This window comes from Actinomadura sp. 9N215, from assembly GCF_044326345.1.
In the GTDB taxonomy this organism is placed as follows: domain Bacteria; phylum Actinomycetota; class Actinomycetes; order Streptosporangiales; family Streptosporangiaceae; genus Spirillospora.
This window is the reverse complement of the sequence record NZ_JBIRBA010000012.1, coordinates 1-57,671: the sequence shown is the minus strand read 5'-3', so window position 1 is coordinate 57,671 and position 57,671 is coordinate 1. Positions and strand designations below refer to the sequence as shown.

Annotated in this window: 49 protein-coding genes, 1 tRNA gene and 1 pseudogene (1 of these 51 running past the window's edge); 23 read left to right on the top strand and 28 right to left on the bottom strand. The window is 69.5% G+C overall.

What is annotated here, in order from left to right; all coding sequences use genetic code 11:
• On the top strand, positions 1–688 hold the 3' portion of the coding sequence (locus tag ACH34T_RS20865) for a cytochrome P450 (protein ID WP_395993850.1). It extends 527 nt beyond the left edge of the window; only the last 688 of its 1,215 coding nucleotides appear in the window; the start codon falls outside the window, past its left edge; the stop codon is at positions 686–688.
• On the opposite strand, the gene ACH34T_RS20860 is transcribed toward ACH34T_RS20865, so the two are convergent.
• Positions 680–2,083 carry an SPFH domain-containing protein gene (locus tag ACH34T_RS20860; protein ID WP_395993849.1) on the bottom strand — a complete coding sequence of 468 codons (1,404 nt, stop codon included), beginning with the start codon at positions 2,081–2,083 and terminating at the stop codon, positions 680–682. The genes ACH34T_RS20865 and ACH34T_RS20860 overlap by 9 nt on opposite strands.
• A 144-nt stretch (positions 2,084–2,227) precedes the next feature.
• On the opposite strand from ACH34T_RS20860, the pseudogene ACH34T_RS20855 reads away from it, so the two are divergent.
• Positions 2,228–3,931, top strand: a pseudogene (locus tag ACH34T_RS20855) (cytochrome c oxidase assembly protein); the annotation flags it as partial.
• A 59-nt stretch (positions 3,932–3,990) separates the two neighbouring features.
• Here ACH34T_RS20855 and ACH34T_RS20850 read toward each other — a convergent pair.
• From ACH34T_RS20850 to ACH34T_RS20830, 5 genes are all read right to left on the bottom strand, one after another.
• The gene (locus tag ACH34T_RS20850) at positions 3,991–5,376 is read right to left on the bottom strand and encodes an HD-GYP domain-containing protein (RefSeq protein ID WP_395993848.1); all 1,386 of its coding nucleotides are present in this window, start codon (positions 5,374–5,376) and stop codon (positions 3,991–3,993) included.
• Positions 5,377–5,400: 24 nt separating this feature from the next.
• Complete coding sequence (locus ACH34T_RS20845; RefSeq protein ID WP_395993847.1) at positions 5,401–6,927, bottom strand: HD domain-containing phosphohydrolase; 1,527 nt, start codon at positions 6,925–6,927, stop codon at positions 5,401–5,403.
• A 609-nt stretch (positions 6,928–7,536) separates the two neighbouring features.
• The gene (locus ACH34T_RS20840; RefSeq protein ID WP_395993846.1) at positions 7,537–8,466 is read right to left on the bottom strand and encodes an NAD-dependent epimerase/dehydratase family protein; all 930 of its coding nucleotides are present in this window, start codon (positions 8,464–8,466) and stop codon (positions 7,537–7,539) included.
• Between the two features lie 20 nt (positions 8,467–8,486).
• Positions 8,487–8,810 carry a mycothiol system anti-sigma-R factor gene (rsrA, locus tag ACH34T_RS20835; protein WP_395993845.1) on the bottom strand — a complete coding sequence of 108 codons (324 nt, stop codon included), beginning with the start codon at positions 8,808–8,810 and terminating at the stop codon, positions 8,487–8,489.
• Between the two features lie 83 nt (positions 8,811–8,893).
• Complete coding sequence (locus ACH34T_RS20830) at positions 8,894–9,646, bottom strand: sigma-70 family RNA polymerase sigma factor (protein ID WP_395993844.1); 753 nt, start codon at positions 9,644–9,646, stop codon at positions 8,894–8,896.
• 179 nt (positions 9,647–9,825) lie between these two features.
• Between ACH34T_RS20830 and ACH34T_RS20825 the strand changes: the two genes are divergently transcribed.
• Positions 9,826–10,599 carry a class I SAM-dependent methyltransferase gene (locus ACH34T_RS20825; RefSeq protein WP_395993843.1) on the top strand — a complete coding sequence of 258 codons (774 nt, stop codon included), beginning with the start codon at positions 9,826–9,828 and terminating at the stop codon, positions 10,597–10,599.
• A 105-nt stretch (positions 10,600–10,704) separates the two neighbouring features.
• Here ACH34T_RS20825 and ACH34T_RS20820 read toward each other — a convergent pair whose 3' ends face one another.
• Together ACH34T_RS20820 and ACH34T_RS20815 are read right to left on the bottom strand one after the other, a co-directional pair.
• Positions 10,705–11,031: a TraR/DksA family transcriptional regulator gene (locus ACH34T_RS20820; RefSeq protein ID WP_395993842.1), complete on the bottom strand. Its 327-nt coding sequence runs from the start codon at positions 11,029–11,031 to the stop codon at positions 10,705–10,707.
• Positions 11,032–11,108: 77 nt separating this feature from the next.
• A complete protein-coding gene (locus tag ACH34T_RS20815) occupies positions 11,109–11,960 on the bottom strand; it encodes an SOS response-associated peptidase (protein WP_395993841.1) in 852 nt (283 codons plus the stop codon).
• Between ACH34T_RS20815 and ACH34T_RS20810 the strand changes: the two genes are divergently transcribed.
• The 7 genes from ACH34T_RS20810 to ACH34T_RS20780 all read left to right on the top strand — a co-directional run bounded on the left by ACH34T_RS20810 (position 11,959) and on the right by ACH34T_RS20780 (position 19,837).
• Positions 11,959–12,810 carry a DoxX family membrane protein gene (locus tag ACH34T_RS20810; RefSeq protein WP_395993840.1) on the top strand — a complete coding sequence of 284 codons (852 nt, stop codon included), beginning with the start codon at positions 11,959–11,961 and terminating at the stop codon, positions 12,808–12,810. The genes ACH34T_RS20815 and ACH34T_RS20810 overlap by 2 nt on opposite strands.
• A gap of 164 nt (positions 12,811–12,974) precedes the next feature.
• Positions 12,975–13,577 (top strand): sigma-70 family RNA polymerase sigma factor, encoded by a 603-nt coding sequence (locus tag ACH34T_RS20805; protein ID WP_395993839.1) that lies wholly within the window; start codon positions 12,975–12,977, stop codon positions 13,575–13,577.
• Positions 13,574–14,314 (top strand): anti-sigma factor family protein, encoded by a 741-nt coding sequence (locus ACH34T_RS20800; RefSeq protein WP_395993838.1) that lies wholly within the window; start codon positions 13,574–13,576, stop codon positions 14,312–14,314. The genes ACH34T_RS20805 and ACH34T_RS20800 overlap by 4 nt, the downstream gene beginning before the upstream one ends.
• Before the next feature lie 38 nt (positions 14,315–14,352).
• Positions 14,353–15,651, top strand: coding sequence for a 3-phosphoshikimate 1-carboxyvinyltransferase (gene aroA, locus ACH34T_RS20795; protein ID WP_395993837.1), 1,299 nt, complete (start codon positions 14,353–14,355; stop codon positions 15,649–15,651).
• A 17-nt stretch (positions 15,652–15,668) separates the two neighbouring features.
• On the top strand, positions 15,669–16,676 hold the full coding sequence (gene rsgA, locus ACH34T_RS20790) for a ribosome small subunit-dependent GTPase A (protein WP_395994036.1): 1,008 nt from the start codon (positions 15,669–15,671) through the stop codon (positions 16,674–16,676).
• 48 nt (positions 16,677–16,724) lie between these two features.
• Positions 16,725–18,338 carry a serine/threonine-protein kinase gene (locus ACH34T_RS20785; protein ID WP_395993836.1) on the top strand — a complete coding sequence of 538 codons (1,614 nt, stop codon included), beginning with the start codon at positions 16,725–16,727 and terminating at the stop codon, positions 18,336–18,338.
• 5 nt (positions 18,339–18,343) lie between these two features.
• Positions 18,344–19,837, top strand: a complete 1,494-nt coding sequence (locus tag ACH34T_RS20780) for an FAD-binding oxidoreductase (protein WP_395993835.1) — start codon at positions 18,344–18,346, stop codon at positions 19,835–19,837.
• A 31-nt stretch (positions 19,838–19,868) separates the two neighbouring features.
• On the opposite strand, the gene ACH34T_RS20775 is transcribed toward ACH34T_RS20780, so the two are convergent.
• The gene (locus ACH34T_RS20775; RefSeq protein ID WP_395993834.1) at positions 19,869–20,720 is read right to left on the bottom strand and encodes a hypothetical protein; all 852 of its coding nucleotides are present in this window, start codon (positions 20,718–20,720) and stop codon (positions 19,869–19,871) included.
• 179 nt (positions 20,721–20,899) lie between these two features.
• Between ACH34T_RS20775 and hisN the strand changes: the two genes are divergently transcribed.
• From hisN to lhgO, 3 genes are all read left to right on the top strand, one after another.
• On the top strand, positions 20,900–21,703 hold the full coding sequence (gene hisN, locus ACH34T_RS20770; RefSeq protein ID WP_395993833.1) for a histidinol-phosphatase: 804 nt from the start codon (positions 20,900–20,902) through the stop codon (positions 21,701–21,703).
• Between the two features lie 164 nt (positions 21,704–21,867).
• Positions 21,868–22,059, top strand: coding sequence for a hypothetical protein (locus tag ACH34T_RS20765; protein WP_395993832.1), 192 nt, complete (start codon positions 21,868–21,870; stop codon positions 22,057–22,059).
• A gap of 97 nt (positions 22,060–22,156) precedes the next feature.
• Positions 22,157–23,452 carry an L-2-hydroxyglutarate oxidase gene (lhgO, locus tag ACH34T_RS20760; protein ID WP_395993831.1) on the top strand — a complete coding sequence of 432 codons (1,296 nt, stop codon included), beginning with the start codon at positions 22,157–22,159 and terminating at the stop codon, positions 23,450–23,452.
• 4 nt (positions 23,453–23,456) lie between these two features.
• Here lhgO and ACH34T_RS20755 read toward each other — a convergent pair whose 3' ends face one another.
• From ACH34T_RS20755 to ACH34T_RS20735, 5 genes are all read right to left on the bottom strand, one after another.
• Complete coding sequence (locus tag ACH34T_RS20755; RefSeq protein ID WP_395993830.1) at positions 23,457–24,926, bottom strand: carboxylesterase/lipase family protein; 1,470 nt, start codon at positions 24,924–24,926, stop codon at positions 23,457–23,459.
• A 49-nt stretch (positions 24,927–24,975) separates the two neighbouring features.
• Complete coding sequence (locus tag ACH34T_RS20750) at positions 24,976–25,788, bottom strand: SDR family oxidoreductase (RefSeq protein ID WP_395993829.1); 813 nt, start codon at positions 25,786–25,788, stop codon at positions 24,976–24,978.
• Positions 25,785–27,143, bottom strand: coding sequence for a cytochrome P450 (locus ACH34T_RS20745; RefSeq protein WP_395993828.1), 1,359 nt, complete (start codon positions 27,141–27,143; stop codon positions 25,785–25,787). The genes ACH34T_RS20750 and ACH34T_RS20745 overlap by 4 nt, the downstream gene beginning before the upstream one ends.
• 154 nt (positions 27,144–27,297) lie before the next feature.
• Positions 27,298–30,297: an AMP-binding protein gene (locus ACH34T_RS20740; protein WP_395993827.1), complete on the bottom strand. Its 3,000-nt coding sequence runs from the start codon at positions 30,295–30,297 to the stop codon at positions 27,298–27,300.
• 83 nt (positions 30,298–30,380) lie between these two features.
• On the bottom strand, positions 30,381–32,027 hold the full coding sequence (locus ACH34T_RS20735; RefSeq protein ID WP_395993826.1) for an AMP-binding protein: 1,647 nt from the start codon (positions 32,025–32,027) through the stop codon (positions 30,381–30,383).
• 517 nt (positions 32,028–32,544) lie between these two features.
• On the opposite strand from ACH34T_RS20735, the gene ACH34T_RS20730 reads away from it, so the two are divergent.
• A complete protein-coding gene (locus tag ACH34T_RS20730; RefSeq protein ID WP_395993825.1) occupies positions 32,545–33,891 on the top strand; it encodes a tyrosine-type recombinase/integrase in 1,347 nt (448 codons plus the stop codon).
• 42 nt (positions 33,892–33,933) lie between these two features.
• A complete protein-coding gene (locus tag ACH34T_RS20725) occupies positions 33,934–34,701 on the top strand; it encodes a DUF2637 domain-containing protein (protein ID WP_395993824.1) in 768 nt (255 codons plus the stop codon).
• Positions 34,702–35,106: 405 nt separating this feature from the next.
• Here ACH34T_RS20725 and ACH34T_RS20720 read toward each other — a convergent pair whose 3' ends face one another.
• The 8 genes from ACH34T_RS20720 to ACH34T_RS20685 all read right to left on the bottom strand — a co-directional run bounded on the left by ACH34T_RS20720 (position 35,107) and on the right by ACH34T_RS20685 (position 39,787).
• A complete protein-coding gene (locus ACH34T_RS20720) occupies positions 35,107–35,598 on the bottom strand; it encodes a hypothetical protein (RefSeq protein ID WP_395993823.1) in 492 nt (163 codons plus the stop codon).
• Positions 35,599–35,912: 314 nt separating this feature from the next.
• Positions 35,913–36,725, bottom strand: a complete 813-nt coding sequence (locus ACH34T_RS20715; RefSeq protein WP_395993822.1) for a phosphotransferase family protein — start codon at positions 36,723–36,725, stop codon at positions 35,913–35,915.
• A 21-nt stretch (positions 36,726–36,746) separates the two neighbouring features.
• Positions 36,747–37,223, bottom strand: a complete 477-nt coding sequence (locus tag ACH34T_RS20710) for a hypothetical protein (protein ID WP_395993821.1) — start codon at positions 37,221–37,223, stop codon at positions 36,747–36,749.
• 206 nt (positions 37,224–37,429) lie between these two features.
• Positions 37,430–37,609 carry a hypothetical protein gene (locus ACH34T_RS20705; RefSeq protein ID WP_395993820.1) on the bottom strand — a complete coding sequence of 60 codons (180 nt, stop codon included), beginning with the start codon at positions 37,607–37,609 and terminating at the stop codon, positions 37,430–37,432.
• Positions 37,602–38,018 (bottom strand): ATP-binding protein, encoded by a 417-nt coding sequence (locus ACH34T_RS20700; protein ID WP_395993819.1) that lies wholly within the window; start codon positions 38,016–38,018, stop codon positions 37,602–37,604. The genes ACH34T_RS20705 and ACH34T_RS20700 overlap by 8 nt, the downstream gene beginning before the upstream one ends.
• Before the next feature lie 129 nt (positions 38,019–38,147).
• On the bottom strand, positions 38,148–39,011 hold the full coding sequence (locus tag ACH34T_RS20695; RefSeq protein ID WP_395993818.1) for a helix-turn-helix domain-containing protein: 864 nt from the start codon (positions 39,009–39,011) through the stop codon (positions 38,148–38,150).
• Positions 39,012–39,030: 19 nt separating this feature from the next.
• Positions 39,031–39,570, bottom strand: coding sequence for a DUF6879 family protein (locus ACH34T_RS20690; RefSeq protein WP_395993817.1), 540 nt, complete (start codon positions 39,568–39,570; stop codon positions 39,031–39,033).
• On the bottom strand, positions 39,551–39,787 hold the full coding sequence (locus ACH34T_RS20685) for a hypothetical protein (RefSeq protein WP_395993816.1): 237 nt from the start codon (positions 39,785–39,787) through the stop codon (positions 39,551–39,553). The genes ACH34T_RS20690 and ACH34T_RS20685 overlap by 20 nt, the downstream gene beginning before the upstream one ends.
• A gap of 108 nt (positions 39,788–39,895) precedes the next feature.
• Here ACH34T_RS20685 and ACH34T_RS20680 point away from each other — a divergent pair, with 108 nt between their 5' ends.
• The gene (locus tag ACH34T_RS20680; RefSeq protein ID WP_395993815.1) at positions 39,896–40,102 is read left to right on the top strand and encodes a DUF397 domain-containing protein; all 207 of its coding nucleotides are present in this window, start codon (positions 39,896–39,898) and stop codon (positions 40,100–40,102) included.
• A 224-nt stretch (positions 40,103–40,326) separates the two neighbouring features.
• Here the strand turns inward: ACH34T_RS20680 and ACH34T_RS20675 are convergent, their stop codons facing one another.
• The 3 genes from ACH34T_RS20675 to ACH34T_RS20665 all read right to left on the bottom strand — a co-directional run bounded on the left by ACH34T_RS20675 (position 40,327) and on the right by ACH34T_RS20665 (position 43,511).
• Positions 40,327–40,851: a hypothetical protein gene (locus tag ACH34T_RS20675; protein WP_395993814.1), complete on the bottom strand. Its 525-nt coding sequence runs from the start codon at positions 40,849–40,851 to the stop codon at positions 40,327–40,329.
• Positions 40,852–40,990: 139 nt separating this feature from the next.
• On the bottom strand, positions 40,991–41,884 hold the full coding sequence (locus tag ACH34T_RS20670; protein WP_395993813.1) for a hypothetical protein: 894 nt from the start codon (positions 41,882–41,884) through the stop codon (positions 40,991–40,993).
• 25 nt (positions 41,885–41,909) lie between these two features.
• A complete protein-coding gene (locus ACH34T_RS20665) occupies positions 41,910–43,511 on the bottom strand; it encodes a hypothetical protein (protein ID WP_395993812.1) in 1,602 nt (533 codons plus the stop codon).
• Positions 43,512–43,715: 204 nt separating this feature from the next.
• On the opposite strand from ACH34T_RS20665, the gene ACH34T_RS20660 reads away from it, so the two are divergent.
• The 6 genes from ACH34T_RS20660 (at position 43,716) to ACH34T_RS20635 (ending at position 53,481) form a co-directional block, all read left to right on the top strand.
• Entirely contained in the window at positions 43,716–44,519 is an 804-nt protein-coding gene (locus tag ACH34T_RS20660) for an NUDIX hydrolase (RefSeq protein ID WP_395993811.1), read from the top strand.
• Positions 44,520–45,324: 805 nt separating this feature from the next.
• Positions 45,325–50,190, top strand: coding sequence for a hypothetical protein (locus ACH34T_RS20655; protein WP_395993810.1), 4,866 nt, complete (start codon positions 45,325–45,327; stop codon positions 50,188–50,190).
• 473 nt (positions 50,191–50,663) lie between these two features.
• On the top strand, positions 50,664–51,086 hold the full coding sequence (locus ACH34T_RS20650) for a plasmid mobilization protein (protein ID WP_395993809.1): 423 nt from the start codon (positions 50,664–50,666) through the stop codon (positions 51,084–51,086).
• On the top strand, positions 51,083–52,609 hold the full coding sequence (locus tag ACH34T_RS20645; protein ID WP_395993808.1) for a relaxase/mobilization nuclease domain-containing protein: 1,527 nt from the start codon (positions 51,083–51,085) through the stop codon (positions 52,607–52,609). The genes ACH34T_RS20650 and ACH34T_RS20645 overlap by 4 nt, the downstream gene beginning before the upstream one ends.
• Before the next feature lie 127 nt (positions 52,610–52,736).
• Positions 52,737–53,078, top strand: coding sequence for a helix-turn-helix domain-containing protein (locus tag ACH34T_RS20640; protein WP_395993807.1), 342 nt, complete (start codon positions 52,737–52,739; stop codon positions 53,076–53,078).
• A gap of 205 nt (positions 53,079–53,283) precedes the next feature.
• Entirely contained in the window at positions 53,284–53,481 is a 198-nt protein-coding gene (locus ACH34T_RS20635; RefSeq protein ID WP_395993806.1) for a DNA-binding protein, read from the top strand.
• 133 nt (positions 53,482–53,614) lie between these two features.
• Here ACH34T_RS20635 and ACH34T_RS20630 read toward each other — a convergent pair.
• From ACH34T_RS20630 to ACH34T_RS20620, 3 genes are all read right to left on the bottom strand, one after another.
• Positions 53,615–53,691 (bottom strand) — tRNA-Met (locus ACH34T_RS20630).
• Between the two features lie 115 nt (positions 53,692–53,806).
• Positions 53,807–55,438: an L-glutamate gamma-semialdehyde dehydrogenase gene (pruA, locus tag ACH34T_RS20625; RefSeq protein WP_395993805.1), complete on the bottom strand. Its 1,632-nt coding sequence runs from the start codon at positions 55,436–55,438 to the stop codon at positions 53,807–53,809.
• A 17-nt stretch (positions 55,439–55,455) separates the two neighbouring features.
• The gene (locus ACH34T_RS20620) at positions 55,456–56,364 is read right to left on the bottom strand and encodes a proline dehydrogenase family protein (protein WP_395993804.1); all 909 of its coding nucleotides are present in this window, start codon (positions 56,362–56,364) and stop codon (positions 55,456–55,458) included.
• Between the two features lie 120 nt (positions 56,365–56,484).
• On the opposite strand from ACH34T_RS20620, the gene ACH34T_RS20615 reads away from it, so the two are divergent.
• On the top strand, positions 56,485–57,591 hold the full coding sequence (locus ACH34T_RS20615; protein ID WP_395993803.1) for a PucR family transcriptional regulator: 1,107 nt from the start codon (positions 56,485–56,487) through the stop codon (positions 57,589–57,591).
• The last annotated feature ends 80 nt before the right edge of the window (positions 57,592–57,671 follow it).

Sequence of the window (57,671 nt, the reverse complement as noted above, 5' to 3'; positions counted from 1 at the left end):
GACCGGCATGCTCGAAGGCGTCGACGATCCCGCGGAGGCCCTCGGCATGCTCGAACAGGCCGCCAGGGACCTGGTGGCGCTGAAGCGCGCGAAGCCGGGCGCGGACATCGCGTCCTGGATGCTGCGGCACCCCGCCGGGCTCGACGACGAGGAGGTCATGAACCAGGTCGGGCTGCTGCTCGCGTCCGGCACCGAGCCGGAGAACTCCCTCATCGCCAACGGCATCCGGCTGCTGCTGTCGGACGACCGGTTCGGCGGCGACCTGTCCGGCGGCAGCCTGCCCGTCGAGGACGCGCTGGACGAGATCCTGTGGACCGACCCGCCGATCTCCAACTACGGCCCGACGTTCCCCCGCCGGGACGTGAACTTCCACGGCTACCGGCTGCCCGCCCACCAGCCCGTCATCATCAGCTACGCCGCCGCGAACACCGACCCCTCCCGGGGGGAGGCGAACCGGATGGGCAACCGGGCGCATCTGGCGTTCGCCGGCGGGCCGCACACCTGCCCGGCCAAGAACCACGCCCGGCTGATCGCGTCGGTGGCCATCGAGCGGCTCCTCGACCGCCTTCCCGACGTTGAGCTCGCCGTCCAGCCCGAGGAGCTGGAGTGGCGGCCGGGCGCGTTCCACCGCGCGCTGACCGCCCTCCCCGTCACGTTCCCGCCCGCGCCGACCGCCGGGTCATTCTGACCGGTCGGCGGCGGCGCGGAGGGCGCCGATGACGGCCGTCAGCTGCGTGATCAGGCCGGCGACGCTGGTCTGGTCGGCGCCGTTGACGGTGACGGTGCGCAGCTCGTCCGGCTTGGGCAGCTTCGCCATGATCTCCGGCAGCGAGGCGATGAGCCGGGTCTGGACGGCGGCGGGCGTCCGGTCGTTCTCGATCGCCGCGCGTGCCCCCTCCCGTTCCAGGTCGAGCAGCGCCCGCTCGTGCCTCGACCGGGCCTGCAGCTCGGCGATGGCGAGCTCGCCCTCCGCGCGGAGCCGGGCCAGCTCGTGGTCGCGTTCGGCGCGGAGCCGTCCCGTCTCGGCCTCCTCCTCGTGCCGCTCCCGCTCCATCCGCAGCGCGTGCCGCGTCGTCTCGGTCTGCAGCTCGGCGACCTCGCGGGCGTCGTCGTGCTCCCGCTTCCTGCGGCGCAGCTGCTCCACCGCCTCCGTGTCGAACAGCTGCGACTCGTTGCGGGCGCGCAGCTCCGCCAGCTCCCGCTCGTGCTCAAGGCGCTGCGTCTCCTTGATCCGCGCGGCGGCCATCTCGCGCTGCGCGACCGCCTCCTCCGCCTCCAGCTCCGCCAGCCGCGCGATCTGCCCCTGCTCGGCCCGGTACGGCTTCTGCAGGTTCTCCCAGAGCCGGGACGAGCTGACCACCGCCTCCTTGATCTGCACGGTGACGATGCGGAGCCCGAGCCCCTGGTCGCCGGTGCCGTGTTCCTCGTCGGAGCCTTCGGCGACCGCGCGGAGCCGGGCGGTCAGCTCCTCGATGATGGGCTGCTTGTCGCTGAGGACGTCCCGCACCCCCATCGTGGACACCTTGTCCTTGATCGCGGCCTCCGCCTGCTCGCGGAGCTGCAGGTTGACCAGGCGCATCGGGTCGTCGGAGTCGCCGAAGTCGAGCTTGCGGTAGGCCGTGCGGAAGTCCTGGATGATCCACTGGACGTAGCCCTGGACGAGCACGCCCTGCAACTCCCGGCAGATGCAGTACGCGTTGATCAGGATCGTCTGCGTCGCGCCGGGCACCACGAGGAACGAGTCCGTGGACGGGTTGAACCGGAACGACACCCCGAGCCCGATGTGCAGGGGCTCGTCGCGTCCGCGCCGGGTGTGCACGACGAACGCGTTCGGCGGGACGAGCACGTTCTTCCACCGCAGGAAGCCGCTGATGCGCACGTCCACGGGGCCCGGCGCGGGGCCGTCGCCCGAGGGCGCGCCGCCGAGGGCCTTGTTGCGCTTGGCGATCGGCCCGGGCGGCGGCGGCGCGACGCCCGCCGGCGCGGGCACCGGCGAACGCCTGGACCGCAGGTCGTCCTCCAGCACCGCCTGCTGCGCGACCACCTTCTCCAGATACGTGTTGCCCTGGTCGGAACCGCTCATCTCGCTCCCTCGCCCCTGATCAGTTGGCGGTACCTTATTGCCGGCTGAACCTTCCGGACGGGTTTATCCGTATCTCCGGCCGTGACGACACGTGTGCGGCAGGCTCCCCCGACCGGGCGGCAGGCACCCGCGAGCGACAGGCCGATGCTCGCGATCGGCGCCGTGGCGATCGCGCTGGTCGTCCTCGCGCTGGTCGTCCGGCTCGGCGGCGCGCTCAGCGACACGGCGGCGCCCGGGTTGTCGCAGGCCGGGGCGCTGACCAAGGTCGGGCTCTCGGTCGCCAAGCTCGGCGTGAACGTCGCGGCGGTGCTCACGGTCGGGTGGCTGCTGGTCGCGGCGGTGTTCGTCCGTCCGCCGTCGCCCACGGCGGGCCGCTGCCTGCGGGCCGTGTCGCTGACCGCGCTGGCGTGGGCGCTGTGCACGCTGGCGCTGATCGTGTTCACCGTCCTCGACCTGTTCGGGACGGGGTTCACCGGCGTCACCGGCGACATGATGCGGACGTTCCTCCTCGAACTGCCGCAGGGCCGGGCGCTGCTGCTCGTCCTCGCGGCCGCGGTCGCGCTCTCGGTCGCGGCGAGCCTGCCGCGCGCCGAGGACGCCGCGGGGTACCTGCTGGCGGGGGCGCTTCTCGGCCTCCTGCCGCCGCTGTTCACCGGGCACGCGGCGAACGCGTCGAACCACGCGCTCGCCGTCCACAGCCTGGTCGCGCACGTCGTCGGCGTCTCGCTGTGGATCGGCGGGCTCGTCGCGCTGGTCACCGTCGCGCCGGACGTGCCCGGACGGCTCGCGCAAGTCGTCGGACGGTACAGCGCGCTGGCGCTGGTGGCGTTCACTGTCGTCGGGGTGAGCGGCGCGGTGAACGCCTGGGTGCGGCTCGGCGGCGTCCACCTCGGGTCGCGGTACGGGGTGGTAGTCGTGGCGAAGATCGCGGCGCTCGCCGCCCTCGGCGCGATCGGATGGTGGCACCGCCGCGCGACCATCCCCGCCCTGTCGGACGGCCGGGGCATGCGGGCCTTCGTGCGGCTCGGCGCCGTCGAGATCCTCGTCATGGCGGCGGCCATGGCCCTCGCGACCGGGCTGGCCCGCACGCCGCCGCCCGAGAACCCGCCCGGCACGCTCGACGTCGTCGCGCTGCGTCTCGGCTTCCCGCTCCCGGGCCCCGCCGGGCTGCGCCCCTACTTGCTCGACTGGTGGATCGATCCGCTGTTCCTCGTGCTGATCGCGGCGGGCGCCGTCCTGTACGGGGTCGGCGTCGCGCGCGTCCGGGACTGGCCGTGGCGGCGCAGCGCGTCCTGGGCGGGCGGGCTGCTGGTCGTGCTGCTCGCCACCGGCAGCGGCATATCCCGGTACAGCATGGTCCTGTTCAGCGCGCACGCGGTTCAGCACGTCCTCGTCGGGGTGGCCGGGCCGCTGCTGCTCCTGTACGGGGCGCCGCTGCGGCTGGCGATGCGGGCGATGCGGGGCGAGAGCGCGGACCTTCTGGCCGCCGCGGCGGGGAGCCGCGGGCTCCGGGCGCTCACGCATCCGGTGGTCGCGTCCGCGCTGCTCCTGCTGAGCCTTTACGCGTGGTACGTGTCGCCGCTGTTCGGGGCCGCCCTCGCCAACCACGCGCTGCACTCGGTCGCGATGCTCGGCTTCCTGATCATCGGGCTGGCGTTCTTCCACGGGACGGCCGGGACCCTCGTCCCCGTCGCCGTCCTGCCGCTGCACGCGATCGCCGGGATCGCGCTCATGCTGGACGGGACCGTCCGCGGCGACTGGTACGAGGACCTCGGCCGGCGCTGGGGCCCGGCCCCCCTGGACGACCAGCACCTCGGCGCGCTGCTCCTCTGGACGGCCGCCGCCGCCGTCACGCTCGCCCCGCCGCTCGGCAGGCGGCTGCTCGGCAGGCGGGTGCCCGGCGGGCGCTACTGGCGGGGACGGCGGTCCACGACACGGCTGAGCGCCTCGACCACGGTCGGGTCGTACTCGGCGGCGGAGTCGAGCCTGAGCCGCTCAAGGACGGCGGCGCCGCGGTCCCGGTCGGAGGAGTCGCCGACCAGGTCGTCGTAGGCGTTGGCGACCTTGATGATGCGCCCGGCGAGCGGCGGCGGAACCGGCCTGCCCTCGCCGGCCGGGTCGCCCCCGGAGCCCGCCGCGCCGCCGGAGCCGCCCGCGCCGGACGGGTCGTCGTCGAACAGGTCGTGGCCCGTCCGGTAGGGATGGGACGAGAGCTGGACGATGTGCGCCACCCGGTCCAGCACCCCGGTCTGCTTGATCACCTCGGCGCCGAGCTCGGCGATGCGGCGCTGCTCGGCCGGGGACGCCAGCACCGTCGCGCCGCCCGGGATCGGGTCGCCGAGCGACAGCTGCCCGATGTCGTGCATGAGCGCCGCGTACTCCAGTTCGAGGAGCTCCTCCTCGGACATGCCGAGCTCGCGCCCCATCGCGACCGCGAGCCGCGACACCCGCCGCGAATGCCCCGTCTCGACGTAGCCGCCGACCTCCGTCACCCGCGACAGCGCCCGGACGGTCTGCAGGTACGTCGCGCGGATCCCGGCGTACCGGCGGAACGCGAACTGCGTCACCAGGATCGGCACCGTGAAGATCAGCAGCGCGGCCTCGCCCATCGCGGTCGTCGCCACCGCGATCAGCATGGCGGTGGCGCTGGTCGCGGCGCACAGCGCCAGCTTGGCCTCGACCTCGTCCCGCAGCGCGATGCCGAACCGCGCCCGGACGGCCTCCGCCCTGATCACCGCGGCGATGAACACGTCGGTGAAGCACGACGCGATCACGACGACGCCCATGACGGCCAGCACCAGCGGCCACGGCAGGTCGACCGACAGCACGGGACGGAAGCACAGCGCGACGACCGTGACGTTGAACAGCCGCCGCGCCATCGCGTCGGGGCGCGGCGACCGGCCGACCGCGATGTGCGGCAGCGACCCGACCAGCATGCCCGCCGCGGTGACGGCGACGACCTGCAGCGCCGAGTGGTCGGCGGCGACGACGCCGAGCCGCGCGTCCGGCGGCGCCCCCTCGGGCCCGATCCCGATGAGCAGCGCGTACCCCATCGCACCGGCGCTGGCGATCGGCGCGACCTCCCGGTTGCCCGGCATCACCATCCGGAACAGCTCGCCCAGCGCGATCAGCACCCCGAAGATGATCGCGACGTTGGGCTGCCGCAGGCCGACGGCGGCGACGTGCGCGATGGCGACGACGATGAACAGCCCGGCGGTCGCGATCAGCAGCAGCTGGCCGGAGTCGATCGTCTGCCAGGCGGCCCGGTCCCGGGCGCGGCTCTCACCGCTCATGTCTGCGTGCTCATGGGACGTCCGTCACCGCCGCACTTCGTCGCTCGGCCGCACCCCGCCGCCGGACCGCGCTTCGCCGCCCGGCCGCGCGTCCTCACCGGCCCGCGCCTCCCCGATGGACGCCGCCTCATCACCGGACAGCGCTCCGTCGCCGGGCCGGGCGTCCTCACCGAACCGGACGTCGTCACCGGACCGAGCCTCGTCACCGGGCCGAGCCTCGTCACCGGCGACCCGGAGGGGCGTGCTCGGATCGTCGTGGTCCTGCTGGGTGGTCTCGACGACGTCGTCGTCCGGCAGGACGACCGGGTCCGGCGGGACCCACGGGTCGCGTTCGAGCGCCCGCAGGAACGCCTCGACCATCGCCGGGTCGAAGTGGTCGCCCATGCTGCGGCGCAGTTCGGCCACGGCGTCGGCGACGCTGCGCGCGGGCCGGTAGGAGCGGGTGGACGTCATCGAGTCGAACGCGTCGGCGACGGCGATGACCCGCGCGAACTCGGGGATCTCGTCCCCGGCGAGGCCCATCGGGTAGCCGCGGCCGTTCATCTTCTCGTGGTGGTGCATGATGCCGGCGAGCGCCTCGTCCAGGAACCCGATCTCCCGGACGATCTCCAGCCCGCGCATCGGGTGCAGCTGGATCGCGGCGAACTCCTCCTCGGTCATCGGCCCGTTCTTCTGCAGCACCTTCGTCGGGACGCCGAGCTTGCCGACGTCGTGCAGCATCCCTGCGTAGCGGATCGCCTCGACGCGGTCGGCGCGCATCCCGATCTCCTGCGCGATCATCACCGAGCCGCGGGAGACGCGCTCGGAGTGGCCGCGGGTGTAGTAGTCCTTGGTCTCGACGGCCTGGCACAGCGCGGCGAGGGTGGCGGAGTGCGCCTGCTGCTGCACGTATGCCTGGTCCATCGCCCACCGCGCGATGAGCAGCGGCAGCAGGACGAGGACGGCGGCGAACGGCCCGACGCGCGGCCACAGCCCGGCGATGAGCAGGCCGACCATGCCGTAGCCGAGGCAGCCGACGGCGAGCCGGCCGCTCTCGTGCAGCAGCTCGCGGGGCGTGGCCTGCCGGCTGAGCAGCAGCACGCCGCCCATGAGCGCCAGGTTGACGAGGACGAACGTGACGAGCGCGCCGAGGAACGGGCCGATGACGTTCTCGACCCAGCGGGCCTGCATGGGCTGGAACCGGTCGCCGCCGAGCAGGTCGAAGACCGTCCCGGCGATGAAGCCGCTGAGGGCGAGCTGCCCGCCGTTGAAGATGCGCTTGACCGGCGCGAAGAACCGCTGCCCCGTGACGACGGCGCAGAAGCCGAGGAGTGCCGCGCCGGCCGGGCCGAGCAGGACCACCGAGGCGAGGCTGGCGGCGAAGCTCATCGACACCCTGGCCCGCTCGACGTTCAGCCGGGCGGGCGCGGAGTCGCAGATGAGGAACAGCAGGGCCAGAACGGCGAGCTTGTCCCATTCGATGTCCGCGAAGGAGGACGTCGCGATGAGGCCGGCCGCGAGGGCGACAACGCCGCAGATGTACGCCCAGGCAGCGAGAGGTAGTCCACGCATTGCCGCCCCTCAGGGAGGGAACGCCCTTCATCCGGCCGATCCGCGATGTGCGGCCTGTGCGGGCTTGCCGATCCCGCGCGGGCCTACCGGAGATGAAGAGTGTTCAGTGACGATTGGCGGGCCGTCACCGGGCTGACGCGTGCCTCTCGGCACCTGTCACCTACACCCAGGACACGCCCTCGGACATCATCAGCGACGACGTCGAGGCGCTCCGGCGCCGGTCGTTTCCCGCCGGCGTCACGCGCTTGAGCATGGCTCCTTGCCTCCCCCCGCGAACCGGGCCGTCCGGCCTCGCGGCCGATCGCCGGGACCGGGACGGTCCAGGCTTCCGGCGGAGCACATACCCCGAATTCACGGGTATGCACGTGCTCCCGTCGCTGATTTCGGCACAAGCCTAACGTGGCGGGCCCAGGTCACACAGGCATGCGGGAAAACGTGAGCAAAGCGTGAACTTATCGTCACCTTAAGTGATCATTTGTCCTACTCGAATGCGGGTTACGGATGTGGACGATATCCGTTGACAACGCCAATGCACGTGCATCCGCAATACCATCCGAATAACCATGTGAAAAGAATGCGAAAACCGCTACTCCCGGCCCGATCCGGCGTTCAACGGTGCGCCGGCGCGTTCCGCTCCCGCGCCCACGCGACCGTCGCGGCGAGGCCCTCCCGCAGGCCCACCTCAGGCGCCCAGCCGAGCGCCTCGCCCGTCCGCCGCGGATCGACCGACATCGCGGGCAGGTCGCCCAGCCGCGGCGGCGCGAACTCCGGATCGTCCGGCGCGCCCGCCGCCTCCGCGACCAGCGTGTGCAGGTCGCGGTCCGTCGTCTGGACGCCGGTGCCGACGTTGAGCCTGAGCCCGCCGCCCTGGTCGCCGGCGGCGCGGGCGAACGCGTCCACCACGTCCAGCACGTAGACGTAGTCGCGGGTCTGCGTGCCGTCGCCGAACACCGTCGTCGGACGGCCCGCCAGCAGCGCGTCGGTGAAGATCGAGATGACGCCCGCCTCGCCCTCGGGCGTCTGCCGCGGCCCGTACACGTTCGCCAGCGTCAACGTCGTGAAGTCGATGCCGTGCAGCTCGCGGTACATCCGCGCGTACACCTCGCCGGACACCTTCGACGCCGCGTACGGGGACGCGGGCCGCAGCTCGGCGTCCGGCGGGACGGGCAGCGCGTCCGGCACCCCGTACACCGCGCAGCTCGACGTGAACACGACCTTGCGACCGCCCGCGGCCCGCGCCGCCTCCAGCACGTTCGCGGTCCCGACCACGTTCGTCCGCGCGTCGTGCAGCGGGTCGGCCACGCTGCGGCGCACGCTCACCTGCGCCGCGAGATGGCAGATCACCTCGGGCCGCCGCACCGCGGCCTTCTCGGCCAGCGCCGGGTCGGTGACGTCCATCTCCCACAGCTCCACGCCGGGACGGACGTTGCCGCCGGACGACAGGTCGTCCACGCCGATGACCTCATGGCCGTCGGCGACCAGCCGGTCGACGAGATGGGATCCGATGAAACCGGCCGCGCCGGTGACGAGTGCGAGCACCCGCAGAACGATACCGGTGGTCAGGCGGTTCCGGACGTCTCGGATGTCCCGGAGGCGACGGACTTGTCCGCCGCGCCGGACTCCTTGATCTCGCCGCAGATCTCCTCGATGCGGCCGAGCACCTTCTCGCGCAGGTCGCTCGGCGCCGACTCGCAGCCGCAGGACTTGTTCACCAGCTTCTTGACGGCCTCTTCGAGCCCGTACTCCCGCAGGCACGGACCGCACTCGTCCAGGTGCTCGCGCACCTCGCCGCAGCCGCCCTGGTCGAGCTCGCCGTCCAGATAGGTGTAGACCCGCGCCAGTACCTCGTCGCAGGGAGTCTCATGGTGGTTGCCACAGCTCATGGCTCACTCACCCTCCATCGCCGCGCTCTGCCGTCCTGCCCGTGGGGGGACGACCCCCCACACCCCCCGGTTCGCTGCGCTCCTCATAGGGAACCCCCGCTCGTCCTGGTGAGTCCCCTGTCCTGAGCGTAGTCCTCCAGCATGCCGCGCAGCTGGCGCCGGCCCCGGTGCAGGCGGGACATCACCGTGCCGATGGGTGTGCCCATGATCTCGGCGATCTCCTTGTACGCGAAGCCCTCGACGTCGGCGAGGTAGACGGCGATGCGGAACTCCTCAGGCAGCTCCTGCAGCGCCCGCTTCACGTCCGTGTCGGGCAGGTGCTCCAGCGCCTCCGCCTCGGCGGACTTCAGCCCGCTGGACGTGTGCGACTCCGCGCGGGCGATCTGCCAGTCCTCGATCTCCTCGGTGGCGGCCTGCTGCGGCTGGCGCTGCTTCTTGCGGTAGGAGTTGATGAACGTGTTGGTCAGGATCCGGTAGAGCCACGCCTTGAGATTGGTGCCTTCCTTGAACTGGTGGAAGGACGCGAACGCCTTGGCGAACGTCTCCTGGACGAGGTCCTCGGCGTCCGCCGGGTTGCGCGTCATGCGCAGCGCGGCCGAATACAGCTGGTCCAAGAACGGGAGCACGTCGCGCTGGAACCGCTCCTGGCGCTGCTCCACGGTCTCCGTGGTGCCCTGTACCTGACCCACCCCCTCGGCTGTGGCGCCCGTGGCCCTGACTCGGCCGGCGGCGTCGTTCCCCACAGACGATATCGGCCCGCGCGGCCTGCCCACGCGGGCGGGTGCCCGCGCGTCCTCGCGCGGTCTCCGCTGCTGATCCGCAACGGCTGTGGTCATCGGTGTGCACCTCCGCTGTACTTGCCTGTGCGTCGGTGCAACACCGCAACGTCCCGGCCGATTCCCCGTCAGGAAGTGACGAAAAGAACCCGGGCCGGCGCGTCCCCGTCCTACACGGAGGGTGATGATCACCCGCAACGGGGAAGACCTGACATATACGGCGAGAACAGGAGCAAGTGGTGCATCCGGTGCTGCGACCGGCGGAACCTCCCGAGCCCACCATCGCCAGCCTGCGCGACATCTCCGGGGACTCCCTGGCGCGCTACTGGACGTTCTACTGGGCGGTCGCGGCCGCCCAGCTCACCCGATGGCTTCCGCGCAGACCCTCCCGCGTCCTGGACGTCTCGGGCGGGCGCTGCGCGGCCCAGGCCGCCGAGGCCGGCCACACCGTCCTCGAAGTGCGCGACCCGATGCGGGCCGACGCGCCCGAACGTCCCGCCAAGGGCGCCGCGATCCCGCTGATCGGCGACACCGGCACGCTCGCCTTCCTCACCGACGCCGCCGTGGACGCGGTGATCGCCGAGAACCGCGTCCTGTCCCGGCACCTCGCCACCGAGGCCACGGTCGCCGAGATCGCCCGCGTGCTGCGCCCCGGCGGCCGCGTGCTGCTCTGCGTCGACTCCCTCACCCTCGGCATGGCGCTGCTGGCGGAGCGGAACTACTGGGCGCACCTGTCCGACGTCCCGAGCGCCGAGGTCGTCCTCGTCCCCTGGCCGGACGGGACGATCACCCGCTCCTTCTCCGCCCACCAGCTCCGCGAGCTGCTCGCCGACGCCGGCCTCGAAGTCGAGTGGATCAGGCCGCGGACCGTCCTGTCCCCCTCGACGGTCGAGCACGTCCTCGGCGAGTCGCCCCGCGCGCTGCCGAGACTCGTCCGCACCGAACTGAACGCCCCACACGCCGACGAGTCCCTGGGAATCCACCTCCTGGCCAGCGCCCGCCGCCGCACCTAACGCGCGCGAATAACGCGCGCGAACCCAACCGGGGTCACGGGTCGTGCGGCCGGAGGCGCCCAGCGCCGGCGGGTCGGGGGTTCCAGGGGGTCGCCCCCCTGGGAGTCAGCGCCGGTCGTGTTCGGATTGGCAGGGGAGGCAGCGGGCGGCGTCGGGGCGGGCCTCCAGGCGGCCCTCCGGGACGGGACGGCCGCAGCCGACGCACCGGCCGTAGGTGCCGGCGACGATCCGGTCCAGGGCCGCGGCGACGGCGCGGCGGTGGCGTTCTAGGGACTCCAGGGCGGCCTCCACGCGGTCGTGGGCGGTGAGGCCGGCCCCGGCGTCCGCGGCCGAGCTGTCGCGCTCGGGGCTCTCCCCCCGGAGAATGGCGATGGAGCGGTCCAGATCGTCGAGCATGGACTCCAGGCGGGAGCGGGCTACGGCGGTGTCCACGATGCTGCGACTCCTCCCGGTGGGGATTCCGGGCGATGCGGGAGCGGGGGCTCCGGCCGCCGCCGCTGCGGGAGCGGTCAGAACAAACTGCCGGAATGGTTTCCAGAACTATCCCCAGAAGCCGCCGGTTCTATGAGTTCGGGCCCGTTGTTTTTCACGCTGTTGACCGCCTTCGACACCGGATAGGCGTCCATCGTCCCGGCCATCGCGGGCACCAGCAGGCCGCGGACCTGCTCGGTGTCGGTGAGCGCCGGGTCGAGCCAGGCGTCCCACCGGTCCGGTTCTACGATCATGGGCATCCGGTCGTGGATGCGGCCGAGGTCGTCGGGCGCGTCGGTGGTGATCACCGTGCACGTCCAGAGCCATTCGTCCTCGGGCGACTTCCACAGTTCGTAGAGGCCCGCCATCGCCATGATCGCGCCGTCGTTCGGACGGATGAAGAACGGCTGCTTCTGCGGCTTCTTCTTCTTGGCCTTCTTCTCGCCCTCGGCGGGGTCGGGCGTGTCGCCCTGGTCCTGGAGGGTGTACCACTCGAAGTAGCCGTCGGCGGGCAGCAGGCAGCGCCGCCGCGCGAACGCGCGCCGGTACGACGGCTTCTCGTGCACCGTCTCGAACCGCGCGTTGATCATGCGCGAGCCGATCGACATGTCCTTCGCCCAGGACGGGACGAGCCCCCAGCGGACCGTCCTGAGCTGCCGGACCGCCGGCTCCTCCTCGGGCGCGTCCTTCGGGCGCCTGTTGAGGACGACCGGGACCTGCTTGGTCGGGGCGACGTTGTAATCGGGCTGGATGTCCCCGTCGACGGCGTCGAGCTGGACCTGGAACTCGTCCAGCAGCTCCTGACGCGCGCGGGTGGTGGCATAGCGTCCGCACATGGCTCCCATCCTGCCGCGCTTGAGGCGCGGCGCGCTGGGCATGTAGCGGGTCATGCGACCCATCACCACTCTGGCCCGCCCATTCGTGGCGGCCCCTTTCATCATGAACGGCCTGGACGCCATCCGGGATCCGCGCGAGCGCGCCGAGCGGGTCGGTCCGTCGGTCAAGCCGGTCGCGGACCGGATCGACTGGCTGCCGAAGGACGCCGAGACGCTCGTCCGCATGCAGGGCGCGCTCAGCCTCGGCACCGGCGCGCTGCTGCTGACGGGGAAGTTCCGGCGGCTCACCACGCTGCTGCTGGCCGCGCAACTGGTGCCCGTGCTGGCGACCGAGCACCGCTACTGGACGGAGGACGACCCCGAGCGCCGCGCCGGCGAGCGGTCCCATCTGCTGAAGAACGCCGGGCTGTTCGGCGCGCTGCTGATGGCGGCGTCCGAGCCGCGCCGCGCGCCGCGGACGGCCGAGGTGCGCCGCCAGGTGCGGGAGGCGCAGATCAAGAGCGGCGCGGAGGCCAAGGCGCTGCGCCGCGAGGCGGCCCTCACGCTCCGGGACGCGCGCCGCGAGGCCGCCAGGCAGATCCGCGTCGCCCGCGCCGAGGGCGGGCGCAAGGCCGCCAGGCGGACCGCGAAGTCGATGAAGGCGGCGAGGTCCGCGAAGGCGAGCGGCGCGTACCGGATCGGCAAGGCGGGCGGCGCGATGAAGGCGGGCGGCGGCGCGATGAAGAACGCCGGCAGCGCGTTCTGGGCGGGGCGGACGTCCAAGCCGGGGCGGGCCGCGCGGGCCGGGAAGACGGTCAGGGCCGGGACGGCGGCGCAGGCGGCCAGGGCGATGAAGGCCGGGCGGTCCGTGAAGGCGGGGACGGCCGTCCAGGCGGGCAAGGTCAGGCAGGCCGTCAAGCGCTGACGTCCCGCCCGCTTCCCCGAAGAGTCGCGCCCGCTTCCCGGAGAGAAGCGCCGGCTTTCCGAAGAGAACCTTAAGAGAGCCTCAAATCCGTTGAACCGTGAACGGGAACGGTCCCGTACTTCCTGGTGACCCCCGTACACCTGCACGACGGAGACGCCCCGGCCATGGCAGTTCCCGGATCGACCGGTCGCCAGACCGGCGGGTTGCGGAGCCTGCTCCGCCGCCCCGGCGGGGCACGGCCCGCCGAGCATGACAGGGCGGTGCGCGACGAGGACATCGTCGCCGAGCTCTACCGCGAGTACCACCGGCCGCTCCTCGCGTTCGTCCTCCGGCTGACCGGCGGCGACCGCCCGTGGGCCGAGGACGTGGTGCAGGAGACCATGATCCGGGCATGGCGCAGCGCGGACCGGCTCGACGACCGCACGTCCTCGCTGATGCCGTGGCTGGCCACGGTCTCCCGGCGTATCGTGATCGACAACCGGCGGCATCGCGAGGTCCGGCCGCCGGAGGTCGGCGACGGCCCCCTGGAGAACCTGCCGATGGCGGACGAGCTGGACGGGCTGCTGCGCAAGGTCGTCGTGACGGAGGCGCTGGAGTCGCTGTCCCCGGCGCACCGGCAGGCGCTGACGGAGACGGTGCTCCGCGACCGGACGGTCAACCAGGCCGCCGAGCACCTCGGCATCCCGGTGGGGACGGTCAAGTCCCGCGTCTACTACGCGTTGCGCGCGTTGCGCGTCGCCTTGGAGGAGAGGGGGGTGACGTCATGAGCTCCCAGGTCGCGCACACCGACGTCGGCGCGTACGCGCTGGGGCTTCTCGAAGAGGGCGACCGGCGGGCCTTCGAGGCGCATCTGCGCGGGTGCGGGGCGTGCCAGGCCGAGCTGAGGGAGATGTCGGGAACGGCGGGGGTCCTCTCCGCGCTCGGGGAGTCCGCGTTCGGGGAGTCCGCGTTCGGGGAGTCCGCGCTCGGGGAGGCGGAGGTGGTGGCGGAGGGCGAGGACGAGCCGTCCGCACCTCCGGCGGCGGTGATCGACATGATGCGCCGCAGGCGGCGGGCCGACCGGCGGTCCCGCCGCGCGGTCCTCGTCGTCGGGACCGCTGCCGCCGCAGGCGCGCTGGTCGCGGGAATCGGCGTGGGGACGGTGCTGGACGACGGCACCACCCCGGATCCGGCGCCGCCCGTCACCGGTGAGCGGTTCACGAGGACGAACCCGGAGACGGGCGCGTCCGGCACCGTCGGCCTGGTCGACAAGGGCTGGGGTACGCAGGTCAGCCTGGAGCTGTACGGCATCGAGGGTCCGCTGAGGTGTCACCTGGAGGCCGTGTCCCGGGACGGTGAGCGCAGCGTCGTCGCGGGCTGGCGCGTCCCGGACAAGGGGTACGGGGTGCCGGGGCAGCCGAAGCCGCTCGTCATGCAGGGCGGGACGGGGCTCACCCGTCCGGAGATCAGCCGTTTCGAGGTGCGCCTCGACGGCGGCGGGACGCTGCTGACCATCCCCCTGTGATCATCGGGACGGCGGGCCCGGCCGGATAGCCTTGGGGCATGCCCTCTCCGCACTGGTCCGCCCCGGTCGCCCATGCCCCGGTGGACGCCGTCGTCCCGCTGCCCGGGTCGAAGTCGATGACGAACCGGGCGCTGATCCTGGCCGCGCTCGCCGACGCGCCGTCCCGCATCATCCGGCCGCTGCACAGCCGCGACACCGAGCTGATGGCGGACGCGCTCCGCGCGCTGGGCGTGGGCATCGGCGAGGACTTCGCCGACTGGCAGGTCGTTCCGGGCGAGCTGGCGGGCCCCGCCCGGGTGGACGTGGGCCTCGCCGGGACGGTGATGCGGTTCCTGCCGCCCGTCGCGGCGCTGGCGTCCGGCGAGGTGGCGGTGGACGGCGACCCGCGCGCCAGGGAGCGTCCGATGGGCCCGATCATCACCGCGCTGCGGGCGCTCGGCGCCGTCATCGACGACGGCGGGCGAGGCGCGCTCCCGTTCACCGTCCGCGGGACGGGGGCGGTGAACGGCGGACGGGTCGTGATCGACGCGTCCGGGTCGTCGCAGCTGGTGTCGGGGCTGCTGCTGGCCGCGCCGCGCTTCGAGAAGGGCGTGGAGGTCAGGCACGAGGGCCCGCCGGTGCCGTCGGCGCCGCATCTGGCGATGACCGTCCAGATGCTGCGGGACGCGGGCGCGTCCGTCGAGACGGAGCACGACCTGTGGCGGGTCGCGCCGGGCCCGTTGCGCGGCGGCGAGCGGGTGATCGAGCCGGACCTGTCGAACGCGGCGCAGTTCCTCGGCGCCGCGCTCGTCACCGGCGGCCGCGTCACCGTGCCCGGCTGGCCCGGCGAGACGACCCAGCCCGGCGACGCGCTGCGCGGGCTCCTCGCCCAGATGGGCGCGGGCGTCACCCACGGCCCGGACGGCCTCACCGTGCGCGGCTCCGGCGGCTCCGGCGGCTCCGGCGGCTCCGGCGGCTTCCAGGGCCTGGACGCCGACCTGCACGAGGTCGGCGAGCTGACGCCCGTGCTCGCGGCCCTCGCCGCGCTGGCGGACTCGCCGTCCAGGCTGACGGGCATCGCGCACCTGCGCGGCCACGAGACCGACCGGCTCGCGGCGCTGGTCACCGAGATCAACGGGCTGGGCGGCGACGTCCGGGAGCTCCCGGACGGCCTGGAGATCAACCCGCGTCCGCTGCGCGGCGGCGTGTTCCGCACCTACGACGACCACCGGATGGTGATGGCGGCGGCCATGCTCGGATTGGCCGTTCCCGGCATCGAGGTGGAGAACCCGGGCACCGTGGGCAAGACTCTTCCGAACTTCACCGAGCTGTGGGCGCCGATGGCGGCGCCCGCCTGAGCGCAGGGACCGGACCACTGGCACGACGAACGCAGGACTACGACGAGGACGACGTCCGGGTGCGGCCCGGGCGCCGCGGGTCGCGCCCGCGCACCCGCCGCCGTCCCGCGCACGCGGACGCCTCGTCCGGGTTCGTCACCGCGGTGGACCGGGGCCGGTACCGCTGCCTCGTCGACCCGGGCACCGCCGACGAGCGCGCCGTGACCGCGATGCGCGCCCGCGAGCTGGGCCGCAAGGGCGTCGTCGTCGGCGACCGGGTGGCGCTCGTCGGGGACGTGTCAGGCGACGCCGACACGCTGGCCCGCATCGTCCGGGTCGAGCCGCGGACGTCGTCGCTGCGCCGCACCGCCGACGACACCGACCCGTTCGAGCGGATCGTCGTCGCGAACGCCGACCAGCTCGCGATCGTCACCGCCCTCGCCGACCCGGAGCCCCGCCCCCGGATGATCGACCGGCAGCTCGTCGCCGCGTACGACGCCGGGATGGAGCCGCTGCTCTGCCTCACCAAGGCCGACCTCGCCGACGCCGCCGACCTGGTCGCCGAGTACGCGCCGCTCGGCGTCCCCTACGTGGTGACGCGCCGCGGCGGCGACCTGGACGAGCTGCGCGGCCACCTGTCCGGGCGGACGAGCGTCCTCGTCGGGCATTCGGGCGTCGGCAAGTCGACGCTGGTCAACGCGCTCGTCCCGGACGCGGAACGGGCCGTCAGCGAGGTCAACGCGGTCACCGGACGGGGCCGGCACACGTCGTCGTCGGCGATCGCACTGGAGCTGCCGGGCGGCGACGGCTGGATCATCGACACCCCGGGCGTGCGGAGCTTCGGCCTCGCGCACGTCGAACCCGAGAACGTGATCAACGCGTTCGAGGACCTGGCCGAAGGCGCCGCCGAGCGCTGCCCCCCGCACTGCGACCACCTGCAGGAGAGCTGCGGGCTCGACGGGTGGGTGCGCGACGGCCACGCCAGCCGCGCCCGGCTTGACTCGCTGCGCCGCCTCCTGGCAAGCCGCGAAGGGGACGCCGAGTAGCACCGTAAGCCGGGACTCGTCCCGTCTTGCGTCGGTATCGTCGTCCCCATGGTTCGGACGATCGCAGCGCGCTACGAGCTCGTCGAGATGCTCGGGCGCGGCGGGATGGGCGCCGTGTGGCGGGCCCGCGACCGTACGCTCGGCCGCGAGGTGGCGATCAAGGAGGTGTCGCTGCCGGCGGGGCTGGACGAGGCGCAGGTCGAGCGGACGTACGCGCGGACGTTCCGGGAGGCGCGGTCGGCGGCGCGGCTGGACCATCCCGGCATCGTGACCGTCCACGACGTCGTCGAGGAGGACGGCCGGCCCTGGATCGTGATGCAGCTCGTCCGGGCCGAGAGCCTCGACAAGGTCATCGCGCGGGAGGGGCGGCTGCCGCCGGTCCGGGTCGCCGCGATCGGCGCCGACCTGCTGGACGCGCTGCGCTCCGCGCACGCCGCCGGGGTCGTGCACCGCGACGTCAAACCCGGGAACGTGCTGCTGCCGGCGGCAGAGGCCGTTCCGGGGGGTGCGGGGGGTCGTCCCCCCACAGGGGAACGGGCCGTCCTCACCGACTTCGGCATCGCGACCGTCGCCGGCGACGAGACCCTCACCCAGGCGGGCGCGATCGTCGGGTCGCCCTCCTATCTGGCGCCCGAGCAGGCACGCCATCAGAAGGCGACCCCGGCGTCCGACCTGTGGTCGCTCGGCGCGACGCTGTACGCCGCCGTCGAGGGCCGGCCCCCGTTCAAGCGGCCGGACGTGTGGGGCGTGATGGCCGCCGTCCTGTCCGACGACCCCGACCCGCTTCAGCTCGCCGGGCCCCTCACCCCCGTCCTGCACGGGCTGCTCCGCAAGGACCCCGACCAGCGGATGAGCTATGACGATGTGGGACGGCTGCTCCGCCAGATCGCGCAGGGCGCCGCCCACGTCCCGCCGCCTCCCCCGCCGGTGGCGCCGCACAACGTGACGCTGCCGCCGTCCCCGGCACCGACGACCGGGGCCGGGCCTCCGGGGACGACGTCGCCCACGTTCGGCCCGTCGCGGCCGCGACGCCCGCCCTGGCCGCTGATCATCCCGGCCGGGATCTTCGCGGCCGTGCTGGTCGCCGCCGTCATCACGGTCGTGGTGTTCATCACCGGCGACGACGGAGACACCGGCAACCCGTCCGCGCCTTCGGCAGGATCGAGGGCCGGGGCGACGTCTTCCCCGCCGTCGCAGACGAACGGCGCCCTGCCCTCCGGATACCGCCTGTACCGGGCGGCGGACTTCATCGCGGCGGTCCCGCAGGGCTGGACGAACGAGCCCTCGGGCGACCAAGTGCAGTTCGTAGATCCGGCCAAGGGGGTGACCCTGGGCATGGTGATCGGGCGCATCGCGAACACCGAGTCCGCCGACCCGGGAGACGGTCTCGCCGCCGCGCTGGCCAACATCAAGGCGGACACCCGCCAGTACCCCGGGTTCAAGCAGGAGAGTTTCGACCGCAACGTCCCCTACCAGGGAGGCACGGCCGCCGAAGCCCAGTTCAGCTTCATCAAGAACGACAACCCCAGTCGGACCCGCATCCGGGTGTTCAGGTTCGACGGCGCCATCTATCAGTTCGTCATCTTCGCCGACCAGAAGTACTGGGAAGTGGCCGTCCCGGCCTACACGACGTTCCTCAACACGCTGCGAAGGACCCCCTGAGGCCGATGTCCATGGATAGGCGGGCGGCGCTCAAGAAGGCGGCCATCCTCGGCACTCTGGCCGCGGCCGGATGCTCCGAGGAGAAGCCGTCCGCGGATCTCCCCGCCCGGCCGTCGCGTCCGACCGGCCCCGCCGACTGGAACGCGCTCGAACGCGGCCTGGACGGGACGCTGATCCGCCCGTCCGACGCCGCGTACGCGCAGGCCCGGCGCCTCTTCATCCCGCGCTACGACGGCAGCAGGCCCGCGGGCGTCGCGTATTGCGAGACGCCGCAGGACGTGTCCGAATGCATCGCGTTCGCGACGCTGCGGCGGATGCCGGTCGCGGTGCGCTGCGGCGGCCACAGCTACGCGGGCTGGTCGACGGGCCCGGGTCTGGTCATCGACGTCTCTCCGATGGACACGGTGAAGCTCGACGGCGGCCGGGCGGCGGTGGGCGCCGGGACACGGCTGATCGACCTGTACGCCGGGCTCGCCGAGCACGGCGTGAGCGTCCCGGCCGGGAGCTGCCCGACGGTCGGCGTGGCGGGGCTGACGCTGGGCGGCGGGATCGGCGTGACGTCCCGCGCGTACGGGCTGGCGTGCGACGCCCTGGAGTCGGTCCAGGTCGTCACGGCGGACGGACGCCTCCTGACCTGCGACGCCGACCAGAACAAGGACCTGTTCTGGGCGTGCCGGGGCGGGGGCGGCGGCAACTTCGGCGCCGCGGTCTCGTTCACGTTCCGCACGCACGAGGCCGGTGACGTCACGCCGTTCAGCGTGCGCTGGCCCTGGCCGGATGCGGCCGACGTGATCCGCGGCTGGCAGCGCTGGGCTCCGGCCGCGCCCGACGAGGTCTGGACGGGCCTGCACCTCGACACGCAGCCCGCCCAGGCGACCCCCAGCATCGAGGTCATCGGTGTGGCGCTCGGCGACGCCACCGGCCACATGGACGCGCTGACGGCCGCGACCGGCGCGGACCCGTCGTCGTCCACCGCCCAGACCCGCCCCCACCTGGACGCCATGAAATTCATGGGCGGATGCGCGGGACAGACCGTCGAGCAATGCCACGGACAAGGCACGCTGCCAGGCCAGCACCCCAACGGCGCATTCCCCAGGACGGACTACGCCGGAAAATCCCACATCGCCTACAAGCCCCTGCCCGACGCGGCCATCAACGCCCTGCTCGACCGCTTCGGCAAGGGCAACGGCGTCCAGAACCGGTCCGTCCTGATGGACGCCATGGGCGGCGCGATGGCGCGCATAGGCCCGGGCGACACCGCCTTCCCGCACAGGAAGGCGTTGTTCTGCGTCCAGTACCTGGCACCGGACGACGCCTGGCTGCGCGCCACGCACGCGGCGATGGAGCCGTCCATGGGCGGCGCCGCCTACGTGAACTACCTAGACCCCGACCTCAAGGGCTGGGCGAGCGCCTACTACGGCCCCAACCTGGACCGTCTCAGAAAGACCAAGGCCGCCCACGACCCCGAAAGACTGTTCCACTTCCCCCAGGCGCTCTAGCCGCCACCCGCTCGGGTCAGCCGCCCGACGGTCAGCCGCTCGACGGCTCCTCGAACAGGCTGCGCGCCCTGGCCTCGGCCTCGTTCAGCGCCTTGACGTGCTCGGGCGCGAGTTCCTCCACGCAGCGGGTCATCTCCTCGGTGACCCAGCTGAACGCGCTCTCCTCCGCCCCGCGCAGCGCCGCCCGCACGCTCGCCGAGCGGGCGCCGAGCGCGGCCCATTCCAGCTCAAGCCGCGCGACGGCCTCGTCGAACGCCCGGGCCGTCTCGGCTCCCGCGTCCTTGAGGTCGTCCGGAACCGGCCCCCGCCCCGCCTTGCGGGCGTGGCCGGACAGCGTCGAGATGCGGCTGGCGAGCGTCAGCCCCTCCCGGGCCAGCGGCAGCACGTCGTGGATCAGGTCGGTGACGGCCTTCGCCAGCTCCTCGACGCGGGTCAGCAGCGTCTGCGTCGCGGCCTCCAGGGCCGTGGACGTGCGTTCGGCGACCCGTTCGGCGACGTCCTGCTGCCGCTTGGACAGCACCGGGACGATGTCACGGTCCAGCCTGCGCCGCACCTCGCGCTCCCGCGCGCCGCGCTCGCCGGGCCCGGCCCGTTCCGTGCAGTCGGCCACGACGCGCTCGATGCGCTCCTCCCCGGACGCGGCGATCTCCGCCGTGATCTCCTCCAGGGCCTCGCCGACGCGGGCCTTCAGCCGTTCCACGCGCCCGTAGAGGGCCTCGCGCTTGAACGGGTCGTTGAGCTCGTTGAGCTGTGCCTGCAGCCGCCGTGACACGTCGATCGCGTGCTCGGCCAGCGGGACGAGGCGGTCGGCGAGCTCGTCGAGCGTTTCGGCCCGGCGGGGGTCGGTCAGCTCGGCCACCCAGGTGGGAAGGTCGTGGGCCATGGGGCCATGCTGCCATCACCGGGGCCGCGGCACCGGCCATTCCGGGGGTGTGTGGAGTCGTCCCTCCACAAGAGACGGGCCGGTGACGCCCCCCGCGCGCCTCACCGGGACGACCGAAAAGCCGGATCGGCCGGGTAAGTGTGTCTGGACGGGGCGTGATCAGGGTAGCGTTGCACGCCGTGGCGGGCTATTCCGATGACCTTCGTCTCGCGCATGTGCTGGCGGACGGGGCCGACGACATCACGACCAGGCGTTTCCGTGCCCTCGATCTCGCCATCGAGACCAAGCCGGACCTGACGCCGGTCAGCGACGCCGACCGCAGCGTCGAGGAGCAGATCCGCGGCACGCTGAAGCGGGCCCGCCCGCGCGACGCGGTGCTCGGCGAGGAGTACGGCAGGACCGGGTTCGGGAACCGCTGCTGGATCATCGACCCGATCGACGCGACGAAGAACTTCGTCCGGGGCGTCCCGGTGTGGGCGACGCTGATCGCGCTGATGGAGAACGAGGAGATCGTCGTCGGGGTCGTGTCGGCGCCCGCGCTGCAACGGCGCTGGTGGGCGGCGCGCGGCGGCGGCTCCTGGACGGGCCGCAGCCTGACCCGCGCGACCCGGATGACCGTGTCGTCGGTGACCTCGATGGCGGACGCGTCGCTGTCGTACTCCAGCCTCAGCGGCTGGGAGGAGCAGGGCCGCCTCAGCCGGTTCATCGACCTGACCCGCGAGGTGTGGCGGACGCGGGCGTTCGGCGACTTCTGGTCGCACATGATGGTCGCCGAGGGCGCGATCGACATCTCCACCGAGCCCGAGGTGTCGCTGTGGGACCTCGCCGCGCTCCAGGTCATCGTGGAGGAGGCGGGCGGGATGTTCACCGACCTGTCCGGCGTCCCGGGCCCGGACGGCGGCAGCGTCGTCTGCACGAACGGCAAGCTGCACGCCGAGGTCCTGCGCACCCTCGGCGGGGGCCAGCTCTCCTTGCGCATCTGACCGCCCTCCTCGCCCACCCTCCTTGCGCGGCCGACCCCGCTCCCGGAAGATCTTTGTGGCCATCGGCCGACTCGCGACATATCGTGGAACAGCGGTCGCGGGGCGGTCGTTGTACAAATGGGCGGCCACTGATGGCAGGGGCGGCCAGTTAACGGAGGTACCAGATGTCGACCCGGACAAAGTTCGTGATCGGCGGCGTCGTCGTCGGGTTGCTGACCTTGTGGATCTTTCCGTGGTGGCTGACCGCGCTGATCATCCTCGGGGTGCTCGGGACGCCGGTCGTCGGCTACCTGATGCTCGACCCGTCCCAGCGCAAGCGCGTGCGCTCGCAGGGCCGCAAGCGCCTCGGAAGCTGAACCCGCGGAGCCGAGCCTACGGAGCTGAGCCCGCGGAACTGAGTCTGCGGAACTGAGCCTGCGGGGCTGGGCGCCGCGTCCCCGCTAGGGTGCGGGGGTGGCGGACGTGCAGGTCGGCGTGGTCGGCGCGGGCATCCTCGGGCTGGCGGTAGCGCGCCGCCTGGCGGAGACGCGCCCGGACGTGAAGGTCACCGTCCTCGACAAGGAGGACTGTGTCGCGGCCCATCAGACGGGCCGCAACAGCGGCGTCGCCCACGCGGGCCTCTACTACGCGCCGGGTTCGCTGAAGGCGACCCTGTGCAGGCGCGGCATCGGCCTGCTGAAGGAATATTGCACCGACCGGAACCTCCCCTACACGGAGTGCGGCAAGATCGTCGTGGCGCGCGACGCCGCCGAACTGCCCGCCCTGGACGAGATCGAGCGCCGCGCGACCGCGAACGGAGTGCCGGGCCTGCGGCGGCTGGCGGGCGGCGGGCTGCGCGAGATCGAACCGCACGCCGCCGGGGTCGCCGCGCTGCACTCCCCCACCACCGCGATCGTCGACTTCCCGGCGGTGGCGCGGGCGTTCGCCGACGACGTGGTGAAGGCGGGCGGCGAGGTCAGGCTCGGTTTCGAGGTCGTCCGGCTGGCCCGGCGGGGCGACCGTGTCGCGGTCGCGTCACCAGAGGACGAGCTGACCTTCGACAGGCTGGTGGTGTGCGCGGGCCTGCACTCCGACCGGGTGGCGCGCCTGGCCGGAGACAGTCCGGCACCGGCGATCGTCCCGTTCCGCGGCGAGTACTACCGGCTGGTCCCGTCCCGGACGGATCTCGTCCGCGGGCTGATCTATCCCGTGCCCGACCCGCGTTATCCGTTCCTCGGCGTGCACTTCACGCGCCGCGTGGACGGCGGCGTGGACATCGGCCCGAACGCCGTCCTGGCCCTGGCCAGGGAGGGGTACCGGTGGCGTGACATCCGTCCGGCGGACGTGTGGGAGACCGTCCGGTGGCCCGGTTTCCGCCGCCTGGTCCGCGAGCATTGGCGGACGGGTCTGAAGGAGCTGTACGGGTCGGCGGTGAAGCGCGCGTTCGTCGCCGAGGCGCGGAGCTTCGTGCCCGCCCTGACGGCGGCGGACGTCGTCCCGGCGCCCGCCGGGGTGCGCGCGCAGGCCGTCGACCCCGACGGCTCCCTCGTGGACGACTTCCGCATCGGACGAGTCGGGCTGCCGAGCGGAGCTCGTCCGTTGAATGGTGGTGGGCGGGGGCTGGAGGACGGGCTGCCGAGCGGAGCTGGTCCGTTGAATGGCGGTGGGCGGGGGCTGGAGGACGGGGTGGTGGTGACCGTCCGGAATGCCCCTTCTCCGGCCGCGACGTCGTCCCTGGCGATCGCGGAGCACCTGGTCGCGCGGATCTAGCGGGTCAGTCCCAGAGCTTGCGGTCGTCGCCGTGAGGGTCGCCGACGACCTCGTCGTCCGGTGCGTCGAAGACCTTGACCGCGCGGGCGGATGGGTCGAACCGCGGCCAGCCGGGGTCGCCGCGGACGGCGAAGTCGACCCAGGCGCGGTGCATCCGGTCGGCGAGCTCCTGCGGCGGGTTCGGACCGGCGAGGCCGCCGGGCTCCCCGGTGAGGTTGTCGAACACGAAGCCGAGCTCCAGCGCGTGGCACGCGCCGAAGCCGAGCGTGGGCGACGGCCAGGCGAACTCGTACATCCAGGTCCGGCCGCCGGACGCGGCGTGCCCGGCGGCGGCCCTGTTCGCCGGGACGCGGAACATGCTGTCGGTGAGGATCGTGGCCATCAGCTCACCTGGCGTCAGGCCAGGATGGCGGTCGCGGTAGGCGGCGGGCAGCCCCGCCGGGACGCCCATGCCCGCGGTGACGAGCCCGACAAGCTCCTCCGTGATCTCCGCGGCGAGCCCGGACGGCATCAGGAAGAACCGGAACTCCTCCGCCGTGTAGCCGATGAGCAGGTCGACGTCGCCGCCGGCGCCGTCCGCGATGGCGTCCTCGGGCCTGCGGGGCAGGAGGTCGCCGTCCAGGACCGGGGTCAGCGACATGGCGCCCGCCGCCGTGGTCGCGCCCCACCGGCCCGGGTCGGGCAGCGCGGCGACCTCGGCGGCGACCGCGGACTGGACGGGAATGATCACGGCCGGGTCGAGCGCCGCGAACCCCTCGGCCGTCGGCTCCACGCCGAGGCGCGCGGCCATCTCCTCGGTGACGAGCATGGCGTCGGCCGGGTCCTGCGCGATGGCGCCGGCGCCGCTCTGCGCGATCGCGCGGCCGAAGAGCCCGAGGTCGAGGGAGAGCAGCGTGGTGACGCTCATCCCGCCCGCCGACTCGCCGAACACGGTGACGCGGTCCGGGTCGCCGCCGAAGCCCGCGATGTTGTCGCGGACCCATTCCAGCGCGGCGATCTGGTCGCGCAGCCCCCGGTTCAGCGGCGCGCCGGGCAGATTGGCGAAGCCCTCAACGCCGAGCCGGTAGTTGATCGTCACGCAGACGACGCCGTCGCGGGCGAAGTTGCGGCCGTCGTAGACCGGGATCGCGCCGGACCCGTTGCGGAACGCGCCGCCGTGGATCCACACCATGACCGGCAGGCCCTGGCCGCCGGGCGTCCAGACGTTGAGGTTGAGGCAGTCGTCGCCCGGGATGTCCGGGTCGTGCAGGAGCCTGCTGTAGGGGTGGGGGTAGCCGGGCTTGGGAGCGGTCGGACCGTACTCGTCGGCGTCGCGGACCCCGTCCCAGGGCTCCGGCGGGCGCGGCGGCCGGAAGCGGTTCGGGCCGAACGGCGGCGCCGCGTAGGGGATGCCGAGGAACGCGGTGACGCCGTCCCTGGTCGTGCCGCGGACCTTCCCGTGGGCCGTCTGGACGACCGTCCCCCGCCCCGCCATGGCGCGCCTCCGGTTCTAGAACGAAGTTCGACGCAGTCGAGACTACGGGTCAGGGGCGGGCGGTGCGGATGCGGGTGTCGTAGGCCTTCCGCGCGTCCGGGTCGAAGTCGAGGAAGATCGTGTCGAGGCCGTAGCGGCGCGCGATGGCCTGCCTGAGCCGGTCGGGGAACAGCGTGCCGAGCCTGACCTGCCGCCCGAGCCGCTTCGGGACGACGACCTGCGGCCGCGGCCGGCCGATCAGCTCCACCACGGCGGCGGCGATCTCCTCGGGCTCGCAGTTCCGCTGGCCCCTGGGGCTGCGCGTCCCGGCGATCAGCTCGGTGTTGGTGAACGTCGGCAGGACGGCGCTGACCTGCACGCCCCTGCCCCGCACCTCCAGCCGCGTCGCCTCGGTGAACGCGATGACGGCTGCCTTGCTGGCGTTGTAGAGCGCCAGGCCTGGCGTGTAGGTGACGCCGGCCAGCGACGCCATGTTGATGACGTGCCCCCGCCCGCGCGGCAGCATCCGGTCGAGGGCGAGCTTGGTGCCGAGCATCACGCCGTGCACGTTGATGTCGAGGCAGCGGCGGGCGTCGGCGTCGCTCTCGTCCGTGACCGGCCCGATCGGCATGATCCCGGCGTTGTTGATCACCACGTCGAGCGGCCCGGCGGACTCCTCGGCCGCGTCCAGGAACGCGGCGAACGCGGCGCGGGACGTCACGTCCAAGGGGCGGCCGGTGACGCCGAGCGACTCGGCCGCCTCCGCGACGGCCGCCTCGTCGATGTCGCCGATGACGACGGTCGCGCCCTTGGCCTTCAGCGCGCGGGCGGTGGCGAGGCCGATGCCGCGCGCGGCCCCGGTGATCGCGACGGTCTTGCTCATCGGCTCTGCTCCAGACGGTCGAGGCGGACGGGGAGGCCGTCCTTCGGCGACGGCAGTGACGTGGTGTCCAGGGGCAGCTCGTACCGCGCCGGGACGCTCCAGCGGTACCTCAGCAGCACCTGGTGCAGGATCGACTTCACCTGCATCCCGGCGAAGTACATCCCGATGCACTTGTGCGCGCCGCCGCCGAACGGCGACCACGCGTACTTGTGGACCTTGTCCTCGTGGCGTTCCGCGGAGAACCGCCCGGGGTCGAACGCGTCCGGGTCGGGCCACCAGTCGGCCATGCGGTGGTTGCTGAGCATCGGGACCACGACGGTCGTCCCGGCGGGGACGTGGTGGCCGAGAATGGCGGTGTCCTTGACGACCTTGCGCGGCAGCGCCGGAACGGGCGTGATCATCCGCATGGACTCCTTCATCACCATGTCCATGCCGGTGAGGGCGTCCAGATCGGCGTAGTCGAGCCCGGAGTTGCCGAGGGCGAGCGACTCGTCCCGGAGCCGCTCCTGCCATTCGGGGTGCTTGGCGAGGTAGTACGCCATCGACGTCAGCGTGATGGTCGTCGTGTCGTGCGCCGCCATCAACGCGAAGATCATGTGGTTGACGACGTCCTCGTCGGTGAACCGCTGCCCGTCGTCGGACTCCGCCGCGCAGAGCGCGGCGAACAGGTCGTCGCCGCCGTCGCGGCGCTTGGCGGGGAGGTGCCGGTGGAAGAACTCCTCCAGCGCCTTGCGGGCCTGGAGGCCGCGGCGCCAGCGCAGCCCGGGGACGGGGAAGCGCACGTACGCCGTCCCGGCCCGGACGGCGTCGATGAACGCGCCGTTCACCCGCGCGCGCTCAGCGTCCTCCAGCTCGACGCCCATGAACACGTCCGCGGCGAGGTCGAGCGTGAGCTGCTTGACGTGGTCGTACACCCTGAAGCCGTCGCCCGGCTCCCACGCGTCGAGGCCCTCGACGATGCCGGGCGCCATCGCGGCCATGTAGGCGCGCAGGCGGGGACGGGTGAACGCCTGCTGCATGATGCGCCGGTGGTGGAGATGCTCCTCGAAGTCCAGGAGCATGATGCCGCGGCTGAAGAACGGGCCGATGAAGTAGCTCCACGCTGGGCCGCTCGCGAACGCCTTGTCCCGGTTGACCAGGACGACCTCGGCGCCCTCAGGCCCGTGGACGGTGACCGTCCGCTGCCCGAGCAGCCAGCCCCAGGAGATCCGCCCGTGCGCGGCGTACCGCTTGCGGGCGGTCCCGATCGGGTTCCGCATCACGGCGATGGTGCTTCCGATGTACGGGACGCCGCCCACCCCGGGGACCGCCTTCAGGCCGCTGCCCTCCGGCGGCGGCGCGAGGACCCTCGTCATGACACCTCCGGACGCGCGCGACAGATGATCGGTATCTGTCGCCTTGTTGTAACGCAGCGAGTGAATGTAAGTCCAGACTTACCGCTCATGACTTGTGACTCCCCCGTCAGCAGGCTCCCCCGTCAGCGGGCTCCCCGGTCAGCGGGCTCCCCGGTCAGCGTGCCTCGCGGGCGGGCGGCGCCTTGAGGAGCCGCCGCCTGGCCGCGTCCGTCAACGGACGGTACGCGCCCGCCTTGTCGCGGTAGTAGGCCATGCCCTCACCGGCGGCGGGGATGCCCTCGTCCCGCAGCGGCGCCGTCCGCAGGCGCCGCCCGGCCGTGACGGGGACCTCGTCCACGACCCGGACGACCGCGGGCCGCAGCCCCGGCTCCACCCGCAGAAGCGCCTCCGAGAGGTCCAGCGGTTTCACCTCGGCGGCGCCGCGCAGGCTCACCGCGGCCGCGGTCAGCTCCGTCTCCCCCACCGGGATCCCGTAGACGGCCACGGTGTCGACATAGGGCAGGTCGCCGAGCGCGTCCCGGATGGGGCCTGGCGGGACGATCCCGTCCGCCGTCCTGATCAGCTCGGCCTCCCGCCCGACCAGCCAGAAGTCGCCGTCCGCGTCCCGGCGGAAGAGGTCGCCGGTGATCGTCCAGGCGTCCTCGGGGGCGAAGACGCCGCGGACGCATCGCTCCGCCGTGCCGACCGCGGAGAGCCGCACGCGGGCGAGCAGCATGCCGATCTCGCCGGGCGCGCACTCGACGGCGAGCCCGTCAGGACCCTCGTCCAGGCGCCCGTTCTCCAGGTCGTACCTGGCGAGGCGCACCTCGGCGCTGCCGGGCAGCGGACGTCCCAGCGACCCTGGCTTCTTGCCGCTCAGGTTGACCAGGACGGACTCGCCCTCCGTCGACGCGTAGAACTCCAGCACCCGCGCCGGGGCGAACCGGTCCTCGACGCGCCGCCACAGGCCGCGCGGCATGCCGGACCCGATGAACAGCCGGACGGCGTGGTGCCGCTCCGCCGGGTCCGGCGGCGCCTCCACCAGATCGCGCAGCAGCGTCCACGTGTAGGACGCGACGGTCACCCCGTAGCGGCGAGCCTCGTCCCAGAACGCCTCCGGGTCGATCTCCCTGTGCCCCCCGGGTATCGGATGGGCACTCGCCAACGCGAGCCGTGCACCTCCCGCGACGGCGCCGCCAATGCTCATCAGCAGCGCGGACGGATGCTGGAGCGGCGTGATGCCGTACACGGTGTCGGACGGCGACAGCGCCGCGGACGACGCCGTCCCGAACGCCGACAGCGCCCACCGCCGGTTCGTGATCCGGCTGGCGCGCACCTGCTCCCCGTCACCCCGGAACACCACGAAGGCGAGGTCACCGGCCCGTCCCGGGTTGGCCCGGTACCACCCGGGCACGTCGACCTGCTCAGGATCGATGGTCTCCATGTCCATCAGCGACCCGCGGTCCATCAGCGACCCGCGGTCACCACGCCCGGCCCCGCCCAGCAGATACGCCTCGACGCCGTCCATCCCGTCCACCCGCGCCGCATGCTCCGGATCGGCGATCACCCGGGTCACCTGGCTGAGCCGCATCTCCGCGGCAAGGTCGCCGTCGGGACGCAGCAGCACCGCGACCGCGCCCAGCCGGCTGAGCGCGGCGACGAGCGCGAGCGCGGTGGGCCGGGTGCCCATCAGCACGCCGACCGCGTCGCCGCGCCGCACCCCGATGTGGATCAGCCCGCGGACGACGGCGTCGATGCGCCGCTTGGCGGCGTCATGCGTGTACGGCCGCCCCTTGTAGAGGAAGAACACTTCGCCGGGCATCCGGCGGGCCTGCTCGTCCAGCAGCAGCCCCATGGACATGCGCGTGTCCGACTGGATGCGCTCCAGCCGCGCCAGCCGCGGAAGGTTCTGCGCCGCCTCGCCGCCGAGCTGCCGGCTCCCGTGGATCGCCCGCGACGCCGTCCGGTAGGCCGACCGCGCCGCACTCCCGCCGACACCCATCACGAGCTGGAGCCCGTACCCGGCGGCCCCTCCGGGCAGCCCCGCCGGAGCCGCCTCCTCATCGCCGGTGACAGGCACGACAACGTCGGGCAGCCCGCCCTCGCCCGCGCGCCAGTTCGCCCACGCCGCCACGGCCGGCCAGGTCCGCGCGATCGCCAGGCTCCCGACGACGAGCCCGAAATGCCCGGCGCGCAGGGACGCCTCGTACACCTGGGCGCGCGGCGCCGCCCGCCGGATCCCGCGGACCATCGGCGGCGGCGCGATCTCGTCGACCTCGCCGACGAACGTCAGCACCGGGCAGGTGATGTCGGCGAGCGTGACGAGCCGGTCGCCGATGACGAACCCGCCCGTGAGCATGCGGTTGTGCTGGATGAACTGGCGGACGAACTCCGCCAGCGCGGGCCCGGGCCACGACACCCACCCCTCCCGCTCCAGGAACCGCCGCTGCCGCTCCCGCGGCGCGAGCCGCTCCCGGTCGTGCAGCTGCAGGATGAAGTCGACCCGCGACCGCACCGACTTCACCGGACTCAGAAGCTGGAACCCGAGCCGCGTCACCCACCCAGGCACGGCGAACCCGCCGAGAACCCAGTCGGGAACCCGTCCCACACCCTCGGACGCGAGCCAGCCGGGCAACCCGAACGGGAGCGCCACGCTCGTGTCGGCCGGGCTGCCGAACGTCACGACCGACTCGACGCCCTCGCTCCGCCGGTACGCCGCCGCCTGGTACACGAACATGCCGCCCTGCGAATACCCGGCGAGGTGGACGTCCCGCCCGGTCAGCGCCCGGACCCGGTCGACGGCGTCACTCACCGCCAGCACATGGTCGGTGATCGTCCGCTCCAGCCCGCCCGGCTCCCGCTCCGGCGCCCCGAAGTCGACGACCCACGGATCGACGCCGAGGTCCCGCAGCACCCGCACCGCGCTGACCCGCGACGAGATGTCGTACACCTCCGCGGTGATCATCAGCGGCGGGACGAGCAGCATCACCGGCCCGCCACCGGCGTCCGGGAAGTAGTGCCGGAGCCGGTACACCCGCTGCTCGGTCACCACCTCGCGGGGGGACGCGTCCTCGTCGGTGTCGAACCCGCCGAACCGGGCGACCTCCAAGGCGTTCTGGGCGGTGGACCCGAGGCGGGCCCCCAGGCGGAACAGCGTTTTGGCAACAGCCGGCATCGTCGACCTCTCACAGCGTCAACGACATCGTGTCCTGTTGTCACCGCCTTTAGCAATTCAGCCGATCTTGCCCGGAAACCGGCTCAGGGGACGATGCGCGCCCCGTCCATCTGGCCGGACCGGAGCCGCTCCCACATGTAGCGGCGGCGCGGCTTCCCGCTGGACGTCCGGTGGATCAGCCCCGCGCCCACCACGATCGTGAGCTCCACATCCTCGCCGAGCCTGCGGCGCAGCATCTCGCGGATGCCGCCCGTCCACGCCTCGTCGCGGGTCTCGGCGAACAGCGCGAGACCCTTGCGCCCGGCCCCGGGCACGCTCACCACCACGATCCGCCCCTTCCCGAGCCCGCTCGCCTCGGCGATCTTCGCCTCAAGGTCCTCGACGTACACGGACCGGCCGCGGACCTTGATGCTGTCGCCCATCCGCCCGAGCACGAACAGCTGCCCCGAATAGAAGAATCCAGCGTCCCCGGTGAAGACCTTCCCACCCGAGAACCGCGTCGATTTGCCCTCAGCCCCCGCGTAGTACCCGGGGCACGCGGAAGCGCCCCCCACCACGATCTCTCCGAGCAGCCCCTCGCCCAGCTCCAGCCCGGCATCGTCGACGATCGTCACGGGCACATCGTCCTCCGGCGTACCGCACCCGACGACCCACCCGGCCTTCGCGCCGCGCGACCGCGCCCCGAGCGTGTGCTCCTCCAGGATCCTGACGGGCTCCCCGAACGCCAGCCGCTCCGGATCGGGCCGCACCGCCAGCGGATCACGACGCTCCGCGTCCATCGTGACCAGCAACGTCGTCTCCGCCATCCCGAAGGCGGGCTTGTAGGCGGACCGCGAGAACCCGAAAGGCTCCACGAGCTGCGCGAAGATCTCCAGCGCGTGCGGGTCGATGGGCTCGGCGCCGACGATCGCGGTCCGCCACCCCGACAGGTCGACGCCCTCCAGCTGCTCCGGCTTGACCCGCCGCGCGCAGTAGGAGTACGCGAACGGCGGCGCCGCCGTGTGCGCCGCCTCCCCGAAGCACCGGATCCACCTGGCGGGATCGCGGATGAAGTGGTCGGGCCGCATCAGCTTCAGCGTGGCCTGCCGCGCGATCGGCGTCAGGAAGCACCCGATCAGCCCCATGTCGTGGTACAGCGGCAGCCACGACGCGACCGAGTCGTCGTCGGCGAACCCGGCCGTCCGCGCGATCAGCTCGGTGTTGGCCTCCAGGTTCTCCCAGGTCACCATCACCCCGCGGGGCGCCCCGCTGGACCCGGACGTGAACTGCAGCAGCGCCAGCTCCCCGACCGGCCGCACCGCCGCCTCCCCCGCCTGCCGGGGCTGCCACGGCTCCCCGCTCATCCCCGCCTCGTCCATGGCCCGCCCCGCGTACTCGGTCAGGTCCTTGGACGCGATGACGAGCGCGGGCGCGGCCTGCCGCAGGATCGCCGCGACGTGCGCCACGTAGTCGTCCCCGTCCTGGAACAACGGCGGCGTGATCAGGCAGACGGTGGCCCCCGCAGCCCACACCCCGTAGTAGGTCTCAATGCAGGTGAAATCGGTGGGCAGAACGAGACACACGACATCACCGGGCCGCACGCCCTCCTCGATCAGCGCCCCGGCCGTGCGTCGCGCGCCGGACGCCAGCTCCCCGTAGCCGCGAAACTCCCAGCCGCCATCATCGGCCGCCAGATGGACGCCGCGTCCGGTGTTCGGCTCGTCCAGCCAATCGCGCAGCCCAGATGCCATCCGTATCCCTCTCGCCCGACCCCGCGGTCACCACATTGACTCGCCGGTAACTTCATCAGCACGCCACGCCGGAGTCAATCGCCCAGATCAGCAAAGAGACCGGCCGATCGTTTGGAGACGTCCCACAAGAGGAGGTGCAGCGCCGGGGGCGTGGAGGCCGGCCGCCGGGTGCCGGGGGACAGGGGCGGAGCCCCGGGGGCGGGCGGGTGGGGGATGGCGGAGGCACGGGGGTTCCGGGGGGTCGTCCCCCCGGGAAAAGCGAAGGATCCCCGGGAAGCCGCAAAGCGGCGACCAGGGGATCCCGGATCCGTAGCGGGGGCAGGATTTGAACCTGCGACCTCTGGGTTATGAGACGCGTGCGGCGTTCAAACCGACCCCAGGCGACGCCATTTTCTTTGGGTATTCTCCCAGGTAGAGCACATGATCGCCGTGCTCGTAAATGTCCGCCAGTGCTCATTGGTAGCGCCTTGTCCGCGGACGAATCACGGACGAAGAACTGACCCGGGAGCCCCCCGCCGTGGGATACGCGAAAAAGCGCCGCAACAAAGCCGGCAAGTACCGCTACACCGCTTGCTACACCGACGTCCGCGGACGGCTGCGCTCGGCGGGCACCTTCTCCAACAAGAAGGCCGCCGACCGAGCCTGGCAGGCCGCCGAGACTAAGCTCGCCGAGGGCCGCGTGGGTGACCCCGCCCGTGGCCGCCAGAAGTTCCGCAAGTACGTCGAGAAGACCTGGCTGCCGCACCACCAGATGGAGCACAGCACCCGCGAGGGCTACACCTACTCCATCTACAAGCACGTCATGCCCGAGTTCGGCGATATGCGGATGATCGACATCCTGCCCGAACACGTCCGCGAGTGGATCACCAAGCTCAAGCAGCAGGGCATCACCCCTGCCACGATCCGGCACAACAAGATGATCCTGTCGTCGATCCTGGCCACCGCGCTGGACGATCAGGTCGTCTTCCTCAATGCCTGCCACGGCGTCAAGACCCCGCCGGTACCGCGCAAGCCGTTGCAGATCATCACCCCCGAGCAGTTCGACGACCTGTACCACCACCTGCCCACGGAGGACTTCCGGTTGCTAGCCGAGACCGAGATCGAAAGCGGCCTGCGCTGGGGCGAACTGGCCGAGCTTCGCGTCCGCGACCTCAACGTCCGATTCCGGATCCTGACCGTCAGTCGCACCGTGGTCGAGCTGAACCCCAAGTTCCACCCCAATGGAGAGCGGTTCGAGGTCAAGGACTACCCCAAGGACCACGACTTCCGCCGCTTCAAGCTCAGCACCCAGATCGTCGACAAGCTCTCCCAACACATCACCTCACATGGCCTGAAGTCCGACGACCTGCTGTTCTCCGTCACCGAACGCGCATCAACCAGACCGCAGCTACGCGTCGTACCTGACCGCGACGAACTGGGGTGGACCGAGCCGAACGCCAAGGGCCGCCGCTACAAGCACGGCACCTTGTCGGCTTACAACGCCGCCCCTTGCCGCTGCGAAAACTGCCGAGCCGCCTTCGCCCTCTACCGCGCCAAGCGCCGCACCACGGGCAAGGACCAGCCACGAAAACCCCGCACGCGAGCGACCGACGCCGACGGGCACATCTCCCGCGACTGGTTTCGGCGGCAGATCTGGGTCCCCGCCGTGACCGCCGCCGGGCTGGACTTCAAGCCAACGATGCGGGACATGCGCCACGCGCACGCGTCCTGGCTCTTGGCCGGTGGCGCCGACCTCCAAGTAGTCAAGGAGCGCCTCGGACACGGCTCGATCGCCACCACCGGGCGCTACCTGCACACCCTCCCCGACGCCGACGAGACCGCCCTAGACGCCATGGCCAAGACCCGCAGCCGAGCCGCCCGCTAGCACCGTCCCTCACATGCGTATCGACGAGACAACTGGCATCTGATGACGATCGCGCTCCGACACCAACGACCTGACCACGCCGCCAGCCCAACGGACGAGCACAGCGAGTACGACAACGCCCGCCGCGTTTCAGGCTGGACGCACAATCCCGCAACCAGGCACCGCGTGCCGGTCGGCGACCGGATGATCCGGGTCTCGACGACCACCGTGGTCATCGCGGTCGCGGCCGTGGCCGCCTACGTGTCCTACCGGCACGCGTACGAACTCATCCGTGCCAACGGCGAAGACCACGCGACCGCCGTGGTCATGCCCATCACTGTCGACGGGCTGATCTTCGCCGCCTCCATGACCATGCTGGACGCCACCCGCCGCGGCCACAGAATCCCCAACCTGGCCCGATGGACACTCGGCCTGGGCATCACCGCCAGCGTGCTGGCCAACATCGCCCACGGCATCACACACGGCCCGATCGGTGCCATCATCGCCGGCTGGCCCGCTCTCGCACTCGTCCTCATCTACGAACTACTGATGACACTCATCCGAGGCGGCCACACACCCGGCAACACGCCACCGAACGACCCCATACCCGAGCCGCACCCGCACGTACCCGCCGTACCCGAACCGGAACCCAGCCCACGCATTGGGCACGACCCCGCCACCCATGCGCTGGTGGTTCAGGCACGCGAACTGTTCGCCGACGACATTGCCGCAGGACGCCGGCCGAGCATCCGCGCTCTCCGCCAAGCCCTCCACATCGGACAAGCCAAAGCCCAACAGGTCCAAGCTCACCTCTCAGAACCACCGGCATGACCAGCCCCGTGACGCACCGGCCCTGTCTGGCGCGTCGCCTCCGACGGCGGCCAGGCCCTGAAATCGTTTCGCCATGGCGTAAAACGAAATGGAATGAATGAAATGGATGATGGACTGAGTGGATCGCCGAAGTCACCCACCACACCTACCAGTGCGCCTTCAACTGGCTCCGATACCGACGCGGGAACACCGACCTGCACATTTCCCGGGTGCACCCGCCCCCGCCGACCAGGCAAGCCCGGATCAGGCAACAAACCTCGCTACTGCGACCTGACCGACGCCGACGGCCGCCTCCTTCACACCCCTGCCACGGCGCACAAAGCCCGCCACCTTCCATCCGGCACCACCTCGACCAGCGGTCGCCCAGTCCCTGAGAGGCCATTCACCGACTCGGTCACCACAGCCTCACGGGTTCGAGACCAGGTGCAAGCCCTCGCGACCGCGCTGGCCGACAACCTCGCCGAGTTCCAGACCGCGATGGAACACATCACCAACACCGAAACCGCCGAAGTCGAGATCCAAGCCATCCGCGCCGAGACGACCCAGCAGATTGCGCAGACCCAAGAAGCTCTCGCCCGCCAAACCCAACGCCGCCACCAGGCCGAAGAAGCCGCCGAGAAGGCGCGCGAGGCCGCTACAGAACTCTCCGCCCAGCGCGACGCAGCCCACCAGGCCCGCCAACAAGCCGAGCAGGCCAGCCATAGGGCAGAACAGCGAACCGCCCAAGCCGTACAAGACGCCGACAACGCGATCGCTCAAGCCCGCCAAGGCGAAGCCGAAGCGAAGGCCGAAACCGACAGAGTCCGCGCCGAGGCCGCCGCGCACCTGACCGAACTGCGAAACGTTAACGAGCAGCGCATCACCGAACTGACCACCGCCCTGGAAGAAGCACGCCACCGCGCGCAGCGCGCCGAAGCAGCATGGACGCCCTTGCCTCCGACCAACGGGCCCTCTAGGACCGCGTCCGCGACCTCACAACCCAGCTCACTCAACTCCGCAGCAAGTCAGATCAGCCCACGAGCCCGCCAATTAGCTCAACCAACGAAGAGCATGACAGCGCCTCAGAAGGACGCGAAGCCGCGCCGGCGACTGGGATCGTCCATCCTGTCGATGGCTCAGGCCATTGGAACCAGGCCCAGCATCGTGAGGAATTGTGGCGGCAACGCCCCCATGCGCCCTGCCCGGTCATGGGCGCGTCCGCGCCTACGTCGTTACCGCCCATCCTCCAGCCGGTGATCAGCCCACTGCCAGGCGGCGTCGGCGTGCTCTCTCGCCCACTCCGCGTCATTGGCGGCAAGGTTGAGCTTCCATTTGTCGGCGAAGACTCGGCTGAACAAATCGATGGCTGCCTGGTCGGTGTTCGTCCACACGGGGAATCGGGAGAGCCATGCCTCCGCCTCGACTGGCGTGTGCCCGGCCTTCAGCAGCCAGGGAACGAGCAAAGCCAGCTCCAGGAACGCGGCACCACGGCCAGCGAACGTCCAGTCCACTAGGCAGACCGATCCGTCGTCACCGAGCAGGACGTTGGCGGGGTTCAGATCGGCGTGCAGCAACGTGTCGCCAGCAAGCATGGTGACGTCGGCCATCGCCTCCCAGCGTCGCTCGACGCGCTTGCGTTCGAGCACCGACGGGACCGGGTGAGCCTGGAGGCTGTCGATGACTTTCGTCAAGATGTCCAGGTCCGCCGAACCCGGCGAATAGTCGGCGTGGCGAGCCTGGACGTGCTCGAAGGCCAAGACGAGCCACCCCCCGACCTCCACCGTCCAGTGAAGGCGGGGGGCGTACTCGGTGACGTGGGGATTGATCGCCGCTTCCCAGCGCAGGGATCGGACCTCCGGACCATCGGTGTCCGGCTCGGTCTTGCGGGCGGCCTTGACGAACAACCGCCCACCACCAGCGTGGACGGTCGCGGCAATGTCCGCGTGGTTGCCAGCGGACGAAGGCTCGATCCTGTGGATCGGCCCGGTGTGCGCCGTGATCGCCCCGAGCACCTCAGCCGGCAGGTCGGACCAGTCGCTACGCATTGATCAATCCCCGTGGTCGGATCAGGCCGTGTGCGGAGGCTGCGCGCAGTTCTCCGGGCAGCAGGACTCGCCGTCCATCCACCATTCCAGATCGACGCGGTACCCGGTGGCGCGCATCGCCGCCAGGCCACGCTCGGACGCCTGCCCGGAACGGATGTCCTCGTCCATGATCGGCAGGTGGTGCATGTACCGGCCCGCGACCCGGTCACACACCTCGGCGAAGGTGCGGGTGCGCATCATCGAGCGGTGCCAGACCTTGTCGACGGCGGGCGACGGCGCAAACTTCACCCAGGCGCGCGGGTCGCCGCCGACCTCGGCCATGGTGTCGCCCCACGCCTTGAGAAAGACCAGGAACTGCTCGACGCCCGCCTCGGCGTAAGGACGGGTGACCTTGTCGAAGGCCACCACGTCGTCGACCATGACTTGGAACTGCTCCAGCGTCACTAGGTCGCGCGGGCCCTTGGCGACCGCGGCCGCCCGTTCGGTGGTGATGGTCATCGTGACCTCCAGCGGCGCGCTTAACGTGTGGTGCCCCGCGGCCTGGGTGCGCGCCAGCTAACCCAGGCCGCGGAGTTCAGGGGGCGCCCGTCCACGGCATCGACCGCCGGGACGCCACGCGCAGAGGCTCACGGCGATCAGCTCAGACGGGGGCGGGGAACCAGTTCGTGGTCCATCGCCGTGAGCCCCAAGGTGTCGTTGGAGAGCTACTCCTCGTTCTCCAACTCCTGGATGTTCTGTTCGGCCAGCTCTCGGATGGCCCTGATGGAGGCGGGCAACATGCCGTGCTGCACCATCGCCTGTTCGTAGGCGCCATGGGCGATCTCCAAGGCGGCCTGAACAGAGACGAGGGTTTCGCCCGCGACGACGGCGGTGCTTTCAGGCATAGGGGCGTACCTCCAGAACGGCGAAGACCCACTTGCCTTCGCCGGCGAGCCGCCAGCCGGCGTGGGCAGCCAGCCTCTCCACGATGAAGAGCCCACGTCCGTTCTCGGCGTCGAGCTCTAGAGACTTGCACCGGGGCGAGGCCCGGACGGAGTCCCAGACCTCGACGGTGAGTGTGTTCACGACCTCTTCGCAGATCCGCACCCGGATCCTCTTGTGACGTGCCTGAGCGACCGCGTTCGTCACCAGCTCGGACACCACCAACTCGAAGTCTTCCGCCTGTCTCTCGGAAAGCCCCCACACGACGAGAGCGCGCACCGCCGCACGGCGGGCGATGCCCACTGTGGCCGGTGTCGAGAGGAACTCGTGATCCATCAGGATCTTCCGGGTCTCTTGCGCTGCTGTCGTCATCGGTGACTCCCGAGTCGGTACCGGGCCCCGTCCTGCTGTGCCACGCCAGCCGATGGACCTCGTGTCACACGACACTGACTCGCAGCGAGGGTTCCGCACCAGAAGAGAGGCAAAAGGAGGCAGACAACCTCAGCGGTAGGTATCGGTCGCTGCCTCGATCAGCCTCCCCGCCTCATCCCCAAAGACAGCCGAGCGGTAAAGATCTTCGAACGCAGCCAGATACAGGGAGACCTCACCCGGCACCGTGATGGTGACCAGGGCAGACAGGATCTCTACCTCCACCTTGTTGCCGTCGAACACGGTGAAGTTCTCCAACACCCACTGAGAACGCGGGCGTGAGAAGGGGAGCACTCCCAGCGCCACCGACGGAATGGCGGACGCCGTGATGTTGGCCAGGTGCGAGAGTTGGTTGACCATTACCTGTGGTTCGCCGAAGCGGTAGTACAGCGCTGCCTCTTCCATCAGGAACAAGAACTTGCGACCAGGCCGCCACAGAACACGCTGCCGGTCAATGCGAGCAGCAGCCGCTCCTGGTACGTCGTCGTCGGGCCCGCCTGATCGGCGAGAGATGAGAGTAAGCAACTCAGTGACGTAATCCCGAGTCTGGAGGAGGCCAGGCACGACCTGAGAACAGTACGTCCAGTCGGTAGAGGCCCCCTCGTACAGGGCAAGGCGGCTCTCCTGGAGCCTCCTCAGGCCGCCTTTACCCCGCTGGAGCCGCTTCCAGGTCGCATAGGCGGAGTCCGCGGACTGCAGAGCCGCTATGAGGTCTTCGCACTGGTCCTCGGCGTCACAGATGCGACACCAAGCCCTGATATCGGCGACGGTTGGCGCTCGCTGAGCGTGCTCGATCTTGCCGACCTTCCACCTGTCCCATCCGGCGGCTTCGGCAAGGTACTTGGTCTTAATCCCGGAGTTCAGGCGGATCTCGCGCAGGCGGTCGGCGAGGGCCTGCCGAGCCGCTTGAACGGCCGGGTACTGAGGTGAAGGCACGGTGTCAGTGTCGAATCGGCTAATGCGGGCGGTAGTCCTTATGCGGAATCGCTCGCTTCCATGCTGCCTCGAAAGCGCTACCGCACTGCTCCGCCACAGCCGGATCGTCGGTCAACTCCGCGCCCATGTAGTCCCCGACGCCGGAGAAGTAGCCGAATCGGACGAGACGATCGTCCAACACCCAATAGTCATTGGCGGGCAGGCACAGGCCGCCAGCCTGCCGACGAGGCAGCCAACGGACCTGCTCGCCAGCCGCCTCATTGAGCGCGCCGGCCCCGTCGTACTCGAATCGGGTGAACGGGGCCAGAGGCTCAGAGACGACCCGGACACGACGCATAGTGACGCCGCGTCCCACCGCAGTCCGCACGATCTCGGCCCACTCGTGCTCATGCTCAGCGATGTCGGCAGAGGTCACGTGACCGTCCAGCCAGCACAGGAACAGCGGGTCATCGGGCGTGTAGGCGTCCCTCAGTTCGAGGTGAACCGCCGTCCGTCGCACCATCGCGAACAGTGCAGCGAAGTCCTCTGCGTCGAGATCGTCAGGTCTCGGCGTCGTCACGTAGCGCCTCCAAGATGGTCTCCCGCATCCAGGCCGGGAACCTCACCAGGCTCTCGTGAGGTGCGAGAGGACTGTTCTTCTCGGCCTCGGCGAGCACCTGCGGAGCGGCCTCGGTCCAGCCCTGGAAGAGGATGTCGCCGGTGTCCTCATCGAGGTGGACAGCCAGGCAGTTTCCGCCCTGCGTGTCCGGGTCGATCGCCAGCAACCGTAGCGCCATGACGGCCTCCGTCATCGATGGTGAGGCGAAGAGAGGCACCTCACCTACAAGGCTCTCCTGCCCAAGCGACTCTGGTCAAGGGGTCCCGCAACGGGCTAACGTCCGCGCATGGACACCGCAAGGACGTCGAAGAGCGTGCTGTGGAGAACGTCGACCTACACCAGGGAAGGCAACTGCGTCCAGATAGCCACACTCGAAGCTGGAGCCATCGGCATCCGAGACTCCAAAGACCCAGACGGCCCGCGCCTACCCCTGACCCACACGGCGCTGGCGACTCTCCTCACCCAGATCAAGACCGGCGTACTCGACCTCTAACCCTGGCGCCCAACCCCCGGCCGGCGACATACGTAAGGCTGGAAAGGACAAAACAAGGCCCTGGGAAAAGAGTTGGATCTGGATGCGGGTGCGGAGCGTCGCTGGATTTAAGTGTTCCAGTAGACGTCCGCCACCCCGGGTGGTGAGATCGGGGCGCCTGTCGCCGGTGACGTGGGAGACGACGAGGCAACTATCCATGCACGAGTTCTACCGACCGTCGCGCCTCAGGTGTTCGTGGGTTGGCTGGAGGCCCAAGCGGTTTGGAAGAGAAGGAGCGCGTAGTCATACATCAACCCAGGCCGACGTGCGAGGACTGTGGGGCAGTTGCGGCCATGTTCGGTGGGCGAGTAGATGGTGACGTAAGCGGCTTGGTCAGTGATGACGAGGCGGTGGAGGTGGGGCAGGTCGTAGAACCTCAACTCGATAGCGCGGCGGTGGCGCGCGATTTCGCGGATGTAGGCAGCGTTGAGGCGGATTTGCTCGGCGAGCAGGCCGCAGGAGAAGCCGGGGTCAATGCGTCGCACGTCCTCTTCGCGTCGGCTCAGCCATGAGGAAGGGCCCAGCTCACTGTCCGGTAGGAGGATTTGGACAGATTCGAGCCGCTGACCCGCGTCCTCCCAGACGGGGGCGAAGGTGTCGCGGGTCAGTTCGTTACCGCGGCCGGTCAGCACGCACACCCACCTGGCGCGGCTCAACTCGGCCTTGATCTGCCGGGCGGCATGCTGTTGCCGTGGCGCGACACGCAACACGCCGAGTCCTGTAAGCCGGGACAGCAAGATCACCCAAGCGCGTGAGCAGATGGACACGGTTCGGACACAGAGAACAGTGAGACCTGCAACCAACAGAGAACTCGCTACAGCCAGCGCGAAGGATTCCACGGCCACTGGTTCAGCCGTGAGTGTCATCATCGATGGGCAGGTATGGAAGGAGTGTCTTCAGTACTTTTGCCGCGCGTTGTGCGGCGAGTTGGTGATGGTCGTAGCTCCTGTGCTCACTGGCGTCGTCGGAAATTCCTCGGACAACCACCCAGCCCCGCACGGCTGACTTGCCAGTCTGCTCGTGGAAGGCCTCGGAGAGGCCAGCGCCCTCCATGTCGATGGCGCGGGTGTGCTCGTTGAAGCCGGTCAGATAGCGGATGATGTGGGAGTCCGAATCGGTGATCAACGCGTCGCCTGAGCCGATGGGTCCGGTGTGGACGCGGTACTGGTCTCCCGTCTCTTCGTCGTCGAGGACGGCAGGTTCACCGTAGTCGGTGAAGTAGGAGTTCAGGGCATGCCCGATCGCGGCGGGCGCTTCCAGTGCGTCGCCTCGGTACCGCGGCCCGTCTGGAGTCTCTCGCCGCTGGTCGTAGTAGACAACGCGGTTGGTGATGACCACGTCGCCGATCGCTGCGTCGGAGTGGATGCCGCCGCCAATACCGGTCAGGGCGATCACCGTGGGTGAGTAGTGGTCGCGGAGTTGCTGGAAAGTGGCCATGGTCGACCGTGGCCCCATCTTCAATGTGCGGATCGCAGCGATGTGAATGTCACGGCCACGTACGTCCACGTTTCCCTCCATGAAGGGGAGTTCGCCCTTGCGGACGCGGTGCAGGCCGAGCACCTCGCGGACGGCGTTGGCCTCCTCACTGAGCACGGTGATCACGCCGACGCCTGTGGGACGAGCGGCGGTGGACTCAGCGAACCGGCCAAGGGTGACCTGTGCACCGGGACCAATGGCGGATTGGTTGACCTTCGTCTGGCCCTTGTTGGTGATGATGCCGCTGTTGGTGATGTTCGGGTTCATTGCGAGCTCCTCGGTTCTGGCTGAGCTACAAGTCACCGGGTATTTCGCGCTCGTCGTGCCATCGCGCGCCAGGACCTACCGCTGACTGGTTGACCTCGACGGAGCCGCGGCCCATGTTGAGCACACCCTGGTTAATGATCTGCTGCGCCTGCCTGCGGAAGTTCGAGGTGTCGACCTTGTGCGCGGACAGGAAGTCCTCAGCGGTCGCCAGCAGCCGCTCTTGAATGATCTTGATGTAGTCGTGGATCATGGGCTGGTCCAGTTCGGCCTTCTCCCATGGCATTGACTTGTTCTCCCGCATGCTTACCTCCCCGCATCGCGGCAGCGGCCTCCTGGCTGTGCGGGCGCGTAAGGCTCCGTAGATGAGCGGGGGGACCTCGACCAGGCGCCACAGACCAGCGACCTCTACAGGAAGGTCGCGCACTCTGCGCAGCATCATCTGCAGGACCGCACCCGGACCACTCCGCCCGTAAACGCCGAGTGAGTGGTAGGCGTCTGGTGTCCGGGTCAACACGCAAGCCGCGAAGTCAAGGCTTAGTGTCCTGCCCTTGACCGTCGTACGCAGGAAGACGGTCGTCACCAGTTCGCCGCCGCGCATCGAAACGCTGGCTTCCAAGAAATGATGAACTAGGCCATGAGGGTCGTCGATGATCCGATAGATCTCCTCATCGCTCGGACACTTCCAAAGCCAAGCGGGGCAGCGCTCCACATCCGCCTCCGCTACATAAAGCCGATCTCCCACGGTGAGCCCGGGGACCCGAGTGGCCTCCTCCTCGTCCGCGAGCAGTGCCACCGCCCCGGCCAGGCGCTGCACCAGAGCATGCGTCGTGAACGGCGGCGTGGCCCACTCGCGCATCTCCAACGGCTTGTCCTCGTCCCCGTCCGCATGTACGAGTTGAACGGTGACCGGCGGAATCCAACGATGGACGAGCCTGCCTGCACCGACGAACTGACTTACCGCATCGTCTTCGAGGCCTTGTCCAGCTTGTTCCAAGACATCATGTGCTTCCTCGGGGACCGATGGCGGTCGGCGATAGAGCACGTACGGTGGACGCTCCTGGTGGGTTATGGCTTCTTGCCTGCGACTCGTCTTGCACAGCTTCGCCAGGTCGCCGTGATGGGCATCGTTGATCGCAGTCCGGAAGAACAGCCCGCCGATCGCGACGATCATGGCCAGTCCTAAGACAAGGGCGGCAGCCAGCCGCCACAGTTCCGCTGGTGACATGCCAACGGCTCCGGCCGCCAGCGACGGTGCTACAACCGCGACAGTGCAGCCCACCAGGTAAAGCACAGTCAGTCGCTTCTGATGTTCGAGGTCAAGCCCTTCGCTCTTCCACCTGGATCGGCGCAGCCACGCATCTGCCTTCTCCTTGACGTGCAGAGCAATCGCGACCGGAGCGTGCTTGAGCAGCATCCTGGCCATGGACCAGAACCCCAGGATGGCGACGACGGTGACGAACGCGGCCCAGTGCACTGCGAACACCGCCACAAGAACCGCCAAGATGGCCGTGCGCTGGACGGTTTCGATGATCCACGCCCGCCAAGCGTGCGTGATGACCGGTTTCAGGTCGAAACCGTACGACGGAGGGATTACACGGAGCGAATCGTTGTGGATGCGCCGGAGCACCGTCCATCGAAAGGCCCTGTCCAAGTACACACCGATGCACAAGTGGCGGGTGGCAGTGTCCTCCGGGACGGCGTCTGTGTCCCGTCGATCACTTGGATCGGTTCGCATCTGGGCCATGTGCGCCTCCCGAGCCGACGAGCCTTAAAAGTCAACTTGACCATAAGTCAGTTGCGCCTTTGGGTCAAGATGACTTTTATTGGAGTCATGGCCATCGAGGACGCTGAGTGGAAGCCGCCGGTCGTCACCGTGACCGTGGATCTGGTGATCTTCACCGTCCGCGACGGCGACCATCAGGTGCTGTTGATCGATCGAGGTATCCAGCCCTACCGCGGATACCCCGCCCTCCCCGGCGGTTACATCGACAAGGGCGAGACCTTGGAGGAGGCTGCGCTACGCGAACTCCACGAAGAGACCGACCTGGACACGTGCAGTCTCTATCTGGAGCAACTACGTGCCTACAGCGACCCCCAACGTGATCCACGGGGCCGGGTCATCACCGTCGCCTTTCTCGCTCTCGGGCCCAATATGCCCATTCCGGTCGGCGGCACGGACGCCGCAGCGGCCTACTGGGCTCCGGTATCAGACGCACTCACCCGCCAACTGGCCTTCGACCATCAGGCGATCCTCCGCGACGGGCTCGAACGCGCACGATCCCAGCTGGAGCACACCACTGTGGCCGCCGCCTTCTGCACCGAGCCCTTCACCATCAGCGAGTTGCGCCACATCTACGAGGCCGTATGGGGTTTCAAACTCGATCCCAGCAACTTCCGCCGGAAGGTCACCCGAACCGAAGGCTTCCTCGAACCGACCGATCAGCGCTACGTCCCCCAGATCGGCCGCCCGGCCCTCCTGTACCGCCGCGGAACCGCAGAAGCCCTCTCCCCGCCCCTGCTGCGTACCAGCCAGATGCCAAGCTCGGGAGAGAACACGGCCGACAGGCCGACAGCACCTGCCCTCCTGGGAGCGCCCCACTGCTCGGGCGAGGACTCGGGGGGGGCCAGCTCCTGACTGATGGCGGCGCAAAGCGCTTGCCGCCAGCCGCGATACCAAGGCCCCAAGCCGACCTAGGCCACCTCGTCTCACTGGCGGGCGCTGTGGGATCTGACGAGGCTGTGAGGAAAAAGCTAGGGCGCCCTTCGCGGCTACTTGTTTTATTGCCTCAGGACCGGTGCCCGGCAAGGCTCGGTCCAGGCGCTCGGGCCGTCGCTCTCATTGCGGCTGCCCACGCTAGTCGTGTGGCTCTCTCTTGGCCTGTACGGCCATGAGCGGACGTATGCAGCGCGAGTTCGAGGGCGTTTGCAAGACGATCTGCTCGTCGGCGTGACCGATCTCGGACGTCTGACCGTCGTCGACCTAACTTCCGGACGTCAGCTGTTGAGAACCAACCTAGGAGGCACACTGTCCGAGGCTCTTTGGCGGACGGACGGTCATCTCCGCGCTTGTCCGCAGCTACCTAATTCTCTCTCGGATCCCACTGAACTCGGCCAAACTTACTACGCGCGGTTACGCACGCTGGCCGCCTAGCCCTCCAGCTCCGATGGTGGCCGACGTGGCCCTCTCCGTGCCACGCAAGCTGCAAACTCTGTCTCTCTACTGAAGCAAGTCTTAGGGTCGGTTTCAAGAGGCAGCCCAGCCGTGGCGGCTGCGGCCACAGCCCTTGGGCGATCTTCGGTCCTACTCGCGCGTCTCGCCTCCGCCGCCTGACTGATTTAGCAATGATAGAGAGGAGGTAGCGGGGAGGTATGAAGCAGTGACGCGGTCATCGACGGGTGGGGCCGGAACCTCGGGGGGTGTCGGTCATGAGGATCGCTGCTTGGCCTGGTTCGCGGCGCACCTACTGACTGAGGATCGACTGCCTGGCTGGGCCTTCGGCCATCGTGTAGTCGGCGTTGGCAGTCAGACTGCGCGGCCCGTCGACGACGTCGGCGCGGTCACAGATGCGGGCGGTTGGCTGATGGTCCAAGCGAAGAAGAGGCTTCAGCTCACTAGGGCTGAAGATGGCGCGCTGGCTGAGGCACTGCGGCAACTCGTGGATGCCGTGATCGGCGAGGTTCCCAGCTCACCGCCGAATCAGCACATGCTGCGGTCCCTTGACCGGAATCTCGACCGGGTGCTGTTGCTTGGTGATGAGCACGCGCCGGCCACCGTCAGGGATCACCTGGCTAGAGTGACGGATCGCCTGCGCACCCATCCTGAGGCGGTTCCTCTAGAGGAAGCTGCTACCAACAAACCCGAGCGCGACGCCCTCAGTGTGCTTCTCGCCCATCTTCGGCGGTTGTGGGAGGAACGCAAGGGCAGGCCAGCCGATGACGCCGCCCTGCGGCGTCTCCTCCGCCCCCTTGTCGTCCGTGCCCTGAACCTGCGCGACGATGGCCTGGAATATCAAAGGGTTCAGGTGATGCTCAGCGACATGCTGGTCGACCAGGATCAGGCGCGCGACCTCTGGGAGGCGCTGGTCGCCACCGGCCACGAACTCGGGGAGGGCCAAAGATGGGTTGGCCGCGACGCGCTTGTGGCCGAGCTTGAAGAACGACCCTTCCACCTCAGGCCGGTCACTCGGTTGCGGAGGGACATCGCTCGCCTACGGGAAGCCACCAGGAACAACATGGCGGTGCTCGGGAGTGCCCTCACCCTCACGACTCCCGAAGGAGGTCTGACGCTTGAGCGAGAAGTGGGACCGACCTTGCACGCCGCGGAGGGCAGCTTCGCGCTGACCGGTGAGCCTGGTACGGGCAAGACGGCACTTCTCTGCCAGTTGGCCGCCGACCTGATCGATCAGGGAAACGACGTGGTCCTTCTCAGCGCCGAGCAGCTGAGACCGTCCGCTGGCCAGACCCGCACGGAGCTGAACCTCGAACACGACCTCAGGGACATTCTGCTGGGCTGGCCGGGCACTCGTCCCGGCAGGTTCCTGCTGGATGGCCTGGACCAGACCCGTGGGGAGAATGCATCGCAGTGGCTGCCAACGCTGGCCAAGCAGCTTGCAGGCAGCCGCTGGGAGATCGTCGCCACCGTCCGGCGCTTCGACCTGCGCAACGGCCACAAATGGCGTGCGATGTTCCGCGGTGCGCCCGTCGACCCTGCTCATTCTGATTCCTCGCTTCAGCGCGTCCGCCACCTTCTGGTCGAGGACCTGCCGCCAGGGGAGCTGGAGAGCCTTCTGCAACAAAGCCCCGCGCTTGCCGACCTTCTCCGAGCCGCCGGAAGCAGGATGCGGCGACTCTTGAGTAATCCATTCAACTTGGACATCGCCTCGCAACTGCTGGCTGACGGCGCCCTCCTCGAGCCCAGCAGCATTCGCAACCGGCTTGACTTGCTCGACCGGTACTGGCGGGTGCGGGTAGTTGAAGGTGGCAGGGATCCGTGGGAACGAGCCTCGACACTCACACAGGTCGTTGCACAGATGATCGCTGATCGCCGACAGCAGGTCGCTCACCTGCCTCACTCTGATACCGCTGTTTTGCAGGACTTGGTGAGCGACGGCGTTCTCCGTGACTTGCCGCAGGCAATCGGCCTGCCGCAGCCGCCGATCGCATTCAGCCATCCAGTGCTTTTCGACTTTGCGGCGAGCATTTTGTCGCTCGGCGACACCTCCTGCGCAGAGAGTCTTGCAGAGCAGTTGGACGCCGAGCCTAACTTGGCACTGCTCCTGCGGCCCAGCTTGGACTACCGGCTGGCCATCGCCTGGCGAAATGACCCGACAAGGCAGGAGTTCTGGCGGCTCGCCCTCAGGCTCAATGCCGAGGCATCAGGGCATCACCTAGCCGCCGCTGCGGCGGCCACCGTATGTAGCCGCGAACTTTGTTCACCTGATGAACTGGCTGGTCTCGCGGAAGCATGCTTGTGCACCCCTGCCACGGGAGCCCGTGAGAACCCGGAGTTTAACGCTCGCCGCATGGCGTTCTTGGTCGCGGCCGCGATAGCCAACTCGGATTTGCAGCCCAGCCTGTTTAGGGCATTCTCGCCATTCGTTGGAAACCTCGCCCGTGCGGCTCGCGCTACCGACGACGTCTCCCTTGCGTTGGACGCCGCTCAGCTACTCAGACGGGCGACTGGCCAGGGAGCATCCTGGCCTGACACGGAAACGAGTGACCATTGGATGCAGGTCGTCGTTGACTGCATGACCGTGGCCTTGGAGGACATCAACGATCCTGACCGAGCACGAATTGGGAAGATGCTTGCATGGCCTCTCGCTCGCGCCATCTCTCTCGACGGAACTGCTTGCGAGCAGATCGTGCGTATCGTAATTTCGCATGAAGTGCTGCGGGCATGGGGTTTCGAGATAGGCAGAGTGCTCATCGAGTGCCTGCCGAATATCGCCAGAAGAAATGTAGAACTCGCTGTTGAGATCGCTGCAGCACCCTGGGAGTACGAGGAAGACCGGCAGCAGGTTACCAACATTTCGGATAGTCAGATTCTCGGGCTAACCAGCAATCTCCAGCAAGACCTGAATCAGCTCCGTTGGAGTGTTTGCAAGGAACTTCCCGAGGTCGCATCTGCCGATCTTGAGGCTGCATTTCGGATGCTTATACGGATTGTGGAAGTACCGCGGATGTTCCAGTACGACCGCAGTACTGATACTGGCCGAAGGCCACGCATTCGCTACGGCGATAACCTGCGGTACGCGGGAGGGCACTCCGAGTTGGACACGGCTGTCGACTCCGTGATCGCTGAGCTTCAGGCGAGGGCTGAGCATACGAGCTCGGGCCTGGCTAACGCTGAAGAAGACGGCAGCGCCGACCTGCAGGTGCTTCGCCGGGTTGTCCATCTCTTGATCTCCACCTTGTCGCATGGCGAGGTCTGGGAGCGTCTCCTGATGCAGGCGGCCAACGCCGAGTCACCGGCTCTCGCGCGCCTGCTTGTTCCGACGCTGGAGACCGGCATCTTCGAACGAGGCCAGACCCGAGGCGCAGCGGGGCTCGTGACCGCTCGCCTATCGCCAGAACTTGACATTGCGATTCACCGTCGGCTCGAGGCCGCCATCCTGACCGCTACGAACCTAGAAGCCGACGAGGTTGACGACCCCCGCAGGCAGGAGTGGCAGCGCGGCCAACGCGATGCGCTTCTAGGTGCACTCGATCTTAGGAAGGTCAGCGAACCTGACGCGCTCCGGCACCTAGAGGAGCTAGCCAGTAGCGACCGGGTTGACCGGCGGCTCTCTCGTGGCCACGCAGACAGTGACCTTATAGATGACTCACCGTCTTGGCTAGCAAGGGAACCACGGGATGACGGCGATGGCGCAGGTGAGAGCCCTTCTGCCGATGTTGCTGAGGCGTTCGAGAAAACAAGCGACCATGACCCGGCTACCCGTGCGGTTGGGTATGAGAAGCTTGCCGAAAGTTGGTCGGCCCTGCGACAACAGCTCTTGACCCATGCGTCTGAGACAACCGCAGAAGAAGATCGTTTTCTGCTGGTCCGAGGAGCGCGGCAACTTACGCATAGTGCGCTCATTCAGCCTGGGCAGCCTTTAGGGCGCGACGTCCTGGCTGTTCTCCAGGCGGCGCTGCCATCAGCGACGAACCCTCCCCAGGAGGACGAGGTTGAATCTGGGTGGCGCGCATGGGGTGCCACGATCACCTCGGAAGCCGTGTCGGGCGTCACTACTCTCGCGAGGAGGCCTGAATGGCTAGCTGAGCTTCACGACGAACTATCGGCAGCCGTCATCCCCTTCCTTAGCTCGCCCAATGCGCTCTACCGAATGCTATGCGCGGAAGCAATTCCATTCCTTTTTGGAGAAGAGGCGGCCCTTGAGGACCTCGAGGTGCGGCTAAGCTCTGAAACGGACTCGCAGGTACAGGCGATGCTGGTGTCACTGCTCAGCGGGTATCGCGGCGCCTACCCCCTCGAGGTTGATGAGATTCTCCGGCGCATCGCCACCAAGCCCCAATGGGCAATCATCGCAGCAGACCCGATCGGCGACACAGACCTCAGCGACGAAGGCCGCGCTGAGGTGATCGTAAAATTGCTCATCATTATGGCTGCTGAATATGGAACGCCCTACGCCCACAGCACTCTACAGTCTTGGCTATCCTGCCCATTGGAAATTCCTCGTCGAACGGAGTGGGTTCCGGCTGGGCTGCGGCGCTTCCTAAATCCAGAGGATACAAACTCCTCAGTATCACAACAGCGGACTTTTGCTTTGCTCAAGCTCCCCCTCTATGCAGTCGGAGAGGCATGGACTGAGGAGAATACGGCAGTTGCCCCGAACACAGAACGAGCGACCAATGCAGTGAAGATCGCCAATAGCGTCGTTCAGAACATCTATTATGCGAGCGGTGCAACTAATAGCGATGAGCCTCAGGAAGATCAGGCCACCCAAATGCAGAAAGCGTTCGCCGAACAAGCTTTCCCATTGCTGGAGGGCTACAGCGTTGTACACCATCCCAGCGTTACTCATCATATTATAAAAACACTAGATCACATCAGCTTCCATGCACCCGAGCGGGCGCTCCTCGTGGCCGTCCGAGCGGCTGGAAGGGACGCCCACTATGCGCGAGAGCCATTGGCTCTTAGCGCAGTGCTTCAGCTTATACAACGCTACCTCGCTGATCACCGCGAGTTGATCGTCAGAAGTCCAAAGTGTATGACCGCGGTGAGAACGCTGCTTGAAACGTTCGTCCGCCAGGGCTGGGATGAGGCTATCCAGTTCGCCGAACGTCTAGAGGACATGTTTCGCTGAAGCGATAACTGTCCCAACATGCAGCCGTGGCCACCGACGGGTGCGTTCGGTGTGTCAGGTGACCGGGCCGGACTCCCCCGCCCGAGCTGCCATCGAATTCTCCGGCCCGACCTCACGCCTCGAAACACCCCGGTCATCGACATGATCAAACCTGCGCTGAAGGACCCTCGGTAGCTCGAAGCCAGGAGTTGGCCCCTGACGGTCTCACACGCCGGCCCCCTGCGCTGACACGTCTTCGTACGAGCCGCTTCCGAGACCCGAACACGTAGTCAGAGACTGAGCCTTTACGGTACCGAAAAGCACAACGACACACGGTCCATTAACCCCGATAACGCGCTGATCGAGGTAATCACTCGGCGCACCACTGAGCGGAGAGCAAGTTATAAGGCTTGTGGCCACAATTCTGGATTTGGCGGAATCCAGAATGCACACTGGTGGTGTGGGACCGGGCGCGGTCCTGGCTAGGAGGCGGGATGAGTGAGGTTGCGCAGGACGGCGAGGACGCACCTGGCCGGGGCTTGCAGCGCCGGCCACGGCAAGGGCAGGCACGGTTGAAGGTGATGCGGTTCCGGGTCAACCAGGCCGAGGAAGCTGAGATTGTGGGCGCGGCGAAACGGCAGGGGCTGGCCTATGGCGCGTTCGTGGCGCGGGCGGCGGTGGCCGCTGCGCGCGACGAGTCGAGGCCTGTTGATTCGGTGTTGCGTGAGCTGCATTCGGACTTGAACGCCGCCACCCGGGCGATGAACCGTATGGGGGTGAACTTCAATCAGGTTGTCCGGGAAATGCACGCGACCGGGCAGATACCAGGGAATATGGAACGGTACGCCGAGGTATGTATTCGCGCGGTACAGCGGGTGGATGACATTGCGATCCGGATCGGGCGCAGACTGCGATGATCGGCAAGGTGACCCGGGGGCGGCGGGTGGCCGGGTTGCTGGCCTACTTGTTCGGGCCGGGGCGGGCCAACGAACACGACGATCCGCACGTGGTGGCTGGGTTTCGGCATCCGGCCGCGCTGGAGCCGCCGATGGCCCACGACGAGAGACGGGACGTGCGGCGCTTGGCCGCGCTGCTCAACTCCCCGTTGGACGCGCAACCACGCAAGGGGTTCGTGCAGCCGGTGTGGCACTGCGGAATGCGCACGGCCCCCGGTGACCGGGTGCTGTCCGACGATGAGTGGGCCGAGATCGCTGAGGAGCTGATGCACCGCACTGGGCTGGCACCTCGGGACGACGACGGGGCGTGCCGGTGGGTGGCGGTCCGCCACGCTCCTGACCACGTCCATCTCGTCGTGACCCTGGCCCGCGAGGACAGCCGATGGGTCAGCATTCACGGCGACCATTACAAAGTTCGCGCGGCCTGCCGGGCGATTGAGCAGCGCTTCGGCCTGACGGTCACCGCCCCGGCCGATCGCACCGCAGCGCCCCGGCCGACCCGAGCCGAGACCGAGCACGCTGGCCGGACGGGCCGACGCGAGCCGCCACGGACGACCCTGCGACGCCTGGTCTCCCAGACCGTTGCGGGTACTTCCTCGGTCGAGGGCTTCCTCACCGACCTGGATACTAACCGGCGAGTGACAGTCCGCGTCCGGTACAGCTCACGTGATCCGGGTTCGGTGACCGGGTACGCCGTCGCGCTGCATGGCCACACTGACCGCGACGGGAACCCGATCTGGTTCTCCGGCGGGAAACTCGCCCCAGATCTGACCATCCCGCAACTACGCCGCCGCTATACCCCGCCCCTAGGCAACACCCAGCGCGCAACTCCCGCCCCCACAGGTCACGCAACCCACAGCCAGGACACCGGCGAGTGGTACAAAGAGCTGAACATGGCCGTCGCCGCGGCTCGCCGGGTCTACCTGAATACCCGTAACGCACAGGTACGCGCCGATCTGAACCGCGCTACTGCCGACACGCTGCATCTGGCTGCGCGTGTCTTCGATGACCCAGGTCTGGGGCAGGCAGCCGATCTGTTCGACCGCGTGGCCCGCCAGCCGTACCTACGTACCCCGACACCGACCCGTTACGGGTACGCCCTCCGACAGGCAGCGCGGATCCATGCGCTCGATGCTGCGCGTCACCGACACCCCGACCCCGCCATTGCGCTACTTCACCTGCTCGCCGCCCTGATCGACCTCGTGCAGACCATCGCTGACCTACTGCATGCTCACCAGGCCACCGCAGCCCGCCACGCGGCCGACCGTCTCACCGCCCTACGGGCAACACCGGTCCAGTCGCATCGAGTAACGCCGGCACGTTCCCGACCGGACACTGCGGCCGCCCTCGCGGCCGGCGACTTCCCTGCCGTCCCTCTCCCACCGCGCTACTCAACTCCCCCACGCCGACCGCGCAGGCCAACACCGCACGCTCGGCCCCAGCCGCCAAGCCCTGACACCGGTCACGGACGAAATACGAACTAAACCGCCTCACCAAGTTCCAATACACACTAGGTCGACTCAAAGAGCGCAAAAATGCCTTAGTCGTGCACCATGGTCAGTAGAGGTAGCGGAACGGCGGCGTCCCCCCGAGCGGGAGAAGGTACCGATCATGGCCGACAGCACCGGCTACAAGCCGGACCCCGACATCCTCACTACCGAGGAGCTCTCCGCCAAGATCCGCATTGCGCCGCCGACCATCCGCAAGGCCGCGAGCCGCGGCGACATCCCCGGCATGCGCATCGGCAAAGACTGGCGCTTCTCCTACCGCGCAGTCGTGGCAGCCATCGCCAGCTACCACCCTGTCGCCGATGACGGCACCGACGAGCCCCCGGTCGACCCCGCCGCCGTGGATTTCCCCCACGACATCCGCAAGGGGGTACCTCAACGGGGCCCCACCCGGCTGCAGCGGGGCAGACCCACCGTGAAAGGAGTCCCTCGACCGATGACATGAGCAAGGCGCCAGATCCGCATCCATCACAGCCGCTTCCCTAGGACGGCGCCACGCCGCACAACGCCGCAGACCCAAACTCAGGCTCCGAGCGGCCGTCCACACACCCGCGACGCGGCTGGGCACACATCGGTGCCGCCGCGGAGCAACGCCCGCGTCACAGTCCTCGTCCGATCCACCCAGAAAGACGATCATCGAGATGGAACCGATGAGTATTGAGCGCCTGCGTGCCCTGCCGGCGACCGTGGACGTCGTCACCGCCGGGCAGGCGTTCGGGTTCGGCCGTGCCAAGGCATACCGGCTCGCCCGCGAGGGTCAGTTCCCCTGCAAGATCACCAAGGTTGGCCGGAACTACCGTGTGCTGACCATCGACCTGCACAGGGCGCTCGGCGTGAACGCGTCCTGACCTGTGCCCAAGAAGATCTTTTAAGGCCGGATGCGGTCACCTCGTGGCTCTCAGTGCCACGGACGAACCACGGACAAACGATCAAGGGCCCGTGTTCTCGATCTTGAGAACCGGGCCCTGACCTGTGAATACTTGGTAGCGGGGGCAGGATTTGAACCTGCGACCTCTGGGTTATGAGCCCAGCGAGCTACCGAACTGCTCCACCCCGCGGTGATGGGTTAACTGTATGGGGCGGGGGGTGGTTGCGCAAACCGGTTCGGGTGGGGACGGGGAGGTCGTTCGCCTGTGGCTGGGCGCGCGTCCCGGCCACGGGTGGAGCGGCGGTTCAGCCCATGTGCGGGTAGCGGTAGTCGGTCGGCGGGACGAACGTCTCCTTGATGGAGCGCGGCGACGTCCAGCGCAGCAGGTTGAAGACGGATCCGGCCTTGTCGTTGGTGCCGGACGCCCGCGCGCCGCCGAACGGCTGCTGCCCGACGACGGCCCCGGTGGGCTTGTCGTTGATGTAGAAGTTTCCGGCCGCGTACCTGAGCACTTCGGCGGTGTGCGCGGCGGCGGCGCGGTCGTCCGCGATGACGGCGCCGGTCAGCGCGTACGCGGCGACGGATTCCATTTGCGCGAGCACGTCCTCGTACTGGTCGTCGTCGTACACGTGGACGCCGATGATCGGGCCGAAGTACTCGGTGCGGAAGATGTCGTTGCCGGGGTCGCCGGAGACGAGGACGGTGGGCCGGACGAAGTATCCGACCGAGTCGTCGCAGGTCCCGCCGGCGACGATGTCGACGTCGGGGTCGGCCTTGGCCCGCTCGATGGCGGCCTTGTTCTTGGCGAAGGCCCGCTCGTCGATGAGCGCGCCCATGAAGTTGGACAGGTCGGCGACGTCTCCCATGGTGAGCCCGTCGACTTCGGCGACGAGGTCGTCCTTGAATCCGCCGTCCCAGATCGACCGCGGGATGTAGGCCCGGGACGCCGCCGAGCACTTCTGCCCCTGGTACTCGAACGCCCCGCGCACGAGCGCCGTCTTCAGCACGGCCGGGTCGGCGGACGGGTGCGCGACGATGAAGTCCTTGCCGCCCGTCTCGCCGACGAGGCGCGGGTAGCCGCGGAACTTGTCGAGGTTGGCCCCGACGGTCTTCCACAGGTGCTTGAACGTGGCGGTGGACCCGGTGAAATGAATCCCCGCAAGATCAGGATGCTGGAGCGCGACGTCCGAGACAGCGAGGCCGTCGCCCGTCACGAGGTTGATGACGCCGGGCGGCAGCCCGGCCTCCTCCAGCAGCCGCATGAGCAGAACAGCGGAGTACGTCTGCGTAGGCGACGGCTTCCACACGACGACGTTGCCCATCAGCGCGGGCGCGGTCGGCAGGTTCGCGGCGATCGCGGTGAAGTTGAACGGGGTGATCGCGTAGACGAACCCTTCCAGCGGCCGGTGGTCGGACCGGTTCCACACGCCGGGGCTGCTGATCGGCTGCTCGGCGAGGATCCGGCGGGCGAAGTGCACGTTGAACCGCCAGAAGTCGACCAGCTCGCAGGGGCTGTCGATCTCCGCCTGCTGGACGGTCTTGGACTGCCCGAGCATCGTCGCCGCCAGCAGCGTCTCCCGCCAGGGCCCGGCCAGCAGGTCGGCGGCCCGCAGGAAGATCGCGGCGCGGTCGTCGAACGTCAGCGCCCGCCAGGCGGGGGCGGCGTCGAGCGCGGCGGCGATCGCGTCGCGCGCGTCGTCCTCGGTCGCGGTCCCGAACGTCCCGAGGACGGACGCGTGCCGGTGCGGCTGGACGACGGCGACCTTCGCGCCCGCCCCCAGCCGGCGGTGTCCGCCGATCGTCATGGGCAGGTCGCTCGGCGCCGCCGCGGTCAGTTCGGCGAGCTTCGCCTCCAGCCTGGCCCGCTCGGCGCTGCCGGGGGCGTACCCGCGCACCGGCTCGTTCACCGGCGTCGGAACGTTGGTCACGGCGTCCATAAGGGGAACCCTCCTGCTCAGCGGGAAACGAACGAACGAAGAAAGAACACGAGGTTGGCGGGCCGCTCGGCGAGCCGCCGCATGAAGTAGCCGTACCAGTCGGCCCCGTACGGGACGTACACGCGCATCTGATGGGCTTCGGCGAGGCGCCGCTGCTCGGCCGTCCGGATCCCGTACAGCATCTGGAACTCGTACGAGGACGGCGACCTCCCGGCGGCCAGCGCCAGCGCGATCTCGATGATCCGCGGGTCGTGACTGCCCACCATCGGATATCCGTCGCCGCGCATGAGCGTCCGCAGCCCCCGCACATAGGCGCGGTCAACCTCACGCTTGCTCTGGAATGCGACCGACGCGGGCTCTGCATAGGCGCCCTTCACCAGCCGCACGCGCGACCCGTCCTCGACCAGTTCCCGCAGGTCGCCCTCGGTGCGCCGCAGCATCGCCTGAATGGCGACGCCCACCCATGGAAAGTCGACGCGCAGTTTCCCGAGGATTTCCAGCGTGGAGTCCACAGTCGTGTGGTCTTCCATGTCGAGCGTGACGGTCATGCCGACGCGTCCGGCCGCGGCGCAGATGTCCCGCGCGTGGTCGAGCGCGAGGTCCCCGGGCAAGGCCTGTCCGAGCGCCGACAGCTTCACCGACGCGTCCGCCCCGCCCGCGAGCCCGTGCTCGGCGAAAGCGGAGAACAGCTCCAGGTAGGCGTCCCGCGTGTCCTCGGCCTGGCTCCGCTCCCTGGTGTCCTCACCGAGATGATCGAGGGTGACCCGCAGGCCGTGCGCGCCGAGCGTCCGCACCACGCCGAGCGCCGCGCCGAGGTCCTCCCCCGCGACGAACCGGTCGACGACTCCCCTGGTCAACGGCATGGACGTGACGACACCGCGCATGCGCCTGCTGCGCGCGGCGGCGAGAAGCAGAGGACTGAGCATCGGAACCTCCCACGACGAGGAACACCTCGCACGTTAGGAGCGCCCACCCCCGACCTCGTATAGTCAAATGTAACTTTCAGCACCTCTGATCTCCATACAAACGCACAACGAGGAAGCCCAGTGGACCTTCAGGAGATCGCGGAACACGCGGCCGACCTGCTCCGCGCCCCCGCCACCCTGGAGGACCGCGACTTCCACCTCGTCGCCTACGCACCCCACGGCGACACGATCGACCCCGTCCGGATGGACTCGATCCTGCACCGCCGCGCCACCGCCGCCGTCCGCACCCGCTTCGAACGGCACGGCATCGCCCGCGCGACCGGACCCGTCCGCATCCCCGCCGACACCTCCGTCGGCCAGCTCGGCCGCCTGTGCCTGCCCGTCCGCTGGAACAACGTCACCTACGGCTACCTCTGGCTGCTGGACGACCAGGAGCGCATCACGCACACCCAGGCCGCCCACGCCATGCCGCTCTGCGAACGCGCCGCCCTCCTCATGGCCCGCCAGGCCAGGGAACGCGACGACCTCGGCTGGAAGGTCGCCGACCTCCTCTCCGCCCACCCCGACACCCGCACCCAGGCAGCGACAGAACTCGCAGAGGCCGCAGCCCCCGAACCACCCTTCACCGTCGCCGTCCTACGAACCCCGAGCCCTGAACCCCTCAACCCTTGGCTGCTCCCCCACTCCGCCCTGACAACGGTCTGGCAGCGCGACCACGTCCTGGTCCTTCCCCGACCATCCGCCCGCACGACCGTCGACCGGGCCCGCCACCTCCTGGAGGAGCGCAACGCACCCGTCCAAGCAGGCGTCTACTCCCCCTGCCCGACCCTCGACCACGTCCACGAGGGCTGGCTCCGCGCCCGCGTCGCCGCCCGCACCGCCGCCCCCGGTGAAACCCGCGACTGGACGTCCCTGGGCGTCCTCCGCCTCCTCCGAACCGCCGGCGACGACGCCCTGACCCAGACAACCCAAACCAAGGGCACCGAGCGCCTCCTAGAACACCCGGACCTGGCCGAAACAGCCCGCACCTACCTGGACCTGGCGGGCAACGTCCAGAAAACAGCCCAAGCCCTGAACATCCACCGCCAGACCCTCTACCACCGCCTACGCCGCATAGAAGCCCTGACGACCCTGACCCTCACCAACGGCCAAGACCGCCTGACCCTCCACCTGGCCCTAACCCTCTCCCCCCACCTAGACCAGCAGACCAACACGAGACCGTCCTGACCGAGACGACCGCAGCCCCCGGCTGGCGGAGTGTGGCGGGCGGGGGAACAGGGGCGGAGCCCCGGGGGACAGGGGCGGAG

Bases quoted from the DNA above. Each gene is read 5' to 3' on its own strand.
- ACH34T_RS20860 (WP_395993849.1), bottom strand. From the start codon at position 2,083: ATGAGCGGTTCCGACCAGGGCAACACGTATCTGGAGAAGGTGGTCGCG.
- ACH34T_RS20850 (WP_395993848.1), bottom strand. From the start codon at position 5,376: ATGAGCGGTGAGAGCCGCGCCCGGGACCGGGCCGCCTGGCAGACGATC.
- ACH34T_RS20845 (WP_395993847.1), bottom strand. From the start codon at position 6,927: ATGCGTGGACTACCTCTCGCTGCCTGGGCGTACATCTGCGGCGTTGTC.
- rsrA (WP_395993845.1), bottom strand. From the start codon at position 8,810: ATGAGCTGTGGCAACCACCATGAGACTCCCTGCGACGAGGTACTGGCG.
- ACH34T_RS20830 (WP_395993844.1), bottom strand. From the start codon at position 9,646: ATGACCACAGCCGTTGCGGATCAGCAGCGGAGACCGCGCGAGGACGCG.
- ACH34T_RS20810 (WP_395993840.1), top strand. From the start codon at position 11,959: ATGCGACCCATCACCACTCTGGCCCGCCCATTCGTGGCGGCCCCTTTC.
- ACH34T_RS20815 (WP_395993841.1), bottom strand. From the start codon at position 11,960: ATGACCCGCTACATGCCCAGCGCGCCGCGCCTCAAGCGCGGCAGGATG.
- ACH34T_RS20805 (WP_395993839.1), top strand. From the start codon at position 12,975: ATGGCAGTTCCCGGATCGACCGGTCGCCAGACCGGCGGGTTGCGGAGC.
- ACH34T_RS20800 (WP_395993838.1), top strand. From the start codon at position 13,574: ATGAGCTCCCAGGTCGCGCACACCGACGTCGGCGCGTACGCGCTGGGG.
- aroA (WP_395993837.1), top strand. From the start codon at position 14,353: ATGCCCTCTCCGCACTGGTCCGCCCCGGTCGCCCATGCCCCGGTGGAC.
- ACH34T_RS20785 (WP_395993836.1), top strand. From the start codon at position 16,725: ATGGTTCGGACGATCGCAGCGCGCTACGAGCTCGTCGAGATGCTCGGG.
- ACH34T_RS20780 (WP_395993835.1), top strand. From the start codon at position 18,344: ATGTCCATGGATAGGCGGGCGGCGCTCAAGAAGGCGGCCATCCTCGGC.
- ACH34T_RS20775 (WP_395993834.1), bottom strand. From the start codon at position 20,720: ATGGCCCACGACCTTCCCACCTGGGTGGCCGAGCTGACCGACCCCCGC.
- ACH34T_RS20765 (WP_395993832.1), top strand. From the start codon at position 21,868: ATGTCGACCCGGACAAAGTTCGTGATCGGCGGCGTCGTCGTCGGGTTG.
- ACH34T_RS20755 (WP_395993830.1), bottom strand. From the start codon at position 24,926: ATGGCGGGGCGGGGGACGGTCGTCCAGACGGCCCACGGGAAGGTCCGC.
- ACH34T_RS20750 (WP_395993829.1), bottom strand. From the start codon at position 25,788: ATGAGCAAGACCGTCGCGATCACCGGGGCCGCGCGCGGCATCGGCCTC.
- ACH34T_RS20745 (WP_395993828.1), bottom strand. From the start codon at position 27,143: ATGACGAGGGTCCTCGCGCCGCCGCCGGAGGGCAGCGGCCTGAAGGCG.
- ACH34T_RS20740 (WP_395993827.1), bottom strand. From the start codon at position 30,297: ATGCCGGCTGTTGCCAAAACGCTGTTCCGCCTGGGGGCCCGCCTCGGG.
- ACH34T_RS20735 (WP_395993826.1), bottom strand. From the start codon at position 32,027: ATGGCATCTGGGCTGCGCGATTGGCTGGACGAGCCGAACACCGGACGC.
- ACH34T_RS20725 (WP_395993824.1), top strand. From the start codon at position 33,934: ATGACGATCGCGCTCCGACACCAACGACCTGACCACGCCGCCAGCCCA.
- ACH34T_RS20715 (WP_395993822.1), bottom strand. From the start codon at position 36,725: ATGCGTAGCGACTGGTCCGACCTGCCGGCTGAGGTGCTCGGGGCGATC.
- ACH34T_RS20710 (WP_395993821.1), bottom strand. From the start codon at position 37,223: ATGACCATCACCACCGAACGGGCGGCCGCGGTCGCCAAGGGCCCGCGC.
- ACH34T_RS20705 (WP_395993820.1), bottom strand. From the start codon at position 37,609: ATGCCTGAAAGCACCGCCGTCGTCGCGGGCGAAACCCTCGTCTCTGTT.
- ACH34T_RS20700 (WP_395993819.1), bottom strand. From the start codon at position 38,018: ATGACGACAGCAGCGCAAGAGACCCGGAAGATCCTGATGGATCACGAG.
- ACH34T_RS20685 (WP_395993816.1), bottom strand. From the start codon at position 39,787: ATGGCGCTACGGTTGCTGGCGATCGACCCGGACACGCAGGGCGGAAAC.
- ACH34T_RS20680 (WP_395993815.1), top strand. From the start codon at position 39,896: ATGGACACCGCAAGGACGTCGAAGAGCGTGCTGTGGAGAACGTCGACC.
- ACH34T_RS20670 (WP_395993813.1), bottom strand. From the start codon at position 41,884: ATGAACCCGAACATCACCAACAGCGGCATCATCACCAACAAGGGCCAG.
- ACH34T_RS20660 (WP_395993811.1), top strand. From the start codon at position 43,716: ATGGCCATCGAGGACGCTGAGTGGAAGCCGCCGGTCGTCACCGTGACC.
- ACH34T_RS20650 (WP_395993809.1), top strand. From the start codon at position 50,664: ATGAGTGAGGTTGCGCAGGACGGCGAGGACGCACCTGGCCGGGGCTTG.
- ACH34T_RS20645 (WP_395993808.1), top strand. From the start codon at position 51,083: ATGATCGGCAAGGTGACCCGGGGGCGGCGGGTGGCCGGGTTGCTGGCC.
- ACH34T_RS20640 (WP_395993807.1), top strand. From the start codon at position 52,737: ATGGCCGACAGCACCGGCTACAAGCCGGACCCCGACATCCTCACTACC.
- ACH34T_RS20635 (WP_395993806.1), top strand. From the start codon at position 53,284: ATGAGTATTGAGCGCCTGCGTGCCCTGCCGGCGACCGTGGACGTCGTC.
- pruA (WP_395993805.1), bottom strand. From the start codon at position 55,438: ATGGACGCCGTGACCAACGTTCCGACGCCGGTGAACGAGCCGGTGCGC.
- ACH34T_RS20620 (WP_395993804.1), bottom strand. From the start codon at position 56,364: ATGCTCAGTCCTCTGCTTCTCGCCGCCGCGCGCAGCAGGCGCATGCGC.